We start from the raw sequence: 57,671 nt of genomic DNA on the forward strand, positions 1-57,671 counted from the left end.
AACTCGCCCGTGCCCGTGGCCTGCAGGTCCTCGCCGCCGATGCCAACGACGAGGCGCACGACCTCCACCATCCGTGGGACTCCGGCCTCGACCTCAGCGCCCGCACCGCCTGGGTGTTCGGCAACGAGGCCTGGGGGATGAAGAGCTCCGACCTCGAGCAGTGCGACGCCTCCGTCGCCGTCCCCATCTACGGCCAGGCCGAGAGCCTCAACCTCGCCACCGCCGCCAGCGTCTGCATCTACGAATCCGCCCGCAACCAGCGGATGTGAACGGCTGGCTCGCTGCCGTTTCCACCTTAGGATGGTGAACGTGACATCCCAACATGGAACGTACTTCGAGGCTTCTGGCACCAAGGCGAAGTTTTCTGATGCATTATCTGCCTGGGTGCCGATTGCCTACGAGATTTTGGTTCAGACAGCCAGTACGTATAACCAGACTTTGACTTACAAGGATCTTACTGAAGCAGTTCAGAGTCGCTCGGGCATTCGCACGAAGATGCTGATCAGCAACTGGAGCGGTGACCTGCTCGAACAAGTTGCTAGACGTGCAGCTGCAGAAGGAGAACCTCCGCTGACGTCCTTGTGCGTTCATCAAGATGGAACTATTGGTGATGGCTACAGGCAAGCACCCAAGTCAGTTTCCAGCGATCCTGACATTGATGTTGAAGATCTTGCCGCACAGCACCGGCTGCTTTGCTACCAAAGATATTCTTCAGATCTTCCCGCCGATGGTGGAGAACCAACGTTGACTCGACAGGTCGCTGAAGTCAGCAGCCGAGCTAGGTTGAGCGCCACTAAGCGACGGGACGTTTGTCCGATCCACTTTGTAGAGCTGCCTTCAACGGGCATTTGTGACGATTGCTGATTAGAGTCACGCTCAATTTTCGCTATCTTTGAAGAGCTTCCGATCGGCCGATAGTTCCCACTGGCGCAGGAGCAGATCCTTCGCGACGCGCCGGCCCGTCGAGACTCAGCAACCACGGAGCTTGTCGATGAGCACTCCTCGAATCTCCGACGGTTCACCCGGTCCAGACTTCCATCGTTCTGCAAGGCTCCGGCGAATGCCTGTTCAACCGAATGCTTGAGCCAGCTCGTGGAACGAGTGGACCTCAACTGAACCGTTGACCGAGAATTCGCGATCGTCGTCTGCGGCGCCAGGAGGCCGTTTTCTGTGCGGTCGAGTCGGCTGTTATCCACAGGAGAATTCGCGACCATTGCCAGTGGTATCAGCCGGCATTCACTCTGGGCTTATGTATGTGTGCTTGTCTGTGGCAGAACTCCACGCCGCCGGTTTGACGACCTATCAGATCAGTCTGGCGCGGAAATGCTGCCTGAAGCGCGTTCGTCGAGGAGTCTATGTCGTTGCTCTATCGTGTCCGAACCCTGAGCACGAACTGCTATCGAGGCTCGCCTCATCCTCGATCACCGATCTTCCCATGGAGCAAGGCGGCTTGCGCAAGAAGAGGGAAGAGCACCGCATTCTAGTGCGGTCATTTGTCGGGGCTCTGCCGCCCAACAGCATGTTCTCGCACATGAGTGCGCTGATCGTGCACGGCCTGCCGGTGCCCTACTTCCAACAGAATGTTCCGCTACGTGTGGAGACGATCCACCCGCGCCACAGTGTTCGCAGTACGACGATGCTCATTCGACAGCGTGTCTGTCTCGACACGGACAGTGCTGTCGTCGATGGAATTCCAGTGACATCGCTGCTGCGAACTCTGTGGGACATCGGCCGGGACTATCCACTGCCCTTCTCTGTCGCAGTCGGTGACGCGGCGATCCATAACCGGCTGACCACGACCGAGGAATTGGCCTCCTACTGTGATTCTCACCCGGCGCGAACCCATCAGAACCGAATCGACTTGATGCGCGAACACATCGATGGTCGCCGTGAATCAATCGGCGAATCGATCTGCGCGATTCGATTCGTCGAATACGCCATCACCGGTTTCGAGCCTCAAGTGGAGTTCTTCAACGAGTACGGCGATGTTGAGGCCCGCCCCGACTTCACTCACAAGAAGGCGAAGGTCATTGCCGAGTTCGATGGCGAGGGGAAGTACTATCTTTCCGGCGACGACCCGAAACGAGCCTTCGAGCGTGAACGGCGACGCGAGTACAGACTGCGGAATCGTGGCTACACCGTTTTCCGCATTCGTTGGGCCGATCTGTTCTCCGCTGACCTCTTTCTCCGAATCAAGGCGTGCGTCGAAAGGAACTTGGCGGAGGGCCCATCGCGTCGCCGAGGGTGATGCGATCGGTTGACTCAAGAGTTCGTCGGGTCTGCAAAACGCCGGGGCGTAGCAATTCGTCCGAACTCTTGAGTGAGACTCTGGAGGCTGTGGGCCGCGAGTCAGGTCGTGAGTGAGACATCTGCCAATCCAGCCTCACTGACGCTGTCTATCCTCACCGGCGACGACGTGATTCTCTGAGGCCATCCGGTCTCATCGCCCCGACCTGCCTCGCCGGCCCATCCAGCCCGCCGGCCCGCCCAGCCTCACCGCTCCTGCAACTCGTCGATGAGCACTCTGTGGTTCTCGGAGTAGTCGATCGGCACGACGATCAGCTGCACGCCCCCATCAGCGAACGCCGATTCCAAGGCCGAACCCAGCTCGGAGACATCATCGACCCGCCGGCCGGTGGCACCATAGGCCTGCGCGTAGGTGACGAAGTCGGGGTTGCCGTAGGTCAGGCCGTAGTCGGGCAGGTTCTCGACGTCCTGCTTCCAGCGGATCATCCCGTAGGCGTGGTCCTCGACGATGACGACCACCAGATTGAGTCCGAGTCGCACCGCGGTTTCCAGCTCCTGGCTGTTCATGAGGAATCCGCCGTCGCCGCAGACGGCCATCACCCGACGGTCCGGATGCAACAGCGCAGCAGCCATTGCGGACGGCAGCCCCGCACCCATGGTCGCCAGGGCATTGTCGAGGAGCAGGGTGTTGGCTCGCGTGGTCCGGTAGTTGCGGGCGAACCAGATCTTGTACATGCCGTTGTCGAGGGCGACGATCCCGTCTTCGGGCATCACTGCGCGGACCTCGTGGACGATGCGCTGTGGAGTGAAACGGTTCTCGGTCGCTCTGTCGGCGACCCGGGCCAGGATCCCCTCCCGCAGCGGCAGCAGCTCCTGCGCGTGGGGGACCTGTCCCTCGAGGCGATCGGCCAGAAGCGGCAGAGTCGGGCTGAGGTCGCCGATCACCTCGTACTGCGGGAAGTAGACCTGTTCGACGACTGCTGCGCGATATCCGATGTGCACGACGGTCGGCCCCTCCTCATCCATCGTGAAGGGCGGCTTTTCGGTGGTGTCGTGGCCGATCGTGACGATGACATCGGCCTGATCGATCGCGTCGTGGACGTAGTCGCCCTCGGAGAGCGCGGCCGTGCCCATGTACAGCTCGGTCGATCCCGACACCGTGCCCTTGCCCATCTGCGTCGTGAAGTAGGGGATCCGCACTCGGGCCACGAAGTCCGCCAGCGGTTGACTTGCCCCGACGCGGGATGCATCCGCGCCGAGCATGAGGAGAGGCCGTTCGGCCCGGCGGATCACCTCGGCGGCGGTGTCGAGGGCGTGGGCGCTGCCCACCGCGCGGTCGGTGACGTGGGGGCGGATGAGCGCGATCTGCTCGACCGGGGTCGCGGCGATGTCCTCGGGGAATTCCAGATGTACGGGTCCCGGGCGTTCCTCGACGGAGACGCGGAAGGCGTCGCGGACCAGGGTGGGGATCATCGCCGCCGAGGCGATCTGACGGGTCATCTTCGTCAGCGGGGTCATCGTGGCGACGGTGTCGACGATCTGGAAGCGGGCCTGCTCGGCGGAGAGGATCCCCTTCTGGCCGGTGATCATGACGAGCGGCATCCCGCCCAGCTGCGCGTAGGCCGATCCCGTCGCCAGGTTGAGGGCGCCGGGGCCCAGCGTCGTCAGGACCACTCCGGGCTTGCCCGTCAGTCGCCCTTCGGTGGCAGCCATGAACGCAGCGGCCTGCTCGTGACGAGTGAGGACGAGTTCGATGCTGGAGCGGCGGATGGAATCGAGGAGATGGAGATTCTCCTCGCCGGGGAGGGCGAAGATGCGCTCGACGCCTTCGTTGACGAGGGCCTGGACCATGGCATCGGAAGCTGTCTGGGTCGTCATGATTCGACATTAACGTGCAGGCGGCCAGCCCGACACCCCTCCTCGGGAGGACGCTATGCCGCAGGTTCCCGAGGCTGCCTCGCTCGCACACGTGCAACGACGACGAGCAGCACCGCGGCGGCGAAGCTCGCCACGCAGACGAGGAACCCGTAGAACGGGAGTCCATACGAGGTCGTCGTGAACTCGAGACCGGAGATGGTCTCCCCGGTGCAGGTGAGACGCGGAGGCAGGTAGTGGGACTCCACCGAGTGTCTGAGCACCTCCTCGCCCTCAACGGTGGACGGACAGACCAACAGGCCACCCGACCTCGACGCGATCAACCCCCGGAGGAACTGGGCGATTACGGTGAGCGGAGTGAGAACGCAGGCCACGACGAGGAGGCGGACCACCCACATCTGCGCCCGGGCACCGAATCGACGGTCTGCTCGATCGGCACCATTCGGCGATCCGTCCATCATCCGTGCGACGATTGGTCTCAGGACCATGGCAGTTACCGCTATCACCAGCGCAACTACACTGAGCCCCGCGATGACCACGGCGAGAATGGGGAGCACCGAGGTGCCCGCGAAGTGCTCCTGCTGGGCGAATCCTCCGTCGGCGAGCATCGCCTCGCACCGGTAGGTCGACGGCCCGACCCTGATGAGCTCGATCTCGTCGGCTCGGGCGCCCATCTCGATGAGATCGGCACATTCTTCCGCCGGTCCCCGACGCATGGCTCGGGAGATAACGAGGGACGATCGGACTGTCTCGGCGACTCCGAGCGCGATCGCCGCGACGAGCCCGAGAAGTGGAATGAGGACCCTCAACGGGACCGCAGTGAAGAACGCCAGCAATGCAGAGAAGCGCGCTGGCCGCGCAGAGTAGCGAAACAACTCCCTAACGAAGTGACCCCGCCGATCAGCTGAGCGGGCAGTCCGCGTCAACTCGTCGACCGCGCGGTCTGGGCCGTCGTCGAGTTGCTGACGAGCTCCCACACGTGCCCGTCCGGATCGGAGAAGTAGCCCATGTAAGAGCCCTCTTCGACGACCGGGGGATAGGAGGTGCCGCCCGCCCAGGCGGCTCGGCGCAGAATGTCGTTGATCTCGTCCCTGCTTCCGAATGCGCACGAGATGACCGTCGCACCGGGAATGGGCTGGCCCGCATGGAAGTTGCCCGAGTGGACGAGGTAGTTCGCGTACTCACTCGACTCGATGAAGAAGAGGGAGAGGTTCGGCAGCTCGAACGCGACGATCCCCTCATCGATGCCGTCGGTCTCCAGCCCCAGACCGTCACGGTAGAAGGCGAGAGTGATCTCGGGATTGACCACCGGAAGCGACAGCACAGTCGTCAGAGGTTTCATGGGGCCAGTCTATGAGGGCCACAGTGACGAGTTGGAGCCGCCGCAGTTGACATGTGGACCGGGAGTTGGAAGACGACGCCGAGGCGATAGACTGCATGATTGAAATCCGTCCAATGTGATTAGACACGACGCACAATCTGACTATACGGTAACTGGTTCTCCCGAACGGACTGCTGCGCGTAACGACCCTCGATGAAGGACTTTGATGACTGACCAACTCGACCCTCTGGACGAGTCTGCCGTGAACGCCGCCGTGGAGGCGGCGATCGCGGCATTCGCGGCCGCGAGCACCCTCGACGATCTCAAGCAGGCGAAGATCGAGCACACGGGCGACAAGTCGCCCCTGGCGCTCGCCAACCGTGCGATCGGCGGACTCGACAAGAGCGAGAAGGCGGCGGCCGGCAAGATCGTCGGCAAGTCCCGCGGTCAGGTGAAGAAGGCCCTCGATGCGCGCCAGGAGGAGCTCGAGGCCGAACGCGACGCCGCCGTCCTCGTCGAGGAGTCCATCGACGTCACCCTGCCGAGCAACCGCCGGCAGCTCGGCGCCCGTCATCCGCTCTCCCTCATCCAGGAGCAGGCCGCGGACTACTTCGTCGGCCTCGGCTGGGAGGTCGCGGAGGGCCCGGAGATCGAATCCGAGTGGCTCAACTTCGACGCGCTCAACTTCGGTCCCGACCATCCCGCCCGGCAGATGCAGGACACGTTCTTCGTCGACCCCGCCGAGGCGGGCCTCGTCCTCCGTACGCACACGTCCCCGGTCCAGTCGCGCTCCCTCCTCGAGCGCGGCGTGCCGCTCTACGTCGTGTGCCCAGGCAAGACGTTCCGCACCGATGAGCTCGACGCCACGCATACGCCGGTGTTCCACCAGATCGAGGGCATCGCCATCGACAAGGGCCTGACCATGGCCCACCTGCAGGGCACCCTCGACGGCTTCGCTCGAGAGATGTTCGGCCCCGAGTCGAAGACCCGGCTGCGCCCGAGCTTCTTCCCCTTCACCGAACCGAGCGCCGAGATGGACTTCTGGTTCCCCAACAAGGTCGGCGGCGCCGGCTGGATCGAATGGGGCGGCTGCGGCATGGTCCACCCCAACGTCCTGCGGGCGGCCGGCATCGACCCCGATGTCTACCAGGGCTTCGCCTTCGGCATGGGCATCGAGCGCACCCTGATGCTGCGCGAAGGAATCAACGATATGCACGACATGGTCGAAGGCGATGTGCGCTTCTCGGCCCGTTTCGGAATGAAGGCTTGATATGCGCGTCCCACTGAACTGGCTGGCCGACTACGTCGATCTCCCCGCCGACACGGATCCCCATGCCCTGGCCGCGGAGTTCGCCGCGATCGGTCTCGAGGAAGAGGACTTCTACGGCCCCGAGGTGACCGGCCCCCTCGTCGTCGGTCGCGTGCTCGAGATCGAGAAGGAAGAGCACTCGAACGGCAAGACGATCAGCTGGTGCCGCCTCGACGTCGGCCCCGAGCACAACGAGGCCGCCGACGACCCGAAGGACCCGCAGCCCGGCGAGCAGCGTCCGAGCCGCGGCATCGTCTGCGGTGCCCACAACTTCGTCGCCGGCGACCTCGTCGTCGTCTGCCTGCCCGGCGCCGTCCTGCCCGGCGACTTCCGGATCGCGGCCCGCAAGACCTACGGCCACACCTCCGACGGCATGATCTGCTCGGCCCGCGAGCTCGGCCTCGGCGAGGATCATGACGGCATCATCGTCCTCACCGACCTCGGGCTCACCGGGGAACCGGGCGACGATGCGATCGCGCTGCTCGGCCTCGACCAGGTCACCCTCGACGTCAACGTCACCCCGGACCGCGGCTACCAGCTGTCGATGCGCGGCATCGCCCGCGAGTACGCCCAGATGAAGGGCCAGGACTTCACCGACTTCGGCAGCACTGACGTCGCCGAGGTGAACGCCCCCACCGCTGACGGCTACCCCGTCGTCATCGAGGACGTAGGCCCCATCGACGGCGTCCCCGGATGCGATCAGTTCACAACGCTCCAGGTCACCGGGCTCGACCCGAGCCGACCGACCCCGTTCTGGATGCAGCGCCGGCTCCAGCAGGCCGGGATGCGGCCGATCAGCCTCATCGTCGACGTGACCAACTACGTCATGCTCGAACTCGGCCAGCCGCTGCACGCCTACGACCGTGCCCTGCTCGCGCACGAGATCGTCGTCCGCCGCGCCGAGGCGGGGGAGAAGTTCACGACCCTCGACGACATCGAGCGGACCCTGCACCCCGAGGATCTCCTCATCACCGACCGCGGCGTCACCGGCTCGAAGATCATCGGCCTGGCCGGAGTCATGGGCGGAGCCGCCGTCGAGGTCAACGGCCAGACCACCGAGGTCGTCATCGAGGCCGCGCACTTCGACCCGATCTCCATCGCCCGGACCTCGCGTCGACACAAGCTGTCCTCGGAGGCCTCGCGGCGCTTCGAACGCGGAGTCGACCCGAAGCTCGGTCCCGTGGCCGCCCGCCGCTGCGCCGACCTCCTCGTCGAACTCGGCGGCGGGACGCTCAGCCCCGCGACCACGCGGTACGGCCAGGATCCGGAGCCGACCGTCATCGACCTCGCGGTCGCCCGGGTGGGCGACGTCGTCGGCGTCGACTACTCGGCCGACGAGGTGACGACCCTGCTGCGCGGCATCGGCGCCGAGGTGGAGGCGAAGACCGCCGACGCGACGACGGCAGGCACCACCGACGCGACCACCCTCACCGTCACCGTCCCCAGTTGGCGCTCAGACATCACCGCGGACATCGACCTCATCGAGGAAGTCGCCCGCACCGGCGGCTACCATCGCATTCCCTCGGTCCAGCCCCCGGCGCGGGCCGGGCGCGGCCTCACCGAGGCGCAGCGGACGCGGCGCCGGGTCTCCAACCTGCTCGCCTCCGACGGGTACACCGAGGTTCTCAGCTACCCGTTCACCTCGGTGAAGCGGGATGACGAGTTCCGCCTCGATGCCGACGACGAGCGCCGGAAGCACCTGCGCCTGGCCAACCCGATGTCCGAGGACCTGCCGCTCATGCGCACGACCCTCCTGTCGACCCTCGTCGACACGGTGGTCCGCAACCTCGGACGTGGGGCCAAGGACGTCGCACTCTTCGAGGTCGGGCTCGTGTCCACCTCGGCGGGACTGCCCACCCGCCCGGGACCGCGGCACCTGCCCGGCTACCACCCGAGCGAGGCCGAGCTCGCCGAGGTCTACGGCTCGGTGCCCAAGCAGCCGCTCCACTACGCGGGAGTCATCGCCGGCAACGTCGAGCTGCCCGGCGTCTGGGGCAAGGGCCGGCGCGCCGAGGCGACGGACGTCATCGACACGGTCCGCCGGATCGCTGCCGTCAACGGAGTCGACGTCACCGTCGTCGCCGATGACATCGCGCCCTGGCATCCGGGTCGGCTGGCGAAGTTCGTCCTCGCCGACGGTCAGTTGCTCGGCCACGCGGGTGAGCTCCACCCGAAGGTGTGCGAGAACCTCGGCCTCCCGGCGCGGACCGTCGCCTTCGAGATCGACGGCGATGCCCTGCTCGCGCAGACGGATCAGCGCAGCTGGGCCGGTGCGCTGTCGACCTACCCGGTGTCCCGCCAGGACGTCGCCCTCATCGTCGACGCCGACCTGCCCGCCGCGACCCTCGCCGCGACCCTCGAGGAAGGATCCGGGGAGGAGCTGGAGCTGCTCGAGACCTTCGACCTCTACACCGGCGACCAGCTGCCTGAGGGCAAGAAGTCGCTGGCGTTCCGGATGACCTTCCGCGCCGCCGATCGCACGCTCAAGGCCGATGAGGCCTCGGCGATGCGGGAGGCCGCGACGGCTCTGGCCGCCGAGCGCCACGGGGCCCAAGTCCGCAGCTAGTCGTGACACAATTGGACCCGGTTCGCCGACACAACGGCGGGCCGGGTCCATCGTCGTTCCCCGTGCCAAGGAGCCCCAGTGTCAGACGCCACCACCCCCGCCGCGCAGTCCCCGGACCACGTGAACGGTGAAGCGGTGCCCGCCGAGACGATCGCCGTCATCACCGGCGGTGCGCGCGGGATCGGCCGCCACCTCGCCGAGGCGTTCGCATGGGCCGGCTACCACGTGGCCCTGACGGCCACCTCGGCGCAGAAGGCCCAGGACGCGGCGGCCGAAGTCGCGATCGCGACCGGGGGAGCGGCCTCCGGGTTCGGGCTCGTCGTCGACGACGCGAACTCCGTCGCCCACTTCGTCGAGGAGATCCGCGCCCTCGAGTCCGCGACCTCCCGGCGCGCCCTCGTGCTCGTCAACAACGCCGGGCGCATCGAATCGACCGAGGGCCCGATCTGGGAGGCGGATCCGGCGAGCCTCGCCGCGGTCGTCAACGCCAATGTCCTCGGCGTCGCGCTCATGCTCAACGCCTTCGCCCCCGTCCTCATCGCCAACGCCGAGGCGACCGGCCGTCCTGCCCGCATCATCGATCTCAACTCCGGCTCAGGGGCGCAGGGCACCCCCGCCTACGCGGTGTACTCGGCGTCGAAGGCCGCCCTGTTCCGGCTCGCCGACTCCGTCGTCCGCTTCGGCCACGATCAAGGTCTGCGGATCTTCGAGATGGCGCCGGGTGTCGTCGAGACCGCGATGACGAAGTCGATGCCCGTCCACGACCACCGCGGCGCCGGCGACTGGACGACGCCGTCCCAGGTCACCGAGCTCGCACTCGCGCTCGCCTCGGGGGAGCTCGACGCGTTCACTGGCCGCTACGTGCGCGCCGGTGCCGACACCCCTGAATCCCTCCTCGCCGAGGCGGACGGCGGGCTCAGCGACACCGCCCGCCGGCTCGTCCTCGGCTGAGAGACCCATGACGGGGACCGGTCATGGGTGACACACCGCTGCGGACGCTGCTCATCGACAACTACGATTCGTTCACGTTCAACCTCTTCCACTATCTCGCCGAGGTCAACGGCTGCGAACCCGTCATCGTGCCCAATGACTGGGCCGAGTGGGATCTTAAAGTGCTCGAGTCCTTCGACAACGTCGTCATCTCCCCGGGTCCCGGTGCGCCCGATCGAGGCGAGGATTTCGGGATCTGCGCGGAGGTGCTCGACCGGGCCGAGATCCCGGTGCTCGGCATCTGCCTCGGCCACCAGGGTCTGGCGATCAGCGGGGGAGGAGCCGTCGGTCATGCTCCCGCGCCCATGCACGGGCGGGTCTCGGCAGTCGAGCACACCGGTGAGGATCTCTTCGGCGGCTTGCCCTCGCCGCTGAACGTCGTCCGCTATCACTCGCTCACCGTCACCGAGGTGCCCGCCGGTCTCGACGTCACCGCGCGGACCGTGGACGGTGTCGTCATGGGGCTGCGGCATCGGTCCCGGCCGCAGTGGGGTGTGCAGTTCCATCCCGAGTCGATCTCGACCGAGCATGGTCTCGAGCTGGTGCGGAACTTCGCGCGGTTGACGAGGGCGTGGCAGGTGGAGCGGGGAGTGACGCCGGTTCTCCGGCGCACCGAGCCACCGGACGCTCTCGAGGCCGATGAGCGGACTTCGGTCGTCCCTCAACGGGCAGCGGCCAAACGACACTTCGTCCTCCATGCGCGGCAGCTGGCGATGTCGCGTTCGAGCGAGGCGCTGTTCTCCGCACTCTTCGCCGGGGATTCGACCGCAGTCTGGCTCGATGGCAACCTGCCTGGGCACGCCTCTTCGCGGTTCTCGATCATGGGTGCCCCGACCGGTCCGCTCAGCCGCATCGTCCGGGCCGATGTCGCGACCGGCACCGTCACCGTGACGTCTGCCGCGGGGACGGAGACCATCACGTCCGGATTCTTCGACTGGCTCGACGCGGATCTCGCGTCGACCGAGCTCACCCTCGCCGAGGCGACCCCGAAGCTGCCGTTCGAGTTCCGCCTCGGATGGGTCGGGTACCTGGGCTACGAACTCAAGGCGGAGGTCGGGTCTCCTCTTCGTCATGTCTCCGACAGTCCGGATGCGCTGATGATGTTCCTCGACCGGGCCCTCGTCATCGATCACGAGACGGGGACCGTCCACCTCCTGGCGCTCGCCGGCGATGGGGTGAGCGAGGCCGATTGCCGGACGTGGTTCGACGAGGTGGGTGCGGTCATCGCTACCGGCGACGAGTCTTTGGCCGCGCAGTCACGCGTCCAGCCGATGGGGGATCGATTGCCCGCGGGCCAGGTGTCCTCGGATCATTCGGCGCACGAACTCACCGTCCGGCATCCCCGCGCGGAGTATCTCGACCGGATCGAACGCGCCCAGCAGCTCATCACGGATGGGGAGACGTACGAGGTCTGCCTGACGACGATGCTCGAGACACCGTGGGCGTGTGATCCCCTGACGACGTACCGGCGGCTGCGCAGGGACAACCCCACCCCCTTCGGGGCCTTCCTCACGAGTCCCGAGGTCAGCGTGCTCAGCACCTCGCCCGAACGATTCCTGTCCGTGTCGGCTGGAGGGCATTGCGAATCGAAACCGATCAAGGGTACCCGTCCGCGCGGAGCCACCCAGGCCGAGGACGAAGCCCTCATCGGCGACATGGTGTCATCCGAGAAGGACCGGTCGGAGAACCTCATGATCGTCGACCTCGTCCGCCACGACCTCGGCCGTACGGCACAGCTGGGATCGGTGCAGGTGGACAAGCTCTTCGGGATCGAGAGTTATGCGACTGTCCATCAGTTGGTCTCGACTGTGAGCTCACAGCTCGATGTCCGGTCGACGCCGGTCGACTGCATTCGCGCTGCCTTCCCACCCGGATCGATGACTGGTGCGCCGAAGCTGAGGACGATGTCGATCATCGACGAGCTCGAGGACGGCCCTCGCGGCGCCTACAGCGGCGCGATCGGCTACTTTTCACTCAACGGCGCTGTCGACCTCAGCGTCCTCATCCGGACCTCGGTGATCGCCGATGGCGCTCTTCGGTACGGGGTTGGGGGAGCGATCGTCGCGCTCTCGGATCCGGTCGAGGAGTACGTGGAGACGGTTGTCAAGGCGACACCTCTGTTGCGACTGCTCGGCGATGCCCGTTTTCCTGGGCACGTCGATCAAGCGGCGGTGCTCCCATGACGGCCTGGGTATGGAATGCCGCTGCTGCCGACTTCGAACCGACCGAGATCGAAGGGCCGCTGCTCGTCGCCGATTCCTGGCTGGTCGTCAACGGCAGGTCGCGCAGCCTCGACCCCCACCGCGAACGGTTTACCCGCAGTGCCCGCGAGCTCGGCTTGCCCGTGCCGGAGACCGACGAATTCTGGACACAGCTCGTGTCCCTGGTGCCGTTCGAGGGGGAGTGGTTCCCGAGGATGGAGTTCGTCGCCCCCACTGGCAGCGGTGACATCCCCGCCTTCGTCTTCCGGGTCCGTCCTGCGCCGCCTCGCAAACGAGAAATGAAGCTGTGGATCCCGCCGTTTCCCGACCCTCGCAAGAGCCCAAGGATCAAGGGTCCGGACATCCCGCTCCTCAACGAGTTGCGCCAAGAGGCCGTGGAGCACGGTTGCGACGACGTCCTGCTCTATGACGTCGACGGCCATGTGCTTGAGACCGGGACCTCGAGTTTGCTGTGGTGGGAGGGCGACACGCTCTGTGTCCCGGACCCGAGCCTGCCGCTCCTTCCTGGAACGACGTCGGCGAGGATGCTCACCGCGGCGAGAACTCAAGGATTACAGATTGTCCACCGACGCATCCGGATTCCCGAACTGTCGGCCACCGAAGTGTGGACGGTGAATGCGCTTCACGGTATTCGCATCGTCGTGCAGCTGAGCGATGATGCCTCTGCGACTCCCGCAAGCGCATCACCTTCAAGGATTCGCACCTGGCGACTTCAGCTGGAGACTGAGCGGCGGGCGCAGACCCGGTCTCCGTGACTCGGCCCGGTTGCTGTGCCATCGTTTGCACTGGTCATCAGCCCCGAACCGACGGTTGCTTCCGGCGGCATCTGGAATTGCCGAACTCACCGTCGTGTTGTAGTAGTGACATGTGCCAGGAGCTGGTGATCAGGCAGTGTCACCGCACACGACTGCCGACTCACCTGGCTGAAGCGGAACAAGCACGTCGGACATCCCTGCAGCATCGAACGCGGCCACACCTGTTGCCAGGTCCTCACGGAAATGTTCCCACGAGTCATGGTGAACAAGAATCGCCTTCTTGACTTTCAGGGTTCGCGCGGCCTCGACGGCGTCAGCGGCACTGAGGGTGAGGTTCTGGCCGTCGAGGCTGTCGAAACCGGCGCGGCCCGCGAAGAGGATTGCGACGTCAATCGGTCCGGCGTAGCTGGGGACGGTGTGCACCACGTCCAGTTCCGAGTTGTCACCACTGATGTAGACGGTGGGGCCGCCTTCGCTGGTCAGGACGAATCCGATGACGGTTGACATCTCCCAGATCCCGTCCGGTCCGTGCTTCGCCGGAACAGCATGCACTGTCAGCGAGCTGCCACCTGAGAGGCGAACGGTGCTGGAATCTCCTGGCTGCATCGTATCGACGTCACGTCCCACGAGTTCGGCGACCACGGGCGTGGTGAATACCCGGTCCGCGCTCCGGAGCACCCCTCGCCCGGCACGATCCAGGTTGTCGTCATGCTCATGTGATGCAAGCACGATATCAACGTGGCCCAGTTCATCGAGGGGAACTTCTGGCCCCCGCGTCTTGACCATCTCGCCAACCTCGTTGGGATAGGTCCCAGGTGGATCGAACGTCGGGTCGATCACGATTCGCGCACCGGCATACTCAAGAATTGCCGTGGGGCCGCCGACCAGAGTCACTCGCATTTTCGTCTCCTTAGTTCGCTGTTTTCATCGCTGTTCTACTGTGAGTCAGGGCACGTGGGCTCCCGCAGTGTCGATGGGTGTGCCGGTCCTGGTCGCTCTGACGATGTCGTCTCCTGCTTGAGCTTAAGGAAAGACGGCCGGTAGGACGAGGGCCAATTCACGATCGGCCGATCATCAACACAGATGGATCAGCCACCATGCCTATCGCTCTTCGATATTCGCTCTTGGAGCCGCAGTGGACCAGTCGACGAAGCCGGACGGGTCAGCAGGCGGCGCTGCTGACCCGTCCGGCCTCTTTCAGTCCTCCATATCCGACACGATCGCCTGCAGCGTCGTGATGATCGATGTGATGTCATCATCGGTCATCGGCACCGACAGCGAGAGTTCGCCGCGGTGGACGGGGAAGAAGCCTCGATTGGCCAGTTCCAGAGACACCGTCTGTGTCTTCTCCGCATCGACATTGCGATTGTGATCCCGGTGATTGCGCAGAGGAGACTCACTGTCCTTCATGTACGCGTAGCCCAGATGGGAGAATCCGTAGCCGTGAATGCGGAACGCGCTGCCGCGCTCGCGAGACCAATCGTTGATCTCCTCCTTGATTCTCCGTGCGTGGGCGTTGAGCCTCGCGATCACGGTCTCATCGATCGCTTTCATGCAGGCGATCCCGGCTGCGAGCGAGAGCTTGTGCCCATGGTGAGTGCCGGAGATGACGGCACGCCCGTCCTCGAGGACCTTCATCACCTCGGCGGATCCGCCGACAGCGCCGAGCGGCATGCCGCCGCCGATGATCTTGCCCATCACGGTGAGGTCGGGAACGACTCCGAACTCCCCTTGCAGGCCGTGGTACCCGGCACGCAGAGAGATGGTCTCGTCGAAGATGAGGACGATGCCGAGTTCACGGGTGATCGCTCGCAGGCCGGTGACGAACTCTCTGTCCAACGCGACGAGTCCGCCGGCTCCGCTCTGCAGCTCCATGATGAGGCAGGCGATGTCCTCGTGCTTCTCCCGCAGGATCGTCTCGCAGGACGCGAGGTCGTTCTGGGGCAGCAGAACGACATTGCTCACCAGGTTCTCCGGGATGCCCCCGCTGTCCGGCGTCGCATTCGGAGCGTCATCCGGCCCATGGTCACCATGCGGATCCATATGCGAGGTGATCATCAGGGTGTCACTGAAACCGTGGTATCCACCCTCGAACTTGGCGATCTTCTGTCGACCGCTGTAGGCACGAGCGATGCGGACGGCACTCATGCAGGACTCGGTTGCCGAACAGGAGAAGCGGACCTTCTCGACCGATGGCACCCGGTCGATGAGGATGTCGGCGAGTTCTGCCTCGGCGCTCACCGGATTGCCGAACGAGACTCCGGACGGGATGGCCTCGAGCAGGGCATCACGAATGCCGGCGTGGTTGTGGCCGAACAGATTCACCGTGAAATTGTTGTTTAGGTCGAGCATGCGGACGCCGTCGACCGTGTCGATATATGCCCCCTCGCCGCGTTCGACGAAGATCGCGTGCGGACCGAAATTGAACGAAGTGCGGCTGTATCCACCGGGAATCGATGACTTCCCCTCCTCGGTGATCCGGGCCGACTCAGCGAAGGTGCTGGTGAATCTCTCGAGTGCCGATTCGAGCGTGACTGCGGGCATGAGTGGTCAATCCTCTCAGTTGAAGTGTGGAATGTGGGGTGTTCTCGAACTACGGCGACGCTCGAGTCAGAAGGGGAACGCCTGCGGTTGGGACCTCACGCTGATCCAGTGGTCGGTGGTGAATTCCTCGATCGCCCAATCACCGTTGAATCGACCGAGCCCGGAGTTCTTCTCACCGCCGAACATGACATGCGCCTCGTCCGACACCGTGATGTCGTTGATATGCGTCATGCCGGCCTTGATGCCCCGGGCGAAGCGCACTCCTCGTTCGATGTCGCGGGTGAAGACAGAGCTCGACAGCCCGAAGACCGTGTCGTTGGCCAATGCCAGTGCCTCGGCCTCGTCGGCGGCCCGGACGATGCCGACGATGGGGCCGAAGATCTCCTCACGGAAGAGCTCCATCTCCGACGTCACATCCGCGAACACCTGCGGGGCGACGACTCGGCCCTCGATCGGGCCGGCCACGACATGCCGTGCCCCTTCGGCCAGAGCCTGGTCGATCTTCTCCGTCAGGCTGCGCACCTGTTCATCATTGATGATGGGACCGACGATGGTTTCGCCCAGATCGGTCGAACCGAACCTCACGGTCTTCACGTGCTCGGTGAATCGGCGGACGAATTCGTCATAGATCTCCGCGGCGACGATGATCCTGTTCGCCGCCATGCAGATCTGCCCCTGGTGCAGGAACTTGGCCATCACCGCGGCCGGCACTGCCTGGTCGAGATCCGCGTCCGCGAGGACCACGAACGGGGCGTTCCCGCCGAGCTCGAGTGACACCCTCTTCATGTGCTTTCCACCGATCGCGATCTCGCCCAGGCGCTGTCCTACCGGCGTCGACCCGGTGAAGGAGATGAGGGAAGGGATCGGGTGCTCGACGAAGTGGTCGCCGATCTCCGAGCCAGAGCCGGGAACGACATTGAGCACGCCCGCCGGCAGACCCGCTTCCTCGAACACGCGAGCGAGGAGCAGACCACCGCTGATCGGGGTGTCCGAGGCGGGTTTGAGCACCACGGCGTTCCCGAGCGCGAGTGCCGGAGCGACCGACCGTTGAGAGAGGGTGAGGGGGAAGTTCCATGGGCTGATCACTCCCACCACCCCGACGGGCTCCCGGTAGACCCTGTTCTCCTTGCCGGGGGAGTTCGAGGGTGCGATCCTCCCGTGGACTCGGGTGGGGAATGTCGCCGCTTCTCGCGTTGCTCCGATGGTGATGTCGATCTCGACGTTGGCCTTGAGCTCCGAGGAACCCGATTCCGTCTTCAGCAGCTCGACGATCTCTCCCCGGTGAGCCTCGATGATGTCAGCGGCCCGGTTGAGAACGGCTGAGCGCTCCGCCGGAGGCAGCGCCGCCCATGCGGTCTGAGCCGCCTGCGCGGTTTCGAAGGCGAGGTCGACGTCCTGGGCCGATGCCTGACGAATGCGGGCGAGCTCCGTGTCGTCGAAGGGATTGCGATCGACGAGTGTGCGCTCCGAGGTCCCGTCCTGCCATCGGCCGACGAAGATCTGGTGCGGAACGGAAAGGGACTGAACGGTGGATTCTGACATGATGAGCCTTTCTCATGCTGAGTGTGGGGTGAAACGGTGTTCATTCCGAGGTGAGCAAGGTGTCGGATTCGGCTGATTCGGGCGGACATTCGTCGCGCATTCTCCACTGCTCATGCTCATACGGACCTCCTTGTCATGCAGCAGTCGAGTCACTGTCGTGTGCAATCAATCGTCGGAGCGGTGGTGGTCAATGACAACGGGCATTTCGAGATGGTCCGATCGCGAATTGAGAAATCGCAGATGAAACTGGTGCGGAACTCGGCTCTGTCGGCTCTCCTGGCTAGAGTCGATGTTCCCGATCGAGGATCGTCTGATCGTCGACGGCGATCGATTGATCTCATTCTGCGTCTTGAATGTGCTTTCGTGTGACCAGCATGCTTGGAGCATCGGGTGCATCGATTGAAGCAAGTCCGATACCCCACCACCAGCCGGGGCCCGCGACGACGCGCATAGAAGTTCAGCATTGTCGCGCGTCTGAGCGCTCTGATGAGGAATGATCGCGAGGATCGAAGATATGGAATTGAAGCGTATTGAACAAGCAGTGACGGGCCACCGGTCTGACATCATCGAGTTGAGTCAGTCGATCGGTCGGAATCCCGAGCTGATGTTCGAAGAACACGAGAGCTCGAGGCGGGTAGCCGAGCTGCTCTCATCGAACGGATTCGAGGTCGAGCACCCTGCTTGCGGCCTGGACACCGCTGTCATCGCCACCTACGGCACAGGGTCGCTCGTCGTCGGGATCGTCGCGGAGTACGATGCCCTCGACGGAATCGGGCATGGATGCGGGCACAACATCATTGCCGCCTCGGCGGTCGGGGCGGCCCTTGGTCTCAAAGGATTCGTCGACGAACTCGATCTCACGATCAAGTTCCTCGGCACCCCCGCCGAGGAAGGCGGAGGCGGAAAGGTCCTCATGCTTCGCGAAGGCGCCTGGGACGACTGCCACCTGTCCATGATGATCCATGGCACGTTCAGTCCGGCGTTGGGGTGCCAGTCGATGTCGTCGACCGGCCGGGACCTGGTGACGGCTCGCTTCACGGGCCGCGGTGCTCATGCGGCCTATATGCCTGAGGCCGGGCGGAGCGCGGCATCTGCGGTGACTCTCAGCCAGGTTGCCATCGGGTTGATGAGGCAGCACCTGCCGAAGGGCTCCGTGGTCTCCCCGTTGATCACCGAGGCGGGCATCCGCACCAATATCATTCCCGAGACCGCCGAACTCCACGTCGAGGTGCGTTCATTCGATCTCGACGATCGTCAGTCCATCATGACGACGATCGAGAACATCCTCACCGGCTGCGCTCAGGCCACCGAGACCACCGTGGAACTCACCCACCCAGATATTCCGTACGATCCGCTCAAGACTGATGATCGGATCGGCCGGATCTTCGACGAGACCATGGAGCAGGACCTCGGAATCGAGCTCATCGATCTGCGAGCCCATCCGGAGAAGACTCCGGCCGCCTCGACCGATATGGGCAACGTGTCACGGTACCTCCCCTCGATTCATCCTGTTGTCGCGCTGCGGGATTGCTCCGCTGTTCCCCATACCGCGGAATTCGCCGCTGCTGCGGTGTCACCGGCCGGAGATGAGGCCGCCTGCAATGGTGCCCTGGCGATGGCACTGACCACGGCCAAGGTCGCGTCCGACCCCGGCCTGCGTGCCGAGCTCATCGCCGAGCAGAAGACCCGGGCCCCCTATTCAGAGGCAGGGGCGCTCGGGACCCATTCGCACTCCTGATCAGGTCCGCGGACGAACCGATGCACCGGCAGGTCCCATGGCGGGGGCTGCCGGTGTTCTCGAGTTCGATCACGACGAATGCCGTGACTCAGCGGTGTGGGTGACGGCAGCCGGCTCGAGATCGAGCATCACTGCCCAGGATGCTCGATCATGTTCTGCGCGAAGAAGCGTGCCAATTCCTCGTAGGCATCGAGCGGAAGCACATGTGCGACGTACTGATCTGGGCGAACGATGACCAGTGCCCCCTGCTCGCGATCGACGGCGCGCTGGTCGAAGATGTCCGAGCCGCCGGCCACATCAGCGCAGAAGACCTTCTCATAGTCGATGAGACCGAATCGTCCCTTGTGCGGGAACAGGAATTCAGGCACATCGTCAATCGCCAGATCACGGTGTCCCATCTGAAACACGGCGCGGACATCGAAGACAGTATCGAGGTCCGCTCGGGTGGGGGTGTAGAGGCTGATGGGCGAATCTGCGGAGCTTTCGAGATATCTGCAGAGCGCGGAGGCCTTCGACTGGGGTGACCTCGGATGAGCAGTATCGGCGAAGATGTAGAGTCGCCAGCGTCCATCGGCAGTCGCCTGATGCCCGAGTTCGACCGGCTTCGCGTCCGCGAGTCGGATCACCGGTGAGGAGTGGAACCGTTCGCCGACTGGGAATCCTTTCGCGAGATGCTCATGAATGCAGCGACCGGTGATGATGCTCGGCTGGTAGTCCGTCGAGAATCCGGCCGTGAATCGGCCTCCGGCGGAGAAGATCTCCTGCCTTTCGGTGGCGCTCATGCCGCTTGAACCCGGGTCGTTCGGATCCGCCGGTTTGGCGGCCATCGCCTCGGACCATTTCACGTCGAAGTCGATGAGTTCCTGGGCGACACCCCGTCGTTCCTGTTCGTATGTCTTGAGCAGCCCCTGAGGGCTGCGGCCGCGGAGCACCGCGGCCAGCTTCCAGCCGAGGTTGAAACCGTCCTGCATGGAGACGTTCATGCCCTGACCGGCCTTGGCGCTGTGCGTGTGGCAGGCGTCACCCGCGATGAAGACGCGGGGGATCGATGTTTCGTCTGCGGGGTCGGCGTCAGTGAAGCGGGAGGCCAGGCGTTGGCCGACTTCGTAGACAGACCACCACGCGATGTCCTTGACGTCCAGGAAGTAGGGGTGAAGGATCCTCTGCGCAGTCTCGACGATCGTCGTCGCGGTGAATCGACTGCGAGCATCGCGATCGTGCGGATCGAGATCTCCGAGATCGACGTAGAGCCGCACCATGTAGCCGCCCTCGCGGGGGATGATCAGCAGACTGCCGCCATCGGCTGATTGGATGACTGCTTTCATTCTGATGTCGGGGAAATCCGTCACAGCGAAGACGTCGAGCACACCCCAGGCGTGATTTCTGGCGTCGCCGACCATATCGATGCCCAGCGCTCGCCGGACCTGTGACCTGGCTCCGTCGCAGCCGATGACGTACTTCGCTTTCACCAGACGCTGTCTGTCCTCGGTTGCGCCGGTCGGATCTCCGGATCGGCGCAACGTCACGGTTACCGGGTGGCTGCCGTCGCCGGCGATGGCCACGTCACTGACCTCGAAGCCGTAATCGGGGGCCAGGCGAGAGGGCGAATGCGCCATGCGCTCGAGCAGAAGCGCCTGCATGCGAGCCTGATTGACGATGACATGCGGGTATTCCGAGAGTCCATCGGCGACGTCCTGCACCCGGCCGGTGCGAGCGATGCGATCGGGTTGGTCGGCCAAAGGTCCCCAGAAAGTCGTTTCATTGATCCAGTAGCCTTCCCGGGTAAGGCTCTCGGCGAGGCCGAATGCATCGAACATCTCGACCGTACGGCAAGCGACACCATCGGCTCGACCGACGTCCAACGGGCCCTCCCGACGTTCAACGATGCGGGTGGTGATGTCCGGAAACTCTGCCATCTGCGCTGCCAGGACCAGTCCTGCCGGTCCAGTGCCGACGATGAGCACATCGACCTCATCGGGAAGCTCTGCCGGGTGCGCGTCCGGATCCGCAGGCCGGATCGCAGGGTCACCGGGCCGGAATCCATTGAGATAGAACTGCATAGAGGTCCTCATTCTGGGATGAATCGTCATTGATTGTCAGCAACGAATGTGTGCGACGCGAGTTCAGCGAGTTGCGATTCCTGCGTACTGAATACACGATCGCCACGGTGCTGCGTGAAAGCAACATCTTTCCTCTATATGGAAAAAAGGGCTACCGTAGTCGACATGGATCGCCGTCCAGTCGCCCAACGACCGAAGCAGCTCCTCGGCTCGGTCGACAACACTCTCAGGCTGCTTCAGATGCTCAGAGACACTGGTGCGCTCAAGCTCACTGATGCCGCAGAGGAGCTCGGTATCAGTCCCTCAACCGCACATCGTCTGCTGAGCATGCTCGTCTATCGTGGCTTCTCGGTGCAGGACGAATCCCGGATCTATCATCCGGGTCCCGGAATCGTCGCCAATGCCACTGCGGATTCAGCCTATCGCCGGCTTCTGGCCATCGTGCGCAGGCATCTCGCCACTCTGACGGCTCGCACCGGTGAGACCAGCAATGTGATGGTCCGGGTCGGAACCACTACCCGATTCCTCGCGAGCGAGGAAGGCAAGGATCTCGACCGCGTCAGCAGCCGCGCGGGTGAGATCCTGCCTGCTCGACATACCTCCGGCGGGCAGGCACTCCTCGCCGAACTGGACGACACAATCCTCGTTCAGCTCTACCGCTCACGCTCGTCCCAAGCATCCGGCGAGTACCTCGACAGCGAGCAGTTCCTCCGATTCAGAAAGCGGCTCGATCTCGTCCGTCTCACCGGCTCGGCCCTGAATCTCGAGAGGACCGAGAGAGGAGTCGCGGCACGCGGGATGGCAGTGCACGGTCCAAATGGTGAGGCCGCAGCCGCCATCAGCGTGGCGGTACCGAGTGCACGAAGCGACTCCCTCAGTTCTCCGGCGGTGCTCAGAGAGCTCACTCGCGCTGTCGGTGCATGCGAAGCAGAGCTTTCTGGGGACGGATCGGGCTGACAGCCGTCCAGGAACCTCGGTGTGAGAACCGGGGCACTGCGAGCCGATCAGGCGGCGGTGGGAGTGCCGGCTGGGGCCTGGTCGATCGGCACCGCTCCGGGCACGGCGCTCAGGGCGGTCTGAGACAGCTGCAGTGCGACCTGCAGGAAGGCGTCCACATGGGCAGGGCAGTTCCTGTTGCGAGTGGCCACCGCACTCGTGGCGTAAGTGCCGTCCTTGATCGGTCGATATACCATTCCTGCTGCTTGGTACAACCTCGTTGCCGATCCGGGGAAAGTATCGACGGCGTTCTGGTAGGCGATCGCTGTCATACTGTCCCATACTCGGGCGACGGTCGTCGCGACCCGGCTGGGTCCGCCTCGAAGGTCGTCGAATGCCCAATACCCTCTCCATGGTTCGGGCGCCCTGGGGCTTGCCATGACGAAGCGCTCATCGATGAGATCCTCGATGGCCACTTCGCTCCGCGACGCCAGGCGGTGACCTTCCGACAGTCCGACGTAGCGAGGCTCCGCGAACAGCCCGGCGACGCGGATGCGAGAATCATGGAGTGGAGTCCTGAGGAAAGCGACATCCACGGTTCCCTCGGCCACCGCATCGACCTGGTCGATCATGGTCAGCTCGCAGAAGCTGAGCTCAACCTCGGGAAACGCTTGTCGATAGGCGCTCACGATCAGCGGAGTCAGTTCTCCGGCCGCGTCGTGGAACAGTCCGACCCTGAGCTGCCTCTCGCGCATGGTCTGGAGCGCTGCGGCGTCCTCGCTGGCCGACTTGATCTGTTCGAGGATGGTCCGGGCGCGATCGAGGAACAGTTCTCCGGCGGGGGTGATTGCGACTCGATTCGCAGTGCGGTCGAAGAGCTGAGCTCCGATCTCCTTCTCCAGGCGGGCGATCTGAGTGCTGAACGCGGACTGCGCGATATAGACCCTCGCGGCGGCACGTCCGAAGTGGAGCGTATCGGCCAGGGTGACCGCGTATTCGATCTGTCTGATGTCCATGTGCGAATCTCCGCTCCCGACGGTTCTCGGGAATCTCTCTGTGGCCTCGGGCGATACAGATCCGCGATGACCTGATCTCGATCTGAGCGTTGTTCGTCAGTATGGCACGCGTCATGCTCGAACACAACGCGCGGATCGAACACGATTCCGCTGCACGATCTCACGAAAGAAGAGGAGACGATGATGTCCTCACCAGCATCGATCGACCGTTCCACCGAACTGCTCCAGGCCGATCACGACCACCTCATCCATCCGCATCTTCCGCTGGCCGAATCCTCCCGGGTCATCTTCGCCGAAGGACAAGGATGCCGTCTTACCGACATTCACGGCCGCGACTACCTCGATGCCACGGGCGGACTGTGGTTGGCCCAGATCGGGCACGGCCGCGAGGAGATCGCCGAAGTCGCAGCCGCACAGATGCGGAAGCTGGAGTACTTCACCTCATTCTGGGACTTCTCCAATGACCGGGCCGTGCAACTGGCACAGAAGGTGATTTCTCTTGCCCCGCCTCAGATGCAGAAGGTGTACTTCACCTCCGGCGGTTCTGAAGGAACCGATGCCGCCATCAAGACGGTGCGGTACTTCAACTCACAGCGTGGCAGGCCTGAGAAGAACTGGATCCTCTCCCGCACCAACGCCTACCACGGTCTGGCCTACGGAGGCGGAACCGCGACCGGTTTCGCGGAGATGACATCGGGACAGGGGCCATTGCTCCCACACGTCACTCATCTGACTCCTCCGCACTCCTTCCGGCAGCATCTGTTCGGCGGCGAGGACGTCACTGGTTTCTGCGTCCGGGAACTCGAGGAACGGATTCAGCAGATCGGCCCGGACAACATCGCAGCCATGATCGGCGAGCCGATTCAAGGTGTCGGCGGATTCGTCATCCCGCCCGAGGACTATTGGCCCCGCATCCAGGAGGTCCTGCGCAGACACGATATCCTGCTGATCGCGGACGAGGTCGTCACTGCGTTCGGCCGCACCGGATCCTGGTTCGCATCCCCGGATCTCGGCATGGAACCGGACATCATCGTCACGGCCAAGGGGATCAGCAGCGGATATGTTCCGCTCGGAGCAGTGCTCATGACCTCCGAAGTGGCTGATGCTGTGACCGAGGGGCACGGGTATCCCGTGGGCTACACATACTCGGGGCACCCTGTCGCCTGCGCGGTCGGCATGAAGAACTTGGAGATCCTCGAGGACGAGAATCTTCTCGAGGCAGCCCACCGGATCGGAAAAGTCCTCCGCGAGGCGGCACAGCCGATGTTGGACGAGCTCGAAGTGGTGGGCGAGATCCGCCAGGTCGGGATGGGCATGGCACTGGAGCTCGTCACGGACCGGGAGTCCCGTACGCCGCTCCCGCAGCCGGGTGTTTCCATCGCCGACGCGATCCGGGATGAGACAGGAGTGATCACACGCATCAGCTCGGACACCAATCTGGTCCTGTCGCCACCCTTGGTGATGACCGAGGACGAAGCGATACAGGCGATCAGCGGAGTGGAGTCGGTCCTGCGCCGAGTGCGCGCTGACGGATCGATCGCCTGAGAACCGATCACGACAGACAGGAACAGCACAGTGCCCATTTCATCTTCATCGCCCGAGAATGACCACAATCTCAAACGCAATGCCATCGGTGTCGCCGGGATCGTGTTCTTCGTGGTGGCCGCCGCCGCTCCCTTGGCGGCAGCCCTCGGAGCCTCGCCGGTGGCCTTCATGGCCCTCGGTCCAGGAGCCCCGGCGGCCTATCTGCTGGCCGGCATCGTCCTGCTGCTCTTCGCTGTGGGCTACGCGGCGATGAGCAGATATGTCACCAGTTCGGCAGGTTTCGCCGCTTACCTGGACCGAGGTCTGGGACGGTTCGCCGGATTCCTCGGTGGTGCTGTGGCGCTTCTGGCTTATCACTGCATGCTCTTCGCCCTTTATGGGCTTCTCGGCTTCTTCACGAGCTCGATCGTGTCGGGTCTGACGGGCGTGGAATGGGATTGGAGGATTTGGACGCTCATTGCCTGGGGCGGGGTCGCGGTCCTCGGCTATCTGGAGGTCAACCTCAGCGCCAAGGTGCTCGGGGTGCTGATGATCGCCGAGGTGCTCATCATGGTGATCTTCGATGTCGCCGTGATTGCCCAGGGCGGATCAGAAGGAATCAACTTCGACGGGTTCGCTCCCGCGAATGTGTTCCACGACGGCCTCGGCGTTGCACTTCTCTTCGCTGCAAGCTGCTTCGTCGGATTCGAAGCCACCGCCATCTACGGTGAAGAGGCCAAAGATCCCGCTCGTACAGTTCCCCGAGCCACTTATGCGGCAGTGGTGCTCATCGCGGTGTTCTACGCTCTGTCGACCTGGGCAACGGGGCTGGCTCACGGCAACGACTCCGTTCAACAGGCGGCGGCCGAGAACCCCGACAACTTCGTCTTCACCGTCAACACACTGTTCGTCGGGGCATGGGCCACCGTCATGATGAACGTACTCCTGGTGACAAGCTGCTTCGCCGTGGTGCTGGCCTTCCACAACACCCTGGCACGCTACCTGTTCGCCCTTGGACGGTCAGAGGTCCTTCCGGCGTCATTGGGCCGCACCCACCCTCGATGGCAGTCACCGCACAGGGCCAGCATCGTGGTCAGCGTGCTCACATTGGCCGTCGTCGGCGGATTCATGCTGGCCGATGCCGACCCCTATGCTCAACTGTATTCGTTGTTGGTCGGATTGGGCACTCTGGGTGTCCTCGTGATGCAGGCCTCGACCTCGGTGTCGGTCATCGTGTTCTTCCTGAGGAACAAGCATACGAACACGTGGTGGAGTGGCCTGATCGCCCCGGCGTTGGGCGCGCTTGGCCTCTTCGGGGCCGCCGCACTGGCTGTGACGAACTGGTCGTTGCTGACCGGGGCCGAATCCGGGTTCACCACGCAGCTGCCATGGCTGATCGTCGTGGCCGCCGTCATCGGAGCCTTCTGGAGCGTCATCGCTCGGGGGAAGTCGGTATCCGGCGGGCCCGCGCCCGTGCCGACACCTGTGCCCTGCGATGGTCCTCGCGACTGAGATCTGATCGTCGACGACCGATCGTTCTTGTCCCAGCCCTTTCATTTCTATCCCATCCTATTTCGATCGACAAGGAGATTGTCATGATCAGAACCGATCAGGAAGAAGCGCTCGCGGTCTTCGACTACGGGGACGAATTCGGTCGCGACCGTTTCACAGAAGAATGGGCGCTCGACGGCCTCACCCTTGGTCTAGCCATTGTCGCTACTCGCCCGCCTGCCGCGACCGCGACCGAGGAGGTGTGAACGTGCAATCGCCTCGTGTCCGGGAGATTCTCATCGTCAATGCGGTGGTTCACACCATGAACTCCCGATCTGCCACATGTGACAGTCTGCTGATGCGGGACGGAAAGATCGCCGCCGTCGGTGACGAACGATCGGTCCGCGCGCATGCGACCGACGATGCCGAAGTCGTGAATGGCGCAGGACGTGCAGTGGTGCCCGGCTTCATCGACGCGCACAACCACATGTCGATCGCGGCGTTCGAACCGGTAGCCGTGGACTGCTCGACACCGCCGCTGAGCACCGTGGACGAGGTACTGGAGACCATCGAGGAACACTGTCGAACCCTGCCGAACGGTCAATGGGTTCGGGGATTCGGATTCAACGCTGCTCGAGTCAGTGAAATGCGCGGTCCGAATCGGTACGAGCTCGATGAGGTGGCACCGGAGAACCCGTTCTTGCTGATGGAGAGCAACTGCCATGCTGGACACGCGAACAGCGCGGCCCTCACAGCAGTGGGCATCACCGAATGTGCTCCGGAGCCATGGGGAGGTCAGATCGAGCGAGACAGAAACGGAGTGCCCACCGGTTCCCTCTTCGAGGCCGCCGTCAATTCAGCACTGGCGGCGTCATGGGATGAGTTCTTCCTCGCCAATCCGGACCAGGCCGTCGATCTCATCGAAGCCAAGGCACGCGAGTACCTCGCCGTGGGCATCACCGCAATCGGTGATGCCTGTGTCACCACATCTGCCGCTCAGCTGTATCGCACGGTCAATGATGAAGGTCGCCTACCGATCACCGTGCACCAATTGCATGGTGGCGACCAGTTCTTCTCTCAACAGGACCTGCGTCGTACCGACATCATCGAGCGCATCCAGGGCAACGAGTCACATCTGCTCCGCGGTGGCGCGATGAAGATCTTCGTGGATCGGGCCTATCCCGACGGCGCCGCCAGACATCAGCTGCATGATGGGTGCACGACCCACGTGGGAACGCCGTTCTACAGTCCCGCGGAGGTTCGGGACCTGGCTGTCACTGCGGCCGCCAAAGGCATTGATCTGGCCATTCATGGCATGGGCAACTGTGCTGTCGACAGCGTCATCGGTGCGTACGAAGAAGTTCGGAGAAAGGTGGGCGATGACCCAACCCTGAGACTTGAGCATGCCTTCATCGCCGAGAAGGCTCAGGCACCGCGCCTCGCGTCTGCGGGGATCGAACTGGTGGCGAATCCGGGACTGGCCCATGAGGACGGACTCTTCTTCAATGAATGGCGGGGTCAAGGACAGGAGCACCTGAAGGTTCTTCCGATCCGTTCGATGATCGACGCCGGAGTTCGCGTCAGCTTCGCCTCGGACCATCCCTGTGGCACCTATTCACCGGCAGAGATCATGTGGGCGTCCGTGGCACGTCAGCATTACACAGGAGCACTGATCGACCCCGACGAGGCGGTGACTCCGCTGGAGGCTCTGCAGGCTTACACCATCAATCCGGCCCATGCTTCAGGTCGTGCGCATGAAGAGGGAAGCCTCGAAGTCGGCAAACGTGCCAACGTCCTGATCGTCGACCGCGATCCCCTGTCCTGCACCTCCGAGGAATTGCGTCACCTGCAGGTCGACCTGACATTCGTCGATGGCCGACTCGTGCACGACCGACTGCGTCCGAGGGCACAGTGATGTGCTGTGTTCGCGCAGCCGCGGAAGCGATGGATTCACGTCGATCCTCGGCTCGATGTCGAGAGCATCACCGAATCGCAGAAGTCTCGGAGATCTCATCAGAAATTGACAAAGGAGTCATTGATGTCCGAAACAAGTATGTCAGTCCAGCTGGATCGTGGTGACGATCCGAACTCAATGGGTCGGATCGCCCTGATCATGGCATTCGCCTCTCTCGGAGCCCTGCTGCTGCTTGCTGCTCCTATCGTGGCCATTCAATTGCAGCAGCAGCTGAAGTTCAGTCCGTCTCAGACCGGTGACCTCTTCGCCGTCGAACTCGGCGCGACCGCGCTTGCATCGATCCCAGCGCTGTACTGGGTCAGGAGAATCAATCTGCGCAAAGCTGCCCTCTCGCTCGGCCTCATCTATGTCGTCGGAAACGCGATCTCTGTTTTCCTCACGACATTCGAAACGTTGATTGTGGTCCGCGGTGTCACCTCCTTTGCAGGAGGCTCACTGATGGTGCTGTCGATGATGTTGGCCGCACAGGCTCGGAACCGTGATCGCATGTTCGGTTACTGGACCGTCGGGCAACTGGCCTTGGGCGCGATCGGGCTGGCGACTCTGCCACTTCTCTTCTCCGCCTTCGGAATCGCAGCCTTCTACCTGTCAATGGGCGTGCTGATGGCCCTGTCGATACTATTGGTCCGGTACCTGCCGCCTCGGCCCCTGCAATCGCCGACGAACAGGGTTGAGGCACAGACGGCTCCGCCGGTGAATGTCACGAAAGTGGTGATCGCCTTGGTGGCGTGCCTGCTGTTCTACGTCGGATTGATTTCGGTGTGGACCTTCATGGGAGGGTTTGCCGAGGCAGCCGGCATCGCGCCGGAGGCCACAAGTCTGTATTTGGCGCTCGCAACGGCAATCGGCGTGGCGACACCGATTGCGGCGATCTCCGTGGGCGGCGCGCTCAACCGCAGAGTCGTTCTTGTCGGAGGCTACGGGGTGATGGTCATCGGCGTCGCGCTGCTGGTGAACGTGGAAGGTGCGGTCCGATTTGTCATCTGTGCCCTTGCCATCAAGGCGGCGTGGGGATGGGTTCTGCCTTTTCTCATGTCGACCCTGGGAGATCTGGACCCGCTTGGCAGAGCCTCCAATCTGGCCAACCTGGGAATTGCCGGCGGTCTGGCAATCGGACCATTTGTCGCGGGCCGAATCGTGGAGGCCACGGGAGGGTTCAACGCTTTGATTTTCCTGGCGCTTCCGACGATCGTCGCCTCGCTTGTCTTGATCGTTCTGTCACAGCCACGTCGGAGCAAGCCGGATTCCGTGGCTGACAGCACTCGAATGGCAAGACCGTCGAACATTACCTGATCGAAGAACCTTCTAGGGCGATTGCCGAAAGGCGATCACGAGCCAAAGGGTCGAATGCCGTTCTCCAGAACCATCGGCTCAAAGGTCGATCCGTATAGGGATTCATTGCGTATGAGCAGTCTATTCGAATCGAAACAGGCAGAAACAGTCGACTTGTGAGTATCTTGAGGACTTGGAATGCACAACGAGAATGAACTATTGATCAGGAATGCGCTCATTCGCACCATGGATTCGAGCGATTCGGTTCACGAAGCGGTGCTCGTTCGTGACGGAAGGATCGCCGCCGTCGGCGCCGAGGGGACGGTCCGTTCCATCGGGAGCCCAGGGGTAGTCGAATTCGATGCCGATGGCCGCACAGTGGTGCCCGGGTTCATCGATGCTCACAATCACCTCAGCGATGTTGCTCTCAAATCGAAGTCCGTGGATTGTGGCACTCCTCCTTTGGAAACAGTCGATGAAGTCCTCTCGGTTGTCGAGCGGTACTGTGCCACGCTTCCGGCAGGCCGATGGGTGCGTGGAGTCGGCTTCCATTTCCTCAAGGTCCGAGAACAGCGCGGGCCGACACGGTGGGAACTCGATGAGGTGGCACCGGACAATCCACTGCTCATCAAGGACAACAGCGGACATGCGTCTTATGTCAACAGTGCAGCATTGCTCGCGAGTGGCCTGGACGAATGCACTCCTAACCCATGGGGCGGGCACATCGACCGCGACTCGCGAGGTCGACTGACGGGCACGCTCTATGAAGCTGCGACCAATTGGGTCAATACTGATTTGATGCTCGATTATGCCCGGAACGACCGGATCGCCGTCATCGAGTTGATCTCAGCCAAAGCGTCTGAGTACCTCACCCTCGGAATCACTGGGATCGGAGATGCATGCGTCACTCCATTGATCTCTGAGCTCTACTCTGAAGCAGCGGAGATGAAGATGTTGCCGCTCACCGTGCAGCAGTTGCATGCCAGCGACCATTACTTCTCCCAACAGACCTTTCGGCGTGGTGATGTCGTCGATTGAATCCTGTCTCCGCAGAGTCACATGTTGCGAGGCGGCACCATGAAGGTCTTCGTTGACCGAGCGTACCCGGCCGGCGCCGCCCGTCATCATGTGAGTCAAGGATGCTCTCATCATGTGGGTCAGAACTATTACAGTCGCCGCGAGGTTGCTGAACTGGTCTCAGATGCTGGCAAGTTCGGTGTCGACCTCGCGATGCATGCCATGGGCGATTGCGCTGTTGACATGGTTCTGGATGCCTTCGAGTCGACCCGCCGTCAGCAGGGTGACGAGGGAATTCTGCGGGTCGAACATGCGTTCGTCAGTCGCCCGGGCCAGGGCAAGCGCATGGCATCGCTCGGTGTCGATCTGGTGGCTAACCCCGGGCTAGGGATGAATGATTCCCCTCTCTTCTCGGCGTGGCGAGGTTCGGACCAACCTCACCTGAAGGTCCTGCCCCTGAAAAGCATGATCGACGCCGGAGCACGCGTCAGTTTCGCCTCCGATCATCCATGCGGGGTTGTTTCGCCAGCGGAGATCATGTGGGCTGCCCGCATGCGCCGCAACGCGGACGGAGAACTGTTCGATCCTGATGAGGCCGTCAGCGGAATCGAAGCACTGAGGGCGTACACCATCAACCCGGCATTGGCGTCAGGAAGAGGTAGCGAAGAAGGAAGCATCGAAGTCGGTAAACGCGCGAACATCCTCGTGCTTGATCGGGATCCTGTCACCTGTCCTGCCGATGAATTGCGTGACCTGATGGTGGAACGGACTTACGTCGATGGTCGGCTCGTTCACAACCGTCTTCCCGAATCCACGGCCCACGGGAAGGCACCTCATTCCGGCGCGAGCCGACCCTGACTCGATTCTCGGGAGCGCCCGCGACTACCCGTCGTGCCATGTCTCAACGTGGGTGCGATGGGTGGTGAGCAGCGATTCGGGAGTATAGAACGTGTCGTAGAAGCTGACATCGATGTGCTGAGCCTGCAGATACACCGAGGTGAGGACGGGTGGGAAGGTTCCCGGGTAGCCCCCGTACCGCGTCATCAGCCCGTTCAGGACGCTCACGAAGTACGCCATGGTCGCCTCGTCGTAGCGCTCGACTCGTGTCTTGATCGCCGCGTTGTCTTGGTAGGGACCCTGTGACGTGGAGCGGTACAGGCCCCCGTCGCCGAACTTGCGGGCGACGAATCGCTCAACCGCCTCGGCGGGGCCGCTGGTGAACGGTGGAACGAGTGTTTCGAAGCAGCCCGGCAGTCCCACCGGGTCCGGCATGCCTCCGTCGGCGCGCTCCCGGAACTCGAAGCCGAATCCGGGAATGCCCTCGTTCCTATGGGCCCCGAGCAATGCGTTGGAATCCATTCCGCCGAACAGCCAACCGCCGAGGCCCATCGCCTGGAGCATGAGCTGCGCGTTGTAGGCGATCAGACCGGCTTCGACCGTTCCCTGTTGGAAGACGAGCCGTTCGAACGCCTCGACGGGGAAGGCGGCCTCGGTCGCGAGAGTCCCTCGACGGATCAGTTCGCGCGGTTCGCCGATGGGCTCATCGGCTGTCGCATCCCAGAGGATGGCACCCTCACCAGTGAAGATGCTCAGGAAGTTGAGAAGGTGCTCCGACATGTCGACGATGGGAACGACCAGCGTGCTTCCCGGTTGCAGGGCACACCATCGATTATGAGCCGATACGAACGGGGCGGCCGTCGGCAGACTGAGACGTTCCGCGGAGATCTTCTTCAAGGTCCCGGCGGACAGCTTCACCACTTCGTCGACCGACTGAGCCCGAGCCGCAGCCTCGATCATGTCCGCCGAGGCGTCTCTGGTCTGGGAGATGTAGAGGCCGGAATCGTCGGCGATCAGAACCTCGGCGCTCTCGGCTCCGGCCGCGCTGGGGGAAGTGCGGCCAGCGTGGCGAATCGGATAGTTCGCAGCCCGATCGGACGGACCGGACGAGGTGTGAGGGATTCCGAGATTCCATCCGGTGACGCCGACAGAGGCGAAGACGAGGAGCGCACGTTCCGTTTCGGAAAGGGGAAACGGCTCGAGCTGCGAGGAGTACTTGAGCGGACCGTCGGGGATGGTCATGCCGGTGCCGAAACGTCGAGAGCGTCGCCCGCGCAGTGCGTCGATAAGGGAGAACTCACTCACCGGATTCGGAATGGTCTGTCGCTCGGTCATCGGAGACTTGCCTCCGAGATCGGGCCACGGGTAATCGCCGAAAGTTCACGATCGACCTCGTAGTAGCTCGTCGAGATGTCGGAGACCCCAGGATTGGACCCCAGCGATTCTCTCAATGGTCCCTCACCCCAGGCTCGAGCATGCTCCTCCGTGTCGAACAGGTAGTAGCTGACCGCTCGGCGCGCCTCGTCGTCGAATGCCCAGATTTTCCAGAGCAGACCTGGCACGTTCGCTATCTTGGTCGCTGCTGCTCGCATTCGCTCGGCCTGTCCGTGGTCCTCACTGGACAGTTCCCGGCGGTAGTCGACCTGCAGGATCTTCATGGTGTCTCCATTCGTTGTATGAATCGTGTGCTGATGGACGGTGTTCGTGAGACTGACCCACTATTAAGAGGTCAGGACGAGTGGTGGACCAGTTGACCGTCAACGTAGGTGCGGTCGACCACGAGATCACGCAGCATGTCTGCGGAGCAGGTGAACGGGTCCCGGTCGACAACGATGAAGTTCGCTCGTTTTCCGACCTCCAGGGTGCCTTCCTCATCTGCTCGATCAGACGCTAATGCGGCGTTGCACGTGTAGGCTCGAACAGCCTCCTCGACGGTGACTGCCTCCTCCGGATCGATCTGAGCTCCTGAGAGATGGCCGCGATCGATCGCAGTTGCCATGATCCGCGCCGGGGAGAAGTCGCCCGCGGGGTGGTCCGAGGCAAAACTGACCCGAACGCCGCGATCGATCATCGTCCGCACTGGCAGTACCTTCAAATGCGGCTGATCGTTACCGCGCCATCCGACGAACTGATCGCCGACGTTGTGTGCGAGCCCGGGATTGGCGACTAGGTCGACTCCCAGCTCAGACATTCTGTCGGCCTGTTCGGCACCGGCCACGAAGGCGTGCTCAAGTCTCAGGACGATGTTCGATCCCACGGATCGTCGAACTTCTGCGTAGGCGTCTAGCACCATGTCGATCGCGCAGTCGCCCATTGCATGAACGACGGGATTGATGCCGAGTTCAGCTGCCTGACTGATCACCGTTCGCAGATCTCGCTCACTGTAGAAGTTCGTGCCCACATGTTTCACGCATCCGTCGTGGACGTGATGAATGGCAGCGCCGTCCGGATATGCGCGATCGACCCAGATCTTCACCGCACCATTGCGCAGGGATCCGGCGGCACCGGCATTGATTCGATCCAGGAGCTCGGTGTGCCGCAGATCGGGGCGATCGAACAGGAAGTCACCGGCGTGAATCTGCTGGACGGTGAGCGGCAGACGGCCCTCGCGATCAGCTCTGCGATACAACTCTGCCCCGGTAGGGGTCACCCCCGCGTCGCTGATGCCCGTCAATCCCACGGCGAGGTAGTCCTTCGCCTTCTGCTCGAGAAGTCGAGTTGCTCGATCCCAATCGCGCTGCGCAAAGTCCTCCCAGGAAACCGAGTTCAACAAGCCGGCCACGGTTCCGGTCACCGTGCCCGAAGGCTGCCCCTGACCATCCATTTCGATGCTCCCGCCCCATGGGTTCGGGGTGCACTCCGAGATTCGCATTTCCTCGAACGCCAGACTGTTCGCATAACCCGCGTGTCCACTCACGTCCACCAGGAAGAACGGATGATGGGGAGCCGCGGCATCGAGTTCCTTTCGAGTCGGGTTGCGTCTCTCCCGGATCTTGGAGCCGTCGAAGCCGAAGCCCGTGATCCACTGTCCCCGCATCGCTCCCTCGCAATGCGTCGAAATCACCTGGAGAACCTCGTCAAGGGTGCCGAGCGGGGGTGTCATGCAATTCACCGAAGCCGGCGCGAACGCGGCGAAGCTCATATGATTGTGTGCGTCGATGAATCCCGGGAGGACGGTGCGTCCACCGACATCAACGACCTCAGCGTGGGGTCCCAAAGCCGCCATCTCGTCCTCAGTGCCGAGTGCGACGACCCTGCCGCTGCGGACCAGCATTGCCGAGTGCACTGAGTTCTCGACATCGATCGGACGTATGCGGGCACCTGTGACAAGCAACTCAGAATCAGACATGGAACCAAGGTATGAACCATCGGGGGAGTCCGCGATGACGATTTCTGCCAGGCCCCCGACGAATCCTGACTGACCTACACTGGACTCGATTGCGCACTGCCGGAACAGGGCGAGGAGGCTCATGTGTTCGAGTTTGCAACCGAGGACATCGGTGCTTGGGAACATGTCGCTCGACGTGTGGCTGCAGTGCGATGTGATCCGCTCGGGAACATTTTCTCGGGAGGTTTGAAAACTCGCACCTTGACAGATGACGTCTCTGTCTCCTTCATCCGTACCTCACCGCTGAGGATCTCTCACATCGGGAATCGGAACCAGTCGCCAATGAGCGACCGATTACTTCTGTCCATGCAGGCCGCCGGATCGGCTACAGTCATCCAGCATGGGCGTTCGATCCGTATCAGCTCGGATATGGCGGCACTCAACGAGACGCGTTCCAATTTCGCCGTCGAACCGTCCTCCGGGGAACAGCGCTTGCTGGTTCTCAGTGTCCCCCGAGACCGAGTGACATTCAGTGATCGTGAGATCGCGGATGTCTGTGCGAGTCCTCTGGATCGGAGGACGCCGAGCTTCAACGCGCTCTCCGGATTCCTGTCAGGCCTGTTCCGCGATGGCGTTGCCGCATCGCCGACCGAGCAGATCGGCCTTGCCGAGGCGGCAGTCCTCCTTCTCTCCGCGATCCTCAGCAGTACGACCGGGTCCGCTCCGTCAGACACCTCACTTCTCCACGTGCTGCTCCAATACGTGCACCGCCATCTCGGAGACCCGGCATTGTCCGTCGCGACCATGGCAGAAGCGAACTTCGTGTCCGTCCGTCAGGTCCATCGAGTGTTCGCCGGATATGGAGTGCCGCCTGCTGTCTACATTCGCCGACTCCGGCTGAGTCGAGCATCGAATATGCTCCTTCGTCGGCAATATACGAATATGACGATCGCCGGGATCGCTGATGCATGCGGATACTCTGACCCGGTGGTCTTTTCCCGCGCCTTCGCCCGGGAGTACGGCGTGCCGCCTTCGCAATGGAACTGCGAGCGCAAGTCCTGCTGAGGAATTTGCCGACGAGATGTGACGAGGGCCGTCGACCCGGTGGGAAACTCCTCTATTCTGGTTCCCACGTCAGTGGTCTGGGGTTCCTTCCCTCCGTTCCTGCAATGAGACTCCGCGTTCCGGCCGGTTTGTGTTCGCCAGAACAACGGCGGTCTTCGGAATGCTAGAATTCGTCATTCAGATCGTGAGGATCCATCGCTTCTGGAGTCGGAGCCAGAACAAGGCGAGGCTGAGCATAGTGCATAGGAGTATGGGCACCCCGAGGCGTCGAGAAAGTGAACGAGAACTTGTTCCGTCGATAGAACGCTCGGACGGACACGACAGTTGAACTCAATTGGTCGCGAACGGATCCTTCCATAACGAATGCCGCGCTGTGCACTCGTTCATTGAGCAGCTCCGCCTGACGTTTGTTGAGGTCAGCGATGTCGAGGGAGAATTCCCCCATGGTCAGTTGTGTGCCGAAGACCTCTTCCAGAGTGTCATAGACCGATCGGTCCTCGAGATGGATATCCCGGAGACCGGCGAATCGTGGAAACGGCAGGAACATATGTTCCAAGGCGATCGGTTCGCCATCGGCAAGGCGAACGCGCTCGAGGGAGATGAGCTGATCGACGCTGGGCCCGAAGTCCGCCGTGTGCGGAGCTTCGGTGGCTGGTACGACAGAGATGTCCATGACCTGCGAACTGGGAACGCGGCCGCTGGCTCGGATCTGTTCGGTGAAGCCGAGAAGTTCGCGCGCGGTGAACACAAGACGCCGCGACGACACGAAGGTTCCTCGGCCGGCGGTCCGCTCCACCAGGCCCTCAAGCACAAGCCTTGAGACAGCTTGGCGTGCCGTGCCTCGGCTGACTCCGAACTGTTTGGCCAATTCGAGCTCGGGTGGCAGCTGTTCATCCTCCGCAAGCTCTCCGTTCTCGATCCGTGTACGCAGCTCGGCATACATCTTCTCGTGAAGCGGTGTACGTCGAGGTCCTGATGGGGTCGGCATATGGGGGATTATGTCACAAGCGAATAGTCTGACGAGACGAATCGTCGAACAGGTTGAGCATTCGTAGTTTCTCGAGATCGACCGCTTGGTCGTTCACAAGGCTTCTTGTCGACATGGTAGAAACGGCATTGTTCAGCCCCTCCCACCACAGCACCGGCGACTTCGTATAGAAGCCGGCTGTGTCGAATGCGATATGGCTGCTCAATGTCACATTAGGCAGTTCGAGAAGCGGTGACTGCGGAGGAATCGGCTCAATTTCGAAGACGTCGAGCGCAGCTCCCGCAATTCTCCGGTCTGCCAATGCCTCGGTGAGCGATTCCATATCGATGAGCCCGGCACGGGCGGAATTGATGAGATAGCTGGTGGGTTTGAGAAGCGCGAGTTTGTCCGCTGTGAGGATGGGCGGGGCACCGATCTCGTGGCGAGCATGAATGGTGACGACGTCGGCAGTGGCCAGCAGAGAATCGAGGTCACTGACGAGACGGACGTGTTCGGGCACCTGCGACGGACCGACGAACGGGTCGTAGACGAGGACGGTGCAGTGGAACCCGCTGAGTTTCTGTTGGACAAGTCGACCGATCTCGCCGAAGCCGATGATCCCTATAGTGAGGTCCTTGAACTCGGGGATGCTTCCTGAATTCGAGAAATCTTTCTCCCAGCGGCCAGACATCACTGCGTGATGGGAACGGGCAATGTTCCGAGTCTCTGACAACATCATGCCCACCGTGTAGTCGGACACTGCCTCCGAGGTACGCCCCACGGTATTGAGAACCGGAATCCCCCGAGCGGATGCGACGTCGACAAGGACATTCTCAGTGCCCCCTCGCAGCACCCCGACGAGTTCGAGCTGAGGTGCGGCGTCGAACACGGCGGTGTTGATTGGACACATGTGGGTGAGCACTACTTGAGCGTCTCGGACTTCCTCGAGGACCTCGTCTGGTGCGCATACAGCATCGGCTCCTCCGGCTTCCATCCTCCCGAGCTCGGAGTCGAGCTCGCCAAGATCATCCGGGCCGAAGGTGAGTGCGGTGATCTTCCAATCGTCGGCTAGGTGCTCGGCAATTGCTGCACTGATGGTCTCGGAGGACAGGAGCTTGTCGCCGATGATGACGAATTTCTTAGTCGGCATGTGTGGATTTCCTTTCGATGGTGCTGCGGAAGGTGTTCTCCGCGTTCTTCCAGTACAAGTAGTCGTCGAATCGACGGCGATAGACGTCGACCGAGGCCGCATCTGGCGAGAGAAGCGAGTCACTCCCCGAGTAGGCCGCCACAGCATGCGCGACGGAAGGCTGCAGGCCGATTCCGACGAGGGCGAGCAGGAATGCACCGCGTGCTGTCGCCTGCCGAGATGCGGGAAGGTGGACCTCGCGTCCGAGGATGTCAGTGATTGTCTGAGACCAGCTGGATGAAACCGTCGCTCCGCCAGAGAGGAAAACGCGGTCGACCGGGATCCCAAGTGATTCGAACGTTTCCAGGATGAGGCGCAGGCCGTATCCGGTGCTCTCCATGACCGCACGCGCCAAGTGTCCGGGCGAATGCTCGATCGACAACCCTGCCATGACTCCTTTCGCGTCGGCTCGCCAATCGGGTGTCCCCGAACCCGTGAGGCTGGGGACGAAGATCAGCCCATCGCTTCCGGCCGGTATACCGGAGGCAGCGGCGTCGAGGTCCTCGTAAGAGATTTCGTGCTTCCAGCCAAGAATGTCCCTCAGCCACCGGAATGCCGTACCGGTGAGGTAGTGCGTGCCCATCGCCACCCAGTGGCCGTCGACGATCGAAAAGTTCGTCATGATCCGTCGATCTGTGATCGGGTCGGTCATCGAAGCCATGGCGAAGCTGCCGGAACCGAGGTTGATGACGACATCGCCGGCGCGGCCCCCTCCCGCCCCGATCATCGAGCAAGGCTGGTCGGATCCTGAGATCACCACCGGGACTGGTGCTGTGAGCCCGAGTTGTTTGGTAGAGGCTGTAGTGAGCTCACCAACGACGCTGCCCGAGGGGACGGTACGCGGGAAGAACGATTCATCGAAACCAAACTGGGACAGTACCTCGGTACTGAATTGTCCCGACTTAATGTCCTGGCTGAAAAAGGTCGCGTTGGAGATATCGCTGACGAACTCACCGGTGAGTGCCTGTGCCAGGTACGCGTCGACTGAGGAGATCCTGCGAACTCGCGCGAATTCCTTCGGCTGAGAATGTCGGAGCCAGAGCGCCTTGGCGACTCCCCATCGATCGGAGTATGGCAGCCCGACACGGGAGGTGAACCATGACTCGAAATCCTCGCCGAGATTCAACTTTTCTCGTTCGATCGTGAGGATCTCGGAGGATCTCGAGTCTGCCCAGAGGATCGCGTTGTGAACGGGTTGGTTCTCCTCATCGAGCATGACGCAGGAGATCTGCTGATTGGTCAGCGCAAGTGCCTCGACCGGTTGCTCGGGGAACCGGTTGATGAGCCGCCGGGCCGTGGCAATGAGCCCTTGCGTCCAGTACTCCGCTTTGGACTCATAGGCGCCATGTTCAGGGGCATAGGTTGGTGTCTCGATCTCCTCGGTGGCGATGATCGCTCCGGTGGGAGTGTCATAGAGGAAGCTCTTGACCGCGCTGGTCCCGACATCCGTGACGAGGATGGCCATCAACGGGCCCCTTGGAGGTCGTCGATCTCGTCAATGGGGCGATTGCCCGCGTCCTTGAGGCTGGCGTCGATGGCGTGTTTGCGATTGGCAAGGAAGTAGAGCGTCGCGGGAACGACGATGCCGACAACCCAGGCGAGATCGACTCCGCCGAGCGCTTCGGCGATCGGTCCCGTGTAGTAGGCGGCGCTGATGAACGGGATCTGGACGATCACGGAGAGAACGAAGACGAGGATCGTCGACCAATTGACGGCTCTATATCGACCATTGACCTTGAACAGCTCAGCGACGTCGTACTGTCCCTTCTTGATGAAGTAGAAATCAACGAGGTTGATCGCTGTCCACGGGATCATGAAGTTGAGGAGTATCCCGAGGAAGCTCGAGAAATTCGCGAGGAAGTCGCCGTGCGCGAAGATGCCGAGCAGAGTTCCGACGAGGCAGACTGAGCTGGTGATGATCACTTTGGTGCGGATGGTGCCGCGGATCGTCGTGAATGGTTCGAGCGTGGTGACGATGGAGAGGAACGCTCCATAGAGATTGAAGACGTTGGCGCCAATGATGCCGAGTACGATGATGAGGTAGACGAGCGGTGCCGGATCGGTGCCGAGGACGCCGGCGAGGCTGGCGGACGAGCTCTGATCGAATCCGGGGATGAGGACGGCGAGGTAGGCACCGAGGCACATCATCCAGATCACGGCCGCATTCGATCCGAGATAGGTTGCCCAGAAAGTGCGCGAGGGACGAGTCGCCTCCGGCAGGTAGCGGGAGTAGTCGGCCACGTACGGGGCGAAGGCGAGCAGCCACGAGGCATAGATGCCGACGCACAACATGAAGACAGGTACGTTCGGGATGCCGAAGGTGAAGGCGCCTTCTGGCAGCGTGCGGCTGAGCACGACGATGGTGAGGACGAGATAGAAGACGAAGAAGATCACTGACAGAGCCTTCTCCACGCGATGGATGAGTCGGTATCCGTAGATCGCCAGGACGAGCATGACGATGTTGATGATGATGATCGCGAGGTTCTGGTTACCGACGCCGAGCTCAGCCAGCGCTTCGCCCCCGAGTACCGATGTCATGCCGAAGAATCCCGTGTACATGAGGATCACCAGGAGCAGCGGGAAAATCGCTCCGATCACGCCGAACTGAGCGCGGCTCTGGATCATCTGCGGGATTCCGAGCTTCGGCCCTTGGGCGGAGTGCGTCGCCATGAACACGCCTCCGATGAGGTTGCCCACGACGATCGCAATGAGAGTCCATGGGAGACTCAGCCCGAGGACGACTCCGAGTGCTCCAGTGACCATGGGCGTGAGCTGCATATTCGAGCCGAACCACGTGAAGAAGAGTTTACTCGGCTTCCCGTAGCGCTCTTCCGCCGGAATGTGGGTGATGCTCTTGTCTTCGACCTTCATGTGCTTCTCCTTTGAAATGAAGGGCTGTTAATGAGTGTTCGTATCGGTGAGCACGCTCAGCACACGCTCGTGGAGGATGCCGTTGGTGGCGACTGCGCTGCCGCCGCCGGGGCCACGACGTCCGGAGATGTCGGTGAACGTGCCGCCGGCCTCTTCGACGATGAGTGAGACCGCTGCAAGATCGTAGAGCGGAACCTCGGGCTCGGCCGCGATGTCGACTGCGCCCTCGGCGAGAAGGACGTATGACCAGAAGTCTCCGAAGGCTCGCTGCCGCCAGGTGGCGCGCTGCAGATCGAGGAACCCGGTCTCGAGACCGTTTTCGGTCCATCCCCTCATACTCGAGTAGGAGAACGACGCCTCCTCAAACGCATCGACTTCACTGACGGTGAGTTTCCGCGTACGAACTCCGCCAGGTCCGAACCACTGAGCGTGGGCACCTTCGTCCCGGACTGCCCACCATCGGCGGGAGAGAGCCGGCGCGGAGACGACGGCGACTGTGACTATGTCGTCGACTGAGAGGCTGATAAGGCTTGCCCAGACCGGCACCTCGCGGATGAAGTTCTTCGTTCCGTCGATAGGATCGATGATCCACTGCCGGTTGCCTGCCCCAGTGTCCTCATGCTCCTCGCCATGCACCGCATCGCCCGGGCGATATTGGGCGAGCAACTGCCGGATCGCCGTCTCGGCATTGCGGTCGATCGCGGTGACCGGGGACCGGTCGGATTTGAGTTCGATGTCGAGGACGCCGAGGAAACCGCCCAGGGTCACTTTGTCCGCCGCGTCGGCGAGTTCGAACGCCAATTCGAGGTCTGAGTATGTCACGCCGTCTCCTCGAGCACGTCGAGAAAGCGCTGAGTTTCGGAGGGAGTGCCGGCCGTCACACGCAGATAGCCGTCGAGCCCGACGTCGCGGATGAGCACTCCCGCGTCGAGGATCCTCTTCCACAGCGCCGTGCTGTCGCCGTCCGGGGCGCGGAAGAGCACGAAGTTGGAATCGCTGTCGGCAACCTTGACGCCTTTGTTGCGCAGAGTGTCGACGATGATGTCGCGCTGCTCCTTGACTGCCTCGACCCCGGCGAGAAGGGAATTCCGGTGTCGTAGTGCGGCAAGGGCGACTGCTTGAGTGATCGAGGACAGATGATAGGGCAGTCGGGTGAGCTGCATCGCGTCGATCACCCGGGTGTCGGCGGCGAGGTAGCCGAGTCGAGCCCCTGCGAGTCCGAAGGCTTTCGACATGGTGCGGGAGACGACGAGTCGCGGTCGGCCGTCGGTGAGGGGGAGGAGCGAAGCCGAGTGAGAGAACTCCACGTAGGCCTCGTCGAGCACGATAAGTGCATCGGAGGCATCATGTATCGCCACCACCATCTCGGGGTCGAGGGATCCCCCGGTCGGATTGTTAGGGGTGCAGAGAAAGATGACCGACGGCTGTAACCGACCGATGGCCGAGAGCGCCTCGTCGAGATCGATGCCGAAGTCCTCGGTCCGGGGAACGGACGTATAGGTCGCGCCAGTCGCGGTTGCCAGGGTGGGGTGCATCGAATAGCTCGGTTCGAAACCGAGGACGGTGCGGCCTGGTCCGGCAAAGGCCATGAGCAGCTGTTGGAGGACCTCGTTCGACCCGTTTGCCGCCCAGACCTGGTCTGTTCCCACAGTGTGTCCGGTGGTGTCACTGAGGTACCTGGCGAGTTCGTGTCGAAGTTCGACGGCGTCGCGGTCGGGATAGCGGTTGGCATCGCGTGCAGACGTCGCTACCGTACGTGCGATGTCGTCAACGAGTTCGGGAGAGAGCTGGAACGGACTCTCATTGGTGTTCAGCCGGATCGGCACATCGATCTGGGGTGCGCCATAGGGCGACTTCCCCTGTAGGTGCAGCTGCAGGGGTGGCAGTTCTACCGTCGCTTGGGCAAATTCTTCAACGCTCATGCTGCACCTCCCGCTACGCGCACCGTCACCGCCGCGACGTGGGCGTGGAGATTCTCGGCGCCTCCGATTGCCGAAATATGATCGGAGACTTCCGCGAGTGCATGTCGGTCGTATTTCACGACGTGGATTCCTTTCAGAAAGCTCTGGACGGACAGTCCCGAACTGTGTCGGGCAGTTCCGCCGGTGGGGAGCACATGGTTCGAACCCGCGAGGTAGTCACCAAGGCTCACTGGTGTGTAGGGTCCGATGAAGATTGCTCCAGCGCTACGCACGCGAGTAGCAACTTCCTCGGCGTCTTTCGTGATCACCTCGAGGTGTTCCGGTGCCCATGCGTTGACCACGTCGAGACCCGCTTCGATCGAGTCGACGAGGACGACGGCCGACTGTCCGCGGAGTGCGGCGAGAATGCGCTCACTGTTCACCGCGGTTTCTGTCTGGCGGGAGACTGCCTCTGCGACTTGCTGCGAGAGATCCTCAGAATCGGTGACGAGCAGGGCGGACGCCCTGGGATCATGCTCGGCTTGGGAGAGCAGATCGGCGGCAACGTGTTCGGCGTCGGCGGTCGCATCGGCGAGGATCGCGATCTCGGTGGGACCCGCTTCGGAATCGATGCCGATGACACCTTTGAGCAGACGTTTGGCTGCGGCCACGAATACATTGCCTGGCCCGGTGACCAGATCGACCGGATTGATGTCGTCAGTGCCATACGCGAAGGCAGCGACGGCTTGCGCACCTCCGACAGCATGAACCTCATCGACGCCGAGCAGAGCGCAGGCGGCGAGCACCGTGGGATGCGGCAACCCGGTGCCCTTCTGTGGGGGAGAGGCGATGGCCAGTGACCGCACGCCGGCAACCTGCGCAGGCACTGCGTTCATGACGACACTGCTCGGGTAGACGGTGAGCCCTCCCGGAACGTAGAGACCGACGCGATCGACGGGTATCCAGCGTTCGGTCACGGTGGCACCTGCCGCCACGCTCACGGTGAAGTCGTCGCGGCGCTGCGCCTCGTGGACGAGCCGGGCTCGGCGGATGGACTCGGTGAGCGCATCACGTACGGAAGTGTCGAGTGCGGCCAACGCTTCACTGAGAGCTTCGGCAGGGACGCGAGTCGAGGGGACGTCGACACCGTCAAACCGAGCGGTGATCTCGCGAACCGCAGTCGCACCTCGTTGACGAACGTCGTCGCAGATCGGTCGGACAGTGTCGATGGCGCTCTCGACACTCAGTTCCGCGCGCGGAAGGATGCTGAGATCGGGATTAGTGGTGCCACGAAGATCGATTCTGCGAAGTTCGTCGGGGCGGAATGCTGTCATCGTCTCTCCTTTAAGACATTTAGACAATTCAAGATTTGGTGATGCCGTGCCAGCTCATTGTGGCGACCTCACTATGCCTACATTTGAGTCGGGAACGACCGATCCATAGGGCGTAAGGGTCCGCTGGCGGGCGACGTTGTCTCGATGCGTTCACGAGCCTAGCAGCCTCGGACCTAAATGTATAGACAATTTACCAAAGATTGTACAAGTGATACGAGGACTGTCCGGGATCGAACTCGGCCAGCCACTCACTGCGTGCTTCCAATCGAACACCAGTCCTGCGCTCGCGCCAATCTACTAGGCTGAGGAATGCAGCGTCGGTACACGGCGAAGCGAGCTGACGAGGGGGCTGACTGTTGACGATTCTCTACACCATCGGGCTGGGACTCATCAACGCGGTGATCATCGGCTTCCTTGTGCGCCGGATGATGTTCACCGGCACCGGCGCGGCCCGCAACATCCTCGTCTCGTTGGCCATCGGCCTCTCGATCTGGCCGATCACTCTCGAGACCTACCGCCTGCTCGGCATCTCCGAGAGCGGCAACTATCCCACCCTCGACATGAGCTTCCCGGCGATCATGGTGTTCCTGCTCCTCTTCGCCTGGTTCATCGTCATCCAGATGTTCATCCTCCTGGCCATCGAACTCGTCCTGCCCACCGGCTCCCTGACCGCGATGCTGCGCTCGGCGCCGAAGGTCCCCACGTGGTACCGCCGCTTCAACCGGCTCGCCCAGATCCAGAAGATCCTCATCCGCTTCGGCCTCGCCCGCTACCTCAAACCGCGGATCCCCAGCCTCCGAGTGTCCCTGCGCGAGATCGCCGTGACCACCCGCGACGCGATGGCCGCCGCCGGCGTCACGTTCGTCAAGCTCGGTCAGTTCATCGCCACCCGTGGCGACATGATCCCGCACGAGTTCGTCGAGGAGTTCTCGACCCTGCAGTCCGCTGTTCCTCCGGTGCCCTTCGCCGAGGTGAAGTGTCAGTTGGAAGTGCAGTGGGGCCGGCCCGTCGCCGAGGTGTTCGCCGAGTTCGACGAGGTTCCCTTCGCAGCCGCGTCGGTTGCCCAGGTCCATCGGGCGGTGACGTGGGAGGGCAACCCGGTTGCGGTCAAGGTCCAGCGTCCGAAGATCCGCAAGCAGGTGCGAGCCGACTGCGACATCGTTCTTACCCTGGCCGAGCGCCTCGAACGCAGCACCGACTGGGCGAAGCGGATCGGCATCGGAAAGCTCGCCCGCAGCTTCGTCGCCTCCCTCAAGGGAGAGCTCGATTACCGTGGCGAGCTCGCCCACATCGAGGCGCTGCGGTTGGCCGACCAGACCGGCAAGAGCTCGAAGGTCGATTCGCGAGTGCGCATTCCCCGCGTCTATAAGGAGCTATCGGGCCAGTTCGTGCTCGTGATGGATCTTGTCGAAGGCAAGCCGCTGTCCCATGCCGGCGATTCACTCGCCAACCTCTCGCAGTTGGCTCGGCAGGAACTCGCTCAGGATCTCTTCCTCATGGTGGTTCGCCAGGTGCTTGGCAAGGGCATCTTCCACGCGGACCTTCACCCGGGCAACATCGTCGTGTCGCCGGCCGGCCGTGCCGGGCTGGTCGATTTCGGTGCCGTCGGTCGCATCGACAAGCGCGATCGCCGTGCCATCGCACTGCTGCTCATGGCCTTCGACTCCCAGAACTCACAAGCCGCCACCGCCGCCATCCTCGATCTACTCGGCAGCCCCAGTGGCGTCGACCTTCGGGAACTCCAACGAGAAGTCGGCCAAATCCTCCTCAAGTACGGAGATGGGCTACCTGGTTCAACGTCGGCGGCGCTGTTCGGCGAACTCATCGACTTCGTCGTCGACTTCGGATTCTCGATGCCCAGCTCCGTCGCGACCGCGTTCCGGGCGATCAGCACGCTCGAGGGCTCAATCATGAAGCTCGACCCGACCCTCAATCTGCTCCAACTGGTAACCGAGAACGGTAGGACCCTCATCAGCGAGGTCGGGGGACTGGGAGTCGACCGACACGAACTCGCCCTCTACGTCGCCACCACAGCCCCGCAGGTCGCGCAGCTCCCTGGACAGCTGTCGCGCATCGCCGACCATCTGCAGGATGGCACCCTGGATGTCGGCACCAAGGGCCTGGACATCACGATGATCAAGAACCTGCTCAAATCGACGGTCGAGCAGTTCGTTCAGGTCATCGTCGCGGCTGCACTCATCCTTGGGGGAGTGATTATGATGGCCGCGGACTTCGGGCCACCTCTCGCCCCGGAACTCAAGCTGTTCACCTACTTCGGTGCGTGGGTGTTGCTCGCCGGCAGTGTGCTAGCGGCGCTGGTTCTGGCGCCAGCGTTGAGGGAGAGAATGCTCTGGGACCGGCTCGGATAGTGCAGCATGCCTACAGCTAGTTCTGGCATTACATGCGAGCAGTTCAGGTTACTGGGTGTGTCACAAAGAAGACAGTGTCCGTTGCTCGAGGTAAGCTGAGCAACTACCAAGAATTTCACAAGCAACGGCCCGGAGGGTCAATGACCGAAACATGCACTTCAGACGTCGCCATCGCAGGAAGGGCTGCACCGGATACTAACCATCGGTCTCCTTTCCTACGATGGGCCGGCGGAAAACGATGGCTGGTACCACAGATCCAAACATTGCTGGGGGATGAGACGATCGCTCGATATCACGAACCTTTCTTAGGTGGAGGATCAGTCTTTTTTGGTATAGCACCACCCGTAATGTCATTTCTATCCGATCTGAATGAAGAACTCATTAACGTGTACAAGGAAGTACGTGATCAACCTGAAACTTTAGCCGAACTGATCAGAACGTATCCAAACACGTCCGAAGCCTACTATGAAGTACGTGCCTCAGAACCTGTCACTGCAATCGAGCAAGCAGCTCGATTCATATATCTTAACCATACTTCATTCAATGGCATTTTCCGGGTCAACTTGAAGGGAAAGTACAACGTTCCTTACGGTCATCGAAAGTACGTGAAACTGCCTACTCGTGCCGATCTTCAAGCGGCAAGTCGCCGGCTACAATCTGCGGAGTTAACCAGTTGCAGTTTCGAACAGACAATAAGTCAGGTTCAAAGTGGAGATGTTGTATTTCTGGACCCGCCATATACAGTAGCTCATAATCAGAACGGATTCATAAAGTATAATCAACACCTCTTCTCATTTGACGATCAACGCAAGCTGGCAAGCGTAATTGAAAGTATCGCGACGGCTGGCGCGAAGTTCATACTCACAAACGCAGCCCACTCTTCCGTGTACGAACTGTTCGCACCACTTGGGCGTACTTTAACTATAACTCGGCCAAGTCTTATAGGCGGAAAGAATGCGTCGCGAGGGCGCATTGAAGAATTGCTGTTTACGAACATCGGTGTAAAATGAGCGACGGATTCAATCTGCTGGATAAAAATAAAATCAGGTCGGAAATAATCAGACGTCAAAACCCCTACTTGAGGGAGAAGATACCTTACGAACGTCGCTCTGAATACGAAAACAGTGCTAAAGGCTGGGTCTTAGACAAAGAGCTGAAGACGAGCATCTGGATGCGTAGACCGAAGCCTCATGACGTGCTCTTCGAGGATAGGGTTTGGGCCATGTGCGCTCGCTTAGGTTTTGATCAGATAAACGCTGATAGGAACCTTCGAATTCAGTACGGCAAAGAAAAGAATGAAGCTAAGCAGATCGATGTTCTAGCTGCAGACGACGAGGTCGTGCTGGTGATAGAATGCAAATCGTCAAACGCCGACAAGGCTCCTACGCATCAGTTTAAAGGCGAGATCGAAGCCATTAGCGGCTATCGTCCAGGTCTTATACGATCCTTGAGGAACGAGTTCCCTGGTCGAAAGATCAAGTTTATATTTGCTGCTAGCAACATTGCGGTAAGCAAGAATACGATCAATAGAATAGAATCATCCGATATTGCATACTTGGATGAAGAGGCGATAGATTACTACCATGAACTAGCGGATCATCTGGGATCGGCATCTAAGTTCCAATTATTAGGCAATCTTTTTCACGGTCAAAAGATTTCCGCCATGAACACAACGGTGCCAGCGATTCGCGGAAAGATGGGGGGATATACTTACTACTCATTTGCAATTGAACCAGAACGCCTTCTTAAGATCGCGTATGTCTTGCATCGCAATAATGCCAATACGCGCTGGATGCCGACTTATCAAAGAATTATCAAGAAGCCACGGTTGAAGAGCGTAGGGGAGTTCATCGAGAACGGAGGATTCTTTCCAAACTCGCTGATTATCAATATCAACAACGCGGGCCGTCCACTAAAGTTTGATAAAGTACAAAAATCCGACGGGACCGATTCGCTGGGCATTCTGCACCTCCCTGCGAAGTACAGGTCAGCGTACGTTATAGATGGTCAGCACCGTCTTTATGGCTATGCGCATTCAGACCGTGCTGCTACTGAGCTTGTCCCGGTAGTGGCTTTTGTGGATATGCCAGGTCAGAAGCAACTTGAAATGTTCATGGATATTAACGAGAACCAACAGTCTGTTCCGAAGAATTTGCGATTGACGTTGAAGACTGACCTGGAATGGGAAAGTCCTGACATGAAACGTCAGGCAGAAGCTCTGAAGCTTAAAGTCGCTCAGTTGCTTGGGGAGCAGAAGACATCTCCATTGCGGGGACGCGTAGTCATAGGTGAGGAGAAAGCTTCCGAGCGACGTTGTATAAGCTTGGATGCGATCGGCCGCGGGATCGATCGCGGAGGGTTTATTGGCGAGTTTACTAAAAATTCGATGAAGAAGGCTGGATCCTTCTATCGCGGTTCCATTGACGCGACGTTAGAGCCGCTGACAGATTTCCTTGAGCTCTGTTTCGATCGTTTTCGGATTCAACTTGCGGCACAGTGGGATTTGGGTCGAGGTGAGGGTGGTTTTGTTTTCACTAACGCCGGTACCGAAGCGATTCTGAGAGTCACCGGAGACGTGGTGGATTTCTTGATTAGCGAAGGAACGATTGATCCATTAGGTCAGACCCCTGACGAATTGTTTCCCCCTGTATGTGAACTTCTTGATATTGTCATTGAATACATTGACGGTTTGAGCCCTGATCAAGTATCTGAGTTTCGGACTTGGCTTGGTAGTGGTGGTCCTACGAGGTACTGGCGTAATTTTCAGGGTGCTATAGTGGCGAGGCGTCGGGACTTTCAGCCAGAGGGGTACCGGGAATGGTTGCGTAACCAGGAGAAGCAGTTTAATTCGGAATCGTACACTATGATTAATGATATAGAGAATTTCCTTCGTGATGATATCCGCCGAAACTTGGAGGATGAGTTTGGCTCCGATTGGTACAAAATAGGCGTTCCGAAGCAAGTTTATCAAGAAGCCCAGTCGACTGCTGCTGCTAAGAACTACGATTCCCCGACGGGGGTTTCAGTGAGTTGGTGGGATTGTTTGTATATTGTCAGTTATCAGAAAATACTTCTTCACTTCAAGCACGACGTCTGGTTACGGCGATTCGATTCGCGGTACACTATGCCCAGCTCCCAAGGATCTGCCAGAAAGGCTAAGGTTGATTGGATGAATCAATTGAATGATATCCGAAATGATGTAATGCATAACCGCGCGGTTACTGAGGATCAGTTCACCTTCCTGCAGTCTGTTTATTCTCATTTTGTGGTAGGGAGCGGAAGGCGTGAAACGTGAGGTGCTGATGCGTTCTATGTTGTACGGTCCGCTACAGAGTTCTGGTACGGGTTGGTGGGTGGAGGAGCTGGGGCATGCGTAAACGTTGGCCTAGCGGCGATAGGAAGTCGGGAGCGTAGGCAGCGAAACTCATTCAAGAGAACTATCGGAACATTGATCGTCGTCGTGACGAGCAGTTTGTAGAGATTGCTCTGGCATTATTGTTGGATTCCGCGGAGAACAGCCGACGGTTTTCCCTGGTCTTGATGCTCATCTCCAACGCACAGATGATGTCGCGTTCAGCACTCAGCTCAACGGCGACGGCGCCAATTCGGGCAGAGTCGATCTTTTGGAGTGACAATGTGTTCCGGTCGAGCTCAAGCTGTGGGCTCCGTTGGCGCTCGCCCAAGCATACGAAGCCTATGCCGACGTGGTGGCCGGACGACCTTGGCGCGGAGGGTTGGCTTGAGGAAGCGATCGTTTCGACTGTGCGGTGTGCACGCGGTGATCTTTCAGTTGCGTTCGAGGGGTTCGACCATGCTGCATGCGTCGAGTACTGAAGATGCTGGCATGCTTTCTGACTGTCGGGGGAGCCACTTGATCATTTGTTATAAATGAACGCGGGGAGCCACTCAGCGTTCCTCGTGTTCATATTCAGAATCAACGTGGCGTCCAGTTCTTGCGGTCGTTGCGCTGTCTGCTGACCCCTCACACCGTCAGCACAACCTTCCCCGTCGTCTTCCGCCCCTCGAGCGCACGGTGCGCCTCGGCGGCCTCGGGCAGGGGGAACGTGGCACCAACACGGAAGTCGAGCCAGCCGTGCTCGAGGCCGTTGAAGAGCATCGAGGCACGCTTGGCCAGCTGCTCGGGGGTGCGGACGAACCACTGCAGGCTAGGTCGGGAGAGGAAGATCCCGCCGGAGGAGTTCAGCCGCTGGATGTCGAACGGCGGCACCTGACCTGACGACCCGCCGAACAGCACCATCGAGCCGAGCGGCTTGAGCGACGCGAGCGACGCATCGAAGGTGTCCTTGCCGACGCCGTCGTAGACGACCTCGACGCCCTCACCATTCGTCAGTTCCTTGACCTTGGCGGTGATGTCGACGCCCTCACCGTAGAGGAAGGCCTCGTCGGCGCCGGCCTTGCGGGACAGCTCAGCCTTCTCCTCGGTGCTCACGGTCGTGATGACCTTGCCGCCCAGGTGCTTGATGATCTGAGTGAGCAGGAGGCCGACCCCGCCGGCGCCGGCATGGACCAGTGCGGTCTGCCCCGGCTTGATCTCGTGCGATGAGGTCGCGAGGTACTGGGCGGTGAGCCCCTGCAGCGGCATCGCGGCGGCCACCTCGGTGCGGACGAACTCGGGGACGGAGAGGATCATGTCCGCATCCGCGACAACCTGCGTGGAGTAGGAGCCATGGGCGTCGTGCCAGGCGACGCGGTCGCCGAGGGACCAGCTCTCGACACCCTCGCCCACCTCGGCGATCCGGCCCGTGCCCTCGACGCCGACGACGTGCGGGTACTCCATCGGATAGACGCCCGAGCGTCGGTACGTGTCGATGAAGTTGACGCCGGCGGCCTCGACATCGATGAGGACCTCGCCGGGTCCAGGCTGCGGAGTCTCGATCTCGGAGAACTCGAGGACCTCGGGTCCTCCGGCCTGCATCGCCCGAACTGCCTGCGTCATGACGCCTCCTGCATATTCATCTAAGGTTTGGTATAGTTATGCAAATGAACGATCTTACGGTTGCCGTCTCCGGCGCCACCGGCTATGCCGGCGGAGAGGTGCTGCGTCTCCTCAGCACTCACCCTACTGTGAACGTCACCACGGTGTGCGGTCATTCCTCGGTGGGTGAGACGCTCGGGAAGCATCAGCCGCACCTGCCCCGATACGCCGACCTCGTCGTCCAGGACTCCACCGCCGAGGTGCTCGCCGGACACGACATCGTCGTCCTCGCCCTGCCCCACGGGCAGTCGGGAGCGATCGCCGCCGAACTCGCCGAGACCAGCCCCGACACCCTTATCGTCGACCTCGCCGCCGATCACCGGCTCATCAGTGCCGAGGCCTGGGAGCAGTTCTACGGCTCCGCCCACCAGGGCACCTGGACCTACGGACTGCCGGAGATGCTCCGTGCCGATGGCACCAAGCAGCGCGAGGCGCTCAAGGACACGAAGCGCATCGCCGTGCCCGGCTGCAACGTCACCGCCGTTACCCTGGGCCTCGCGCCGATCCTCAAGGACGGGCTCATCGCCCCGGCCGGCCTCAACGCGGTCCTCGCCAACGGCGTCTCCGGCGCCGGCAAAGCACTCAAGCCGCACCTCACCGCTGCCGAGATCCTCGGCGACGCCTCCCCATACGGCACCGGCGGCACGCACCGGCACGTGCCCGAGATCGAACAGAACCTCAACGGCGTCCTCGGCGAGGATGCCGCGAACGGCCCCACCCGGATCTCGTTCACCCCGACCCTCGTCCCGATGTCCCGCGGCATCCTCGCGACGCTCACCGCCGACCCTGGCCCCCAGGCACCGCAGACCGCGGACGGTTCCCTCGACGAGACGGCCATCATCGGCGCACTGCAGCGCTCCTTCGCCGAGGCCTATGCCGACGAACCGTTCGTCCGGCTCCTGCCCGCAGGTCAATGGCCGCGCACCTCGGCGACGACCGGATCCAACGTCGCCCAGATCCAGTTCACCGTCGACGAACGCGCCAGCAAGGTCCTCGTCGTCGTCGCCCTCGACAACCTGGTCCGCGGCACCGCCGGCCAGGCCATCCAGTCCATCCACCTGGCGCTCGGTCTCGAGGAGACGACCGCCCTGCCACTCGAAGGAGTCGCCCCATGAGCGTGACCGCAGCCCGGGGCTTCACCGCCTCCGGACTCATCGCCGGCCTCAAGCCGAGCGGGAAGAAGGACCTGGCGCTCGTCGTCAACACCGGACCGGCCGACGCCGTCGCCGCCGTCTACACGTCGAACCGGTGCAAGGCCAACCCCGTCCTGTGGTCGGAGAAGGCCTCGGCGAATGGCCGCGCCCGTGCCGTCGTCCTCAACTCCGGCGGCGCCAACTGCTACACCGGCGACTTCGGGTACGAGACGACGACGCTCACCGCCGAGACGACGGCGCGCCTCCTCGGAGACGTCGACCCCGGCGACGTCCTCGTCTGCTCGACCGGGCTCATCGGCGTCGGCGGCCAGGACTTCCGCGACCGCATCATCGACAACCTCCCGCAGCTCGTCTCCACCGCAGCAGCCGATGACGCCGGCGGAGTCGACGCCGCCGAGGCGATCATGACGACCGACACCGTCGCGAAGACCTCCGTGCGCACCGGCGACGGCGGCTACACCGTCGGCGGGATGGCCAAGGGCGCGGGCATGCTGGCCCCGGGGCTCGCGACGATGCTCGTCGTCCTCACCACCGACGCCGCCGTCGACGCCGCCGGACTCGACGCCGCCCTGCGCGGCGCGACGAGCCAGAGCTTCGACCGCCTCGACACCGACGGCTGCATGTCGACGAACGACACCGTCATCCTCATGGGCTCCGGCGCCTCCGAGGTCACCCCTGACGCGGACGAATTCTCGGCGATCGTCAAGGACGTCTGCCTCGACCTCATGCACCAGCTCCACGTCGACGCCGAAGGCGCCCACCACGACATCGCGATCACCACCCAGGGCGCCGCCTCCGAGGCCGAGGCGGTAATGGTCTCCCGCTCGGTGGGCCGGTCGAACCTGTTCAAGGCCGCGATCTTCGGCGAGGACCCGAACTGGGGCCGCGTCGTCGCCCAGGTGGGCACCACCTCGGCGGAGTTCGACCCCGCGAACATCGACGTCACCATCAACGGGGTTCGCGTGTGCCAGGCCTCCGGACCTGATGCCGACCCCGAACTCGTGACCTTCGAGCGCACCGTCGACGTCGTCATCGACCTGAACGTCGGCGACGCCTCCGCCACGATCTGGACCTCGGACCTCACCCACGATTACGTCGAAGAGAACAGCGCCTACTCCACATGAGCAATCCCCACGACATGTCCACGAAGTCCACTGCCGCCCGGCTCGCCGCCGCCCAGGTCAAGGCCGAAGCCCTCACCGAGGCGCTGCCCTGGATCAAGACCTTCGCCGGTGCGACGATCGTCATCAAGTACGGCGGCAACGCCATGGTCTCCCCGGAGCTCCAGCAGTCCTTCGCCGACGACATCGCCTTCCTCCGCTTCGCCGGGATCCGTCCCGTCGTCGTCCACGGGGGAGGACCGCAGATCTCCTCGATGCTCGGCCGCCTCGGCATCGAATCCGAGTTCAAGGCCGGGCAGCGGGTGACGAGCGAAGAGGCCGCCGAGGTCATCCGCATGGTCCTCTCCGGCCAGGTCAACCGCGAGATCGTGTCCCGGATCAACATGAACGGCAATGCCGCGATCGGCCTCTCCGGTGAGGACGCGGACCTCCTCCTCGCGCACAAGACCTACGCCGAGGTGGACGGAGAGACCGTCGACCTCGGCCGGGTGGGCGAGATCGCCGAGGTCAACACCACCGTCCTCCACGAACTCCTCGACGCCGGGCGGGTGCCCGTCATCTGCTCGATTGCCGCCGAGATCGGGGGAGAGGCCGGCAAACCGCTCAACGTCAACGCCGACCTCGCGGCGTCTGCGGTGGCGACCGCGCTCAAGGCGGAGAAGCTCATCATGCTCACCGACGTGCCCGGCCTCTACGCGAACTGGCCGGACACTTCGAGCCTCATCTCCCGCATCAGCCCGTCGACCCTGCGCGAGCTCCTGCCCTCGCTGGATTCGGGGATGATCCCGAAGATGACCGCCGCGCTCGAGGCGATCGAGCAGGGAGTCAAGCAGGCCCACATCATCGACGGCCGGATGGCGCATTCGCTGCTGCTCGAGATCTTCACCTCCGAGGGCATCGGCACGATGGTCGAAGAGGCAGAGGTGGCTCCTGCGGCCCTGCGCGACGGACACCAGGCCCACCAGGAAGCAGGCAACGACGATGACTGACGCACAGACCTGGCGCGATGACTTCAGCCGCGTCCTCTCACCCGTCTTCGGCGCACCCCAGCTCGACCTCGTCCGCGGACAGGGCTCGAAAGTGTGGGACGCGAGCGGCAAGGAGTACCTCGACCTCCTCGCCGGAATCGCCGTCAACGCCCTCGGCCACTGCCACCCGGCGTGGGTCACAGCGATCAGCGAGCAGGCCGCCACCTTGGGGCACATCTCGAACTTCTTCACCTCCCCACCGCAGATCGCCCTGGCCTCCAAACTGCACGAGATCCTCGACCTGCCCCAGGGTTCGGCCGTGTTCCTCTCGAACTCCGGCGCCGAGGCGAACGAGGCCGCCTTCAAGATGGCCCGCCGCGCCGGGGGAGGGGGACGCCCGATCGTCATCGCCGTCGAGGGTGCCTTCCACGGCAGGACCATGGGCTCGCTCGCCCTGACGGCGAAGGCCGCCTACCGGGAGCCCTTCGCCCCGGGCGTGCCCGGCGTCGTCCATGTCCCCTACGGCGATGTCGACGCTCTCGCCGCCGCGATCAACGACACGTGCGCGGCCGTGTTCATCGAACCCATCCAGGGGGAGGTGGGCGTGCGCACCCACCCCGCCGGCTACCTCACCGCAGCCCGGGAACTCACCCGCGCCCACGGCGCACTCCTCATCCTCGACGAGGTCCAGTCCGGAGTCGGACGCACCGGCCACTGGTACGCCCACCAGGACCCGGAAATCGGCGAGGGCGTCGTCCCCGACATCATCACCTCGGCGAAGGGACTGGGCGGAGGCATGCCCATCGGGGCGACGATCACCGTCGGGACCGCGAACACGAAGCTCCTCGAAGCCGGGCAGCACGGGACGACCTTCGGCGGCAACCCGCTCGCGACCGCCGCGGCGCTCGCCGTCCTCGAGACGATCGAGACCGAGGGACTCCTCGCCCATGTCCGCGAGACCGGGACATGGCTGCGCGGCGAACTCGAACAGACCGCGGGAGTCGCCTCGGTGAGCGGCACGGGACTCCTCGTCGGCATCGAACTCGACCCTGCCGCGACAGGCGGAGCCGACGCCAAGACCATCGCCGCCCGCGCCCTCGAGGCCGGATTCATCGTCAACCCGGTCACACCCGAGCGGCTGCGGCTGGCCCCGCCCCTGACCATCACGGCCGAGGAGCTGCAGACGTTCCTCACCGCACTGCCCGCCCTCATCGCCGGCTGAGACTGACGCCACCGCCACCCGAAGGACCACCATGACCCGCCATTTCCTCAAGGACACCGACCTCAGCCCCGCCGAACTCAGCGAGGTCCTCGACCTCGCGGTGACGCTCAAGGCCCAGCCGTACCTGCGCACGCCGCTCGCCGGACCCCAGACCGCGGCCGTCATCTTCGACAAGACCTCGACCCGCACCCGCGTCTCCTTCGCCGCCGGCATCGCCGCACTCGGCGGACAGCCGCTCATCATCAACCCCGGCGAGGCGCAGCTGGGCCACAAGGAGTCGATCGCCGACACCGCGCAGGTGATGTCGCGGTTGGTCTCGGCGATCATCTGGCGCACCTACGCCCAGGCCGGGCTCGAGGAGATGGCCGAGAACTCCGCCGTGCCCGTCGTCAACGCCCTCTCCGACGACTTTCACCCCTGCCAGATACTGGCCGACCTCCTGACCATCCGTGAGCACCGCGGCGACCCGGCCGGGCAGACCATGACCTACTATGGCGACGGCGCCAACAACATGGCCAACTCCTACGTCCTCGGCGGAGTCAACGCCGGCATGCACGTGCGCATCGCCGCCCCTGCCGGCTACCAGCCGGATCCCGCGATCATCGCCGAGGCGCGCGACCTCGCCGGGACCACCGGCGGATCCGTCGAGGTCACCGACGACCCCGTCGCCGCCGCCCAGGGGGCTGACGTCCTCGTCACCGACACGTGGGTGTCGATGGGCCAGGACGCGGGCGGCCGCGACGGCGAGGACTCCCCGTTCGTCAAGTACCAGGTGACGAGCGAGCTCATGGGTCTGGGCAACGACCCGATCTTCCTCCACTGCCTGCCCGCCTACCGCGGCAAGGAGGTCGCGGCCGAGGTCATCGACGGCCCCGCCTCGGTGGTCTTCGACGAAGCCGAGAACCGCCTCCACGCGCAGAAGGCGCTGCTCACCTTCCTCTTGGACCGGCGATGAGCAGGGCCGGCGGAGCAGCGATGGCCGCGGCACCGGCAGGGGCCCGCGAGCGATGGGAGCGACGATGACCGAGGGCTCGGCGCCGCTGACGAAGACCGCGCGGCAGCAGCGGATCATCGACCTCATCACCCGCGAGTCCGTCCACTCCCAGATCGAACTCGCCGAGGCGCTGTCCAAACGCGGGATCACCGTCACCCAGGCGACGCTCTCCCGCGACCTCGCCGAGGTGGGGGCCGTGAAGATCCGGTCGACGTCGGGATCCGTCTACGCCGTCCCCGGCGAGGGCGGGGACCGCAGCCTCCAGCAGTCGACGGGGGACACTCTCGATGCGAAGCTGCCGAGGCTGCTCGAGGAACTCCTCGTCTCCGCCTCGGCCCAGGACACCATGGTCGTCCTCCGCACCCCGCCCGGAGCCGCCCAGTACCTCGCCTCGGCGATCGACCGGTCCTCGCTGGCCGGGATCTTCGGCACGATCGCCGGTGACGACACCGTGCTCGTCATCGCCGACGCCGCCATCGGCGGACAGAGCCTCGCCGAGAGCTTCCTCGAGATGGCCGCGGGCGGCGGCGACCACTGACCACCCGTCCGCCGGCACCGGTGGACCACCGACACCACCAACCGACCGGGCAGGACCCGGCAGGCAACGATCGCCTCGGCGAGGACATGAGCGCCCCGCCGGAGGCACGGAAGGACACACTGTGAGCGAACGACTGAGTCTGTGGGGCGGACGATTCTCCGACGGTCCGGCCGACGCCCTGGCCGCACTGAGCAAGTCGACCGATTTCGACTGGCGACTGGCCCACTACGACATCGCCGGATCGAAGGCCCATGCGAAGGTCCTCCACCGGGCGGGACTCCTCGACGACGCGGAACTGGCCGGGATGACCGAGGCGCTGACCGAGCTCGCCCGCCGGGTCGAGACCGGCGAGTACGTCGCCGCCGAATCCGACGAGGACGTCCACTCCTCCCTCGAGCGCGGGCTCATCGAGATCGC

General features: G+C 62.6%; 45 protein-coding genes and 2 pseudogenes (2 of these 47 only partly in view). 27 read left to right on the forward strand and 20 right to left on the reverse strand.

Going from position 1 to position 57,671, the window contains the following annotated elements; translation table 11 throughout:
• The 3 genes from DFO65_RS02365 to DFO65_RS02370 form a co-directional block, all read left to right on the forward strand.
• Window positions 1-269 carry the 3' portion of a TrmH family RNA methyltransferase gene (locus DFO65_RS02365; RefSeq protein ID WP_113902788.1) on the forward strand. The gene continues 622 nt to the left of window position 1, outside the view, so only the last 269 of its 891 coding nucleotides appear in the window; the start codon falls outside the window, past its left edge; it ends in the stop codon at window positions 267-269.
• A gap of 40 nt (window positions 270-309) precedes the next feature.
• On the forward strand, window positions 310-864 hold the full coding sequence (locus tag DFO65_RS16880) for a hypothetical protein (RefSeq protein ID WP_147233207.1): 555 nt from the start codon (window positions 310-312) through the stop codon (window positions 862-864).
• A gap of 403 nt (window positions 865-1,267) precedes the next feature.
• Complete coding sequence (locus DFO65_RS02370; RefSeq protein WP_147233209.1) at window positions 1,268-2,248, forward strand: hypothetical protein; 981 nt, start codon at window positions 1,268-1,270, stop codon at window positions 2,246-2,248.
• 245 nt (window positions 2,249-2,493) lie between these two features.
• Here the strand turns inward: DFO65_RS02370 and DFO65_RS02375 are convergent, their stop codons facing one another.
• From DFO65_RS02375 to DFO65_RS02385, 3 genes are all read right to left on the reverse strand, one after another.
• Complete coding sequence (locus DFO65_RS02375; RefSeq protein ID WP_113902790.1) at window positions 2,494-4,125, reverse strand: acetolactate synthase large subunit; 1,632 nt, start codon at window positions 4,123-4,125, stop codon at window positions 2,494-2,496.
• A gap of 53 nt (window positions 4,126-4,178) precedes the next feature.
• The gene (locus tag DFO65_RS02380; protein WP_147236107.1) at window positions 4,179-4,796 is read right to left on the reverse strand and encodes a hypothetical protein; all 618 of its coding nucleotides are present in this window, start codon (window positions 4,794-4,796) and stop codon (window positions 4,179-4,181) included.
• 248 nt (window positions 4,797-5,044) lie between these two features.
• A complete protein-coding gene (locus tag DFO65_RS02385; RefSeq protein ID WP_113902792.1) occupies window positions 5,045-5,464 on the reverse strand; it encodes a VOC family protein in 420 nt (139 codons plus the stop codon).
• 205 nt (window positions 5,465-5,669) lie between these two features.
• Between DFO65_RS02385 and pheS the strand changes: the two genes are divergently transcribed.
• The 5 genes from pheS to DFO65_RS02410 all read left to right on the forward strand — a co-directional run bounded on the left by pheS (window position 5,670) and on the right by DFO65_RS02410 (window position 13,285).
• The gene (pheS, locus tag DFO65_RS02390; protein WP_113902793.1) at window positions 5,670-6,713 is read left to right on the forward strand and encodes a phenylalanine--tRNA ligase subunit alpha; all 1,044 of its coding nucleotides are present in this window, start codon (window positions 5,670-5,672) and stop codon (window positions 6,711-6,713) included.
• Between the two features lies 1 nt (window position 6,714).
• Window positions 6,715-9,318 (forward strand): phenylalanine--tRNA ligase subunit beta, encoded by a 2,604-nt coding sequence (gene pheT, locus DFO65_RS02395; RefSeq protein WP_113902794.1) that lies wholly within the window; start codon window positions 6,715-6,717, stop codon window positions 9,316-9,318.
• A gap of 78 nt (window positions 9,319-9,396) precedes the next feature.
• On the forward strand, window positions 9,397-10,269 hold the full coding sequence (locus tag DFO65_RS02400) for an SDR family NAD(P)-dependent oxidoreductase (RefSeq protein WP_113902795.1): 873 nt from the start codon (window positions 9,397-9,399) through the stop codon (window positions 10,267-10,269).
• 23 nt (window positions 10,270-10,292) lie between these two features.
• On the forward strand, window positions 10,293-12,491 hold the full coding sequence (gene pabB, locus DFO65_RS02405; RefSeq protein WP_113902796.1) for an aminodeoxychorismate synthase component I: 2,199 nt from the start codon (window positions 10,293-10,295) through the stop codon (window positions 12,489-12,491).
• Window positions 12,488-13,285: an aminotransferase class IV gene (locus DFO65_RS02410; protein ID WP_113902797.1), complete on the forward strand. Its 798-nt coding sequence runs from the start codon at window positions 12,488-12,490 to the stop codon at window positions 13,283-13,285. Before pabB ends, DFO65_RS02410 begins: the two co-directional genes overlap by 4 nt.
• Before the next feature lie 129 nt (window positions 13,286-13,414).
• Here DFO65_RS02410 and DFO65_RS02415 read toward each other — a convergent pair whose 3' ends face one another.
• The 3 genes from DFO65_RS02415 to DFO65_RS02425 form a co-directional block, all read right to left on the reverse strand.
• The gene (locus tag DFO65_RS02415; protein WP_113902798.1) at window positions 13,415-14,185 is read right to left on the reverse strand and encodes an MBL fold metallo-hydrolase; all 771 of its coding nucleotides are present in this window, start codon (window positions 14,183-14,185) and stop codon (window positions 13,415-13,417) included.
• 297 nt (window positions 14,186-14,482) lie between these two features.
• On the reverse strand, window positions 14,483-15,829 hold the full coding sequence (locus DFO65_RS02420; RefSeq protein ID WP_113902799.1) for an aspartate aminotransferase family protein: 1,347 nt from the start codon (window positions 15,827-15,829) through the stop codon (window positions 14,483-14,485).
• A gap of 66 nt (window positions 15,830-15,895) precedes the next feature.
• Window positions 15,896-17,371, reverse strand: coding sequence for an aldehyde dehydrogenase family protein (locus DFO65_RS02425; protein ID WP_113902800.1), 1,476 nt, complete (start codon window positions 17,369-17,371; stop codon window positions 15,896-15,898).
• A 514-nt stretch (window positions 17,372-17,885) separates the two neighbouring features.
• Between DFO65_RS02425 and DFO65_RS02430 the strand changes: the two genes are divergently transcribed.
• Window positions 17,886-19,109, forward strand: coding sequence for a M20 family metallopeptidase (locus DFO65_RS02430; RefSeq protein ID WP_281268739.1), 1,224 nt, complete (start codon window positions 17,886-17,888; stop codon window positions 19,107-19,109).
• 128 nt (window positions 19,110-19,237) lie between these two features.
• Here DFO65_RS02430 and DFO65_RS02435 read toward each other — a convergent pair whose 3' ends face one another.
• Window positions 19,238-21,169, reverse strand: a complete 1,932-nt coding sequence (locus DFO65_RS02435) for an FAD-dependent monooxygenase (RefSeq protein WP_113902802.1) — start codon at window positions 21,167-21,169, stop codon at window positions 19,238-19,240.
• Between the two features lie 114 nt (window positions 21,170-21,283).
• On the opposite strand from DFO65_RS02435, the gene DFO65_RS02440 reads away from it, so the two are divergent.
• Window positions 21,284-22,126, forward strand: a complete 843-nt coding sequence (locus DFO65_RS02440; RefSeq protein ID WP_147233213.1) for an IclR family transcriptional regulator — start codon at window positions 21,284-21,286, stop codon at window positions 22,124-22,126.
• A gap of 47 nt (window positions 22,127-22,173) precedes the next feature.
• On the opposite strand, the gene DFO65_RS02445 is transcribed toward DFO65_RS02440, so the two are convergent.
• A complete protein-coding gene (locus DFO65_RS02445) occupies window positions 22,174-23,121 on the reverse strand; it encodes a LysR family transcriptional regulator (RefSeq protein ID WP_113902804.1) in 948 nt (315 codons plus the stop codon).
• A 183-nt stretch (window positions 23,122-23,304) separates the two neighbouring features.
• Between DFO65_RS02445 and DFO65_RS02450 the strand changes: the two genes are divergently transcribed.
• The 6 genes and pseudogenes from DFO65_RS02450 (at window position 23,305) to DFO65_RS17230 (ending at window position 31,258) form a co-directional block, all read left to right on the forward strand.
• Window positions 23,305-24,666, forward strand: coding sequence for an aminotransferase family protein (locus tag DFO65_RS02450; protein ID WP_113902879.1), 1,362 nt, complete (start codon window positions 23,305-23,307; stop codon window positions 24,664-24,666).
• A 30-nt stretch (window positions 24,667-24,696) separates the two neighbouring features.
• On the forward strand, window positions 24,697-26,157 hold the full coding sequence (locus DFO65_RS02455) for an APC family permease (protein WP_220151211.1): 1,461 nt from the start codon (window positions 24,697-24,699) through the stop codon (window positions 26,155-26,157).
• Between the two features lie 83 nt (window positions 26,158-26,240).
• The gene (locus DFO65_RS17005) at window positions 26,241-26,402 is read left to right on the forward strand and encodes a hypothetical protein (RefSeq protein ID WP_181778572.1); all 162 of its coding nucleotides are present in this window, start codon (window positions 26,241-26,243) and stop codon (window positions 26,400-26,402) included.
• The gene (locus tag DFO65_RS02460) at window positions 26,399-28,051 is read left to right on the forward strand and encodes an amidohydrolase (RefSeq protein WP_181778573.1); all 1,653 of its coding nucleotides are present in this window, start codon (window positions 26,399-26,401) and stop codon (window positions 28,049-28,051) included. The genes DFO65_RS17005 and DFO65_RS02460 overlap by 4 nt, the downstream gene beginning before the upstream one ends.
• A 123-nt stretch (window positions 28,052-28,174) precedes the next feature.
• On the forward strand, window positions 28,175-29,404 hold the full coding sequence (locus tag DFO65_RS02465) for an MFS transporter (protein ID WP_113902806.1): 1,230 nt from the start codon (window positions 28,175-28,177) through the stop codon (window positions 29,402-29,404).
• A gap of 225 nt (window positions 29,405-29,629) precedes the next feature.
• Window positions 29,630-31,258, forward strand: a pseudogene (locus DFO65_RS17230) (amidohydrolase).
• Window positions 31,259-31,282: 24 nt separating this feature from the next.
• Here DFO65_RS17230 and DFO65_RS17010 read toward each other — a convergent pair.
• From DFO65_RS17010 to DFO65_RS02490, 3 genes are all read right to left on the reverse strand, one after another.
• A complete protein-coding gene (locus DFO65_RS17010; RefSeq protein ID WP_181778575.1) occupies window positions 31,283-32,017 on the reverse strand; it encodes a hypothetical protein in 735 nt (244 codons plus the stop codon).
• A gap of 551 nt (window positions 32,018-32,568) precedes the next feature.
• Entirely contained in the window at window positions 32,569-32,895 is a 327-nt protein-coding gene (locus DFO65_RS02485) for a YdhR family protein (protein ID WP_113902810.1), read from the reverse strand.
• A 71-nt stretch (window positions 32,896-32,966) separates the two neighbouring features.
• Window positions 32,967-34,709, reverse strand: coding sequence for an amidohydrolase (locus tag DFO65_RS02490; protein ID WP_181778576.1), 1,743 nt, complete (start codon window positions 34,707-34,709; stop codon window positions 32,967-32,969).
• Between DFO65_RS02490 and DFO65_RS16885 the strand changes: the two genes are divergently transcribed.
• A complete protein-coding gene (locus DFO65_RS16885; protein WP_113938670.1) occupies window positions 34,710-35,630 on the forward strand; it encodes a helix-turn-helix domain-containing protein in 921 nt (306 codons plus the stop codon).
• 163 nt (window positions 35,631-35,793) lie between these two features.
• Here DFO65_RS16885 and DFO65_RS02505 read toward each other — a convergent pair whose 3' ends face one another.
• From DFO65_RS02505 to hisD, 8 genes and pseudogenes are all read right to left on the reverse strand, one after another.
• A complete protein-coding gene (locus DFO65_RS02505; protein ID WP_428844212.1) occupies window positions 35,794-36,303 on the reverse strand; it encodes a UTRA domain-containing protein in 510 nt (169 codons plus the stop codon).
• 102 nt (window positions 36,304-36,405) lie between these two features.
• Window positions 36,406-36,618: pseudogene (locus tag DFO65_RS17420) on the reverse strand (GntR family transcriptional regulator); the annotation flags it as partial.
• A gap of 13 nt (window positions 36,619-36,631) precedes the next feature.
• Window positions 36,632-37,747 (reverse strand): NAD(P)-dependent oxidoreductase, encoded by a 1,116-nt coding sequence (locus DFO65_RS02510; RefSeq protein ID WP_181778578.1) that lies wholly within the window; start codon window positions 37,745-37,747, stop codon window positions 36,632-36,634.
• Window positions 37,737-39,251 (reverse strand): FGGY-family carbohydrate kinase, encoded by a 1,515-nt coding sequence (locus DFO65_RS02515; protein WP_113902814.1) that lies wholly within the window; start codon window positions 39,249-39,251, stop codon window positions 37,737-37,739. Before DFO65_RS02515 ends, DFO65_RS02510 begins: the two co-directional genes overlap by 11 nt.
• The gene (locus DFO65_RS02520) at window positions 39,251-40,657 is read right to left on the reverse strand and encodes a purine-cytosine permease family protein (protein WP_113902815.1); all 1,407 of its coding nucleotides are present in this window, start codon (window positions 40,655-40,657) and stop codon (window positions 39,251-39,253) included. The genes DFO65_RS02515 and DFO65_RS02520 overlap by 1 nt, the downstream gene beginning before the upstream one ends.
• Before the next feature lie 27 nt (window positions 40,658-40,684).
• Complete coding sequence (locus DFO65_RS02525) at window positions 40,685-41,458, reverse strand: inositol monophosphatase family protein (protein ID WP_245940427.1); 774 nt, start codon at window positions 41,456-41,458, stop codon at window positions 40,685-40,687.
• A gap of 17 nt (window positions 41,459-41,475) precedes the next feature.
• Complete coding sequence (locus DFO65_RS02530) at window positions 41,476-42,579, reverse strand: histidinol-phosphate transaminase (RefSeq protein ID WP_113902817.1); 1,104 nt, start codon at window positions 42,577-42,579, stop codon at window positions 41,476-41,478.
• A complete protein-coding gene (gene hisD, locus DFO65_RS02535) occupies window positions 42,576-43,892 on the reverse strand; it encodes a histidinol dehydrogenase (protein ID WP_113902818.1) in 1,317 nt (438 codons plus the stop codon). The genes DFO65_RS02530 and hisD overlap by 4 nt, the downstream gene beginning before the upstream one ends.
• A gap of 356 nt (window positions 43,893-44,248) precedes the next feature.
• On the opposite strand from hisD, the gene DFO65_RS02540 reads away from it, so the two are divergent.
• The 3 genes from DFO65_RS02540 (at window position 44,249) to DFO65_RS02550 (ending at window position 49,556) form a co-directional block, all read left to right on the forward strand.
• The gene (locus tag DFO65_RS02540; RefSeq protein WP_113902819.1) at window positions 44,249-46,261 is read left to right on the forward strand and encodes an ABC1 kinase family protein; all 2,013 of its coding nucleotides are present in this window, start codon (window positions 44,249-44,251) and stop codon (window positions 46,259-46,261) included.
• Between the two features lie 140 nt (window positions 46,262-46,401).
• The gene (locus tag DFO65_RS02545) at window positions 46,402-47,271 is read left to right on the forward strand and encodes a DNA adenine methylase (protein ID WP_113902820.1); all 870 of its coding nucleotides are present in this window, start codon (window positions 46,402-46,404) and stop codon (window positions 47,269-47,271) included.
• Window positions 47,268-49,556, forward strand: a complete 2,289-nt coding sequence (locus tag DFO65_RS02550; RefSeq protein WP_113902821.1) for a DGQHR domain-containing protein — start codon at window positions 47,268-47,270, stop codon at window positions 49,554-49,556. The genes DFO65_RS02545 and DFO65_RS02550 overlap by 4 nt, the downstream gene beginning before the upstream one ends.
• Before the next feature lie 687 nt (window positions 49,557-50,243).
• Here DFO65_RS02550 and DFO65_RS02555 read toward each other — a convergent pair.
• Window positions 50,244-51,218 (reverse strand): quinone oxidoreductase family protein, encoded by a 975-nt coding sequence (locus tag DFO65_RS02555; protein ID WP_113902822.1) that lies wholly within the window; start codon window positions 51,216-51,218, stop codon window positions 50,244-50,246.
• Window positions 51,219-51,262: 44 nt separating this feature from the next.
• On the opposite strand from DFO65_RS02555, the gene argC reads away from it, so the two are divergent.
• The 7 genes from argC to argH all read left to right on the forward strand — a co-directional run.
• Window positions 51,263-52,372, forward strand: a complete 1,110-nt coding sequence (gene argC, locus DFO65_RS02560) for an N-acetyl-gamma-glutamyl-phosphate reductase (protein ID WP_113902823.1) — start codon at window positions 51,263-51,265, stop codon at window positions 52,370-52,372.
• Window positions 52,369-53,535, forward strand: a complete 1,167-nt coding sequence (gene argJ, locus DFO65_RS02565; protein ID WP_113902824.1) for a bifunctional glutamate N-acetyltransferase/amino-acid acetyltransferase ArgJ — start codon at window positions 52,369-52,371, stop codon at window positions 53,533-53,535. The genes argC and argJ overlap by 4 nt, the downstream gene beginning before the upstream one ends.
• Complete coding sequence (gene argB, locus DFO65_RS02570; RefSeq protein WP_113902825.1) at window positions 53,532-54,521, forward strand: acetylglutamate kinase; 990 nt, start codon at window positions 53,532-53,534, stop codon at window positions 54,519-54,521. The genes argJ and argB overlap by 4 nt, the downstream gene beginning before the upstream one ends.
• On the forward strand, window positions 54,514-55,722 hold the full coding sequence (locus DFO65_RS02575) for an acetylornithine transaminase (RefSeq protein WP_113902826.1): 1,209 nt from the start codon (window positions 54,514-54,516) through the stop codon (window positions 55,720-55,722). The genes argB and DFO65_RS02575 overlap by 8 nt, the downstream gene beginning before the upstream one ends.
• A gap of 31 nt (window positions 55,723-55,753) precedes the next feature.
• Window positions 55,754-56,677, forward strand: coding sequence for an ornithine carbamoyltransferase (gene argF, locus DFO65_RS02580; RefSeq protein WP_113902827.1), 924 nt, complete (start codon window positions 55,754-55,756; stop codon window positions 56,675-56,677).
• A gap of 64 nt (window positions 56,678-56,741) precedes the next feature.
• Window positions 56,742-57,254, forward strand: coding sequence for an arginine repressor (locus DFO65_RS02585; RefSeq protein ID WP_113902882.1), 513 nt, complete (start codon window positions 56,742-56,744; stop codon window positions 57,252-57,254).
• 121 nt (window positions 57,255-57,375) lie between these two features.
• Window positions 57,376-57,671, forward strand: partial view of an argininosuccinate lyase gene (gene argH, locus DFO65_RS02590; RefSeq protein WP_113902828.1) — the start only. 1,126 nt of this gene lie beyond the right edge of the window; only the first 296 of its 1,422 coding nucleotides appear in the window; its start codon is at window positions 57,376-57,378; its stop codon lies beyond the right edge, outside the window.

The organism is Brevibacterium sanguinis, assembly GCF_003315415.1.
GTDB classification, from domain to species: Bacteria; Actinomycetota; Actinomycetes; order Actinomycetales; family Brevibacteriaceae; genus Brevibacterium; species Brevibacterium celere_A.

Excerpts from the sequence above, each read along its gene's own strand:
- DFO65_RS02375 (WP_113902790.1), bottom strand. The coding sequence starts at position 4,125 with ATGACGACCCAGACAGCTTCCGATGCCATGGTCCAGGCCCTCGTCAAC.
- DFO65_RS02380 (WP_147236107.1), bottom strand. The coding sequence starts at position 4,796 with ATGGGCGCCCGAGCCGACGAGATCGAGCTCATCAGGGTCGGGCCGTCG.
- DFO65_RS02385 (WP_113902792.1), bottom strand. The coding sequence starts at position 5,464 with ATGAAACCTCTGACGACTGTGCTGTCGCTTCCGGTGGTCAATCCCGAG.
- pheS (WP_113902793.1), top strand. The coding sequence starts at position 5,670 with ATGACTGACCAACTCGACCCTCTGGACGAGTCTGCCGTGAACGCCGCC.
- pheT (WP_113902794.1), top strand. The coding sequence starts at position 6,715 with ATGCGCGTCCCACTGAACTGGCTGGCCGACTACGTCGATCTCCCCGCC.
- pabB (WP_113902796.1), top strand. The coding sequence starts at position 10,293 with ATGGGTGACACACCGCTGCGGACGCTGCTCATCGACAACTACGATTCG.
- DFO65_RS02410 (WP_113902797.1), top strand. The coding sequence starts at position 12,488 with ATGACGGCCTGGGTATGGAATGCCGCTGCTGCCGACTTCGAACCGACC.
- DFO65_RS02415 (WP_113902798.1), bottom strand. The coding sequence starts at position 14,185 with ATGCGAGTGACTCTGGTCGGCGGCCCCACGGCAATTCTTGAGTATGCC.
- DFO65_RS02420 (WP_113902799.1), bottom strand. The coding sequence starts at position 15,829 with ATGCCCGCAGTCACGCTCGAATCGGCACTCGAGAGATTCACCAGCACC.
- DFO65_RS02425 (WP_113902800.1), bottom strand. The coding sequence starts at position 17,371 with ATGTCAGAATCCACCGTTCAGTCCCTTTCCGTTCCGCACCAGATCTTC.
- DFO65_RS02430 (WP_281268739.1), top strand. The coding sequence starts at position 17,886 with ATGGAATTGAAGCGTATTGAACAAGCAGTGACGGGCCACCGGTCTGAC.
- DFO65_RS02435 (WP_113902802.1), bottom strand. The coding sequence starts at position 21,169 with ATGCAGTTCTATCTCAATGGATTCCGGCCCGGTGACCCTGCGATCCGG.
- DFO65_RS02445 (WP_113902804.1), bottom strand. The coding sequence starts at position 23,121 with ATGGACATCAGACAGATCGAATACGCGGTCACCCTGGCCGATACGCTC.
- DFO65_RS02450 (WP_113902879.1), top strand. The coding sequence starts at position 23,305 with ATGTCCTCACCAGCATCGATCGACCGTTCCACCGAACTGCTCCAGGCC.
- DFO65_RS17005 (WP_181778572.1), top strand. The coding sequence starts at position 26,241 with ATGATCAGAACCGATCAGGAAGAAGCGCTCGCGGTCTTCGACTACGGG.
- DFO65_RS02465 (WP_113902806.1), top strand. The coding sequence starts at position 28,175 with ATGTCCGAAACAAGTATGTCAGTCCAGCTGGATCGTGGTGACGATCCG.
- DFO65_RS17010 (WP_181778575.1), bottom strand. The coding sequence starts at position 32,017 with ATGTCGGAGCACCTTCTCAACTTCCTGAGCATCTTCACTGGTGAGGGT.
- DFO65_RS02485 (WP_113902810.1), bottom strand. The coding sequence starts at position 32,895 with ATGAAGATCCTGCAGGTCGACTACCGCCGGGAACTGTCCAGTGAGGAC.
- DFO65_RS02490 (WP_181778576.1), bottom strand. The coding sequence starts at position 34,709 with ATGAGCCTCCTCGCCCTGTTCCGGCAGTGCGCAATCGAGTCCAGTGTA.
- DFO65_RS02505 (WP_428844212.1), bottom strand. The coding sequence starts at position 36,303 with ATGGACATCTCTGTCGTACCAGCCACCGAAGCTCCGCACACGGCGGAC.
- DFO65_RS02510 (WP_181778578.1), bottom strand. The coding sequence starts at position 37,747 with ATGCCGACTAAGAAATTCGTCATCATCGGCGACAAGCTCCTGTCCTCC.
- DFO65_RS02515 (WP_113902814.1), bottom strand. The coding sequence starts at position 39,251 with ATGGCCATCCTCGTCACGGATGTCGGGACCAGCGCGGTCAAGAGCTTC.
- DFO65_RS02520 (WP_113902815.1), bottom strand. The coding sequence starts at position 40,657 with ATGAAGGTCGAAGACAAGAGCATCACCCACATTCCGGCGGAAGAGCGC.
- DFO65_RS02530 (WP_113902817.1), bottom strand. The coding sequence starts at position 42,579 with ATGAGCGTTGAAGAATTTGCCCAAGCGACGGTAGAACTGCCACCCCTG.
- hisD (WP_113902818.1), bottom strand. The coding sequence starts at position 43,892 with ATGACAGCATTCCGCCCCGACGAACTTCGCAGAATCGATCTTCGTGGC.
- DFO65_RS02545 (WP_113902820.1), top strand. The coding sequence starts at position 46,402 with ATGACCGAAACATGCACTTCAGACGTCGCCATCGCAGGAAGGGCTGCA.
- DFO65_RS02550 (WP_113902821.1), top strand. The coding sequence starts at position 47,268 with ATGAGCGACGGATTCAATCTGCTGGATAAAAATAAAATCAGGTCGGAA.
- DFO65_RS02555 (WP_113902822.1), bottom strand. The coding sequence starts at position 51,218 with ATGACGCAGGCAGTTCGGGCGATGCAGGCCGGAGGACCCGAGGTCCTC.
- argC (WP_113902823.1), top strand. The coding sequence starts at position 51,263 with ATGAACGATCTTACGGTTGCCGTCTCCGGCGCCACCGGCTATGCCGGC.
- argJ (WP_113902824.1), top strand. The coding sequence starts at position 52,369 with ATGAGCGTGACCGCAGCCCGGGGCTTCACCGCCTCCGGACTCATCGCC.
- argB (WP_113902825.1), top strand. The coding sequence starts at position 53,532 with ATGAGCAATCCCCACGACATGTCCACGAAGTCCACTGCCGCCCGGCTC.
- DFO65_RS02575 (WP_113902826.1), top strand. The coding sequence starts at position 54,514 with ATGACTGACGCACAGACCTGGCGCGATGACTTCAGCCGCGTCCTCTCA.
- argF (WP_113902827.1), top strand. The coding sequence starts at position 55,754 with ATGACCCGCCATTTCCTCAAGGACACCGACCTCAGCCCCGCCGAACTC.
- DFO65_RS02585 (WP_113902882.1), top strand. The coding sequence starts at position 56,742 with ATGACCGAGGGCTCGGCGCCGCTGACGAAGACCGCGCGGCAGCAGCGG.